General features: G+C 70.7%; 49 protein-coding genes, 3 rRNA genes and 1 pseudogene (1 of these 53 running past the window's edge). 39 read left to right on the top strand and 14 right to left on the bottom strand.

Translation table 11 applies throughout. From position 1 onward, the window contains the following. The 3 genes and pseudogenes from EDD93_RS26340 to EDD93_RS26350 all read right to left on the bottom strand — a co-directional run. Positions 1-205 (bottom strand): annotated as a pseudogene (locus tag EDD93_RS26340) (HNH endonuclease); the annotation flags it as partial. A gap of 154 nt (positions 206-359) precedes the next feature. After that, positions 360-890, bottom strand: a complete 531-nt coding sequence (locus EDD93_RS26345) for a YbhB/YbcL family Raf kinase inhibitor-like protein (protein WP_123526888.1) — start codon at positions 888-890, stop codon at positions 360-362. A 51-nt stretch (positions 891-941) separates the two neighbouring features. Next, complete coding sequence (locus EDD93_RS26350; RefSeq protein WP_123528000.1) at positions 942-1,724, bottom strand: sporulation protein; 783 nt, start codon at positions 1,722-1,724, stop codon at positions 942-944. A gap of 73 nt (positions 1,725-1,797) precedes the next feature. Here EDD93_RS26350 and EDD93_RS26355 point away from each other — a divergent pair, with 73 nt between their 5' ends. The 4 genes from EDD93_RS26355 to rrf all read left to right on the top strand — a co-directional run bounded on the left by EDD93_RS26355 (position 1,798) and on the right by rrf (position 8,218). Continuing rightward, positions 1,798-2,439, top strand: a complete 642-nt coding sequence (locus EDD93_RS26355; protein WP_123528001.1) for a DNA-3-methyladenine glycosylase — start codon at positions 1,798-1,800, stop codon at positions 2,437-2,439. 584 nt (positions 2,440-3,023) lie between these two features. Beyond that, positions 3,024-4,549 (top strand): 16S ribosomal RNA (locus EDD93_RS26365). Positions 4,550-4,864: 315 nt separating this feature from the next. Then, positions 4,865-7,990, top strand: a 23S ribosomal RNA gene (locus EDD93_RS26370). 111 nt (positions 7,991-8,101) lie between these two features. Next, positions 8,102-8,218 (top strand): 5S ribosomal RNA (gene rrf / locus EDD93_RS26375). The 16S, 23S and 5S rRNA genes sit together here, the layout of an rRNA operon. 224 nt (positions 8,219-8,442) lie before the next feature. Here the strand turns inward: rrf and EDD93_RS40715 are convergent. Next, positions 8,443-9,813 carry a hypothetical protein gene (locus EDD93_RS40715; RefSeq protein ID WP_221217359.1) on the bottom strand — a complete coding sequence of 457 codons (1,371 nt, stop codon included), beginning with the start codon at positions 9,811-9,813 and terminating at the stop codon, positions 8,443-8,445. 30 nt (positions 9,814-9,843) lie between these two features. Here EDD93_RS40715 and EDD93_RS39945 point away from each other — a divergent pair, with 30 nt between their 5' ends. Next, on the top strand, positions 9,844-10,590 hold the full coding sequence (locus EDD93_RS39945; protein ID WP_123528003.1) for a tetratricopeptide repeat protein: 747 nt from the start codon (positions 9,844-9,846) through the stop codon (positions 10,588-10,590). A 62-nt stretch (positions 10,591-10,652) separates the two neighbouring features. On the opposite strand, the gene EDD93_RS26390 is transcribed toward EDD93_RS39945, so the two are convergent. Further along, positions 10,653-11,936, bottom strand: coding sequence for a DUF1015 domain-containing protein (locus tag EDD93_RS26390; protein ID WP_123528004.1), 1,284 nt, complete (start codon positions 11,934-11,936; stop codon positions 10,653-10,655). Positions 11,937-12,007: 71 nt separating this feature from the next. Between EDD93_RS26390 and EDD93_RS26395 the strand changes: the two genes are divergently transcribed. Beyond that, positions 12,008-13,036, top strand: coding sequence for an HAD-IIA family hydrolase (locus tag EDD93_RS26395; protein WP_123528005.1), 1,029 nt, complete (start codon positions 12,008-12,010; stop codon positions 13,034-13,036). A gap of 34 nt (positions 13,037-13,070) precedes the next feature. On the opposite strand, the gene EDD93_RS26400 is transcribed toward EDD93_RS26395, so the two are convergent. Next, the gene (locus tag EDD93_RS26400; RefSeq protein WP_123528006.1) at positions 13,071-13,952 is read right to left on the bottom strand and encodes a sigma-70 family RNA polymerase sigma factor; all 882 of its coding nucleotides are present in this window, start codon (positions 13,950-13,952) and stop codon (positions 13,071-13,073) included. 74 nt (positions 13,953-14,026) lie between these two features. On the opposite strand from EDD93_RS26400, the gene EDD93_RS26405 reads away from it, so the two are divergent. The 4 genes from EDD93_RS26405 (at position 14,027) to EDD93_RS26420 (ending at position 17,813) form a co-directional block, all read left to right on the top strand. Then, entirely contained in the window at positions 14,027-14,770 is a 744-nt protein-coding gene (locus EDD93_RS26405) for an FMN-dependent NADH-azoreductase (RefSeq protein ID WP_123528007.1), read from the top strand. Positions 14,771-14,887: 117 nt separating this feature from the next. Further along, a complete protein-coding gene (locus EDD93_RS26410) occupies positions 14,888-15,847 on the top strand; it encodes an iron ABC transporter permease (RefSeq protein WP_123528008.1) in 960 nt (319 codons plus the stop codon). 83 nt (positions 15,848-15,930) lie between these two features. Beyond that, the gene (locus tag EDD93_RS26415) at positions 15,931-16,920 is read left to right on the top strand and encodes an iron chelate uptake ABC transporter family permease subunit (protein WP_260256029.1); all 990 of its coding nucleotides are present in this window, start codon (positions 15,931-15,933) and stop codon (positions 16,918-16,920) included. A gap of 77 nt (positions 16,921-16,997) precedes the next feature. Further along, positions 16,998-17,813: an ABC transporter ATP-binding protein gene (locus EDD93_RS26420; RefSeq protein WP_123528010.1), complete on the top strand. Its 816-nt coding sequence runs from the start codon at positions 16,998-17,000 to the stop codon at positions 17,811-17,813. Between the two features lie 105 nt (positions 17,814-17,918). On the opposite strand, the gene EDD93_RS26425 is transcribed toward EDD93_RS26420, so the two are convergent. Continuing rightward, complete coding sequence (locus tag EDD93_RS26425; RefSeq protein ID WP_024494660.1) at positions 17,919-18,266, bottom strand: SCP2 sterol-binding domain-containing protein; 348 nt, start codon at positions 18,264-18,266, stop codon at positions 17,919-17,921. A gap of 43 nt (positions 18,267-18,309) precedes the next feature. Here EDD93_RS26425 and EDD93_RS26430 point away from each other — a divergent pair, with 43 nt between their 5' ends. From EDD93_RS26430 to EDD93_RS26450, 5 genes are all read left to right on the top strand, one after another. Further along, complete coding sequence (locus tag EDD93_RS26430) at positions 18,310-18,675, top strand: hypothetical protein (RefSeq protein ID WP_260255958.1); 366 nt, start codon at positions 18,310-18,312, stop codon at positions 18,673-18,675. Positions 18,676-18,682: 7 nt separating this feature from the next. Further along, positions 18,683-19,498 carry a TlyA family RNA methyltransferase gene (locus EDD93_RS26435; protein ID WP_123528011.1) on the top strand — a complete coding sequence of 272 codons (816 nt, stop codon included), beginning with the start codon at positions 18,683-18,685 and terminating at the stop codon, positions 19,496-19,498. Then, positions 19,495-20,400, top strand: coding sequence for an NAD kinase (locus EDD93_RS26440; protein ID WP_123528012.1), 906 nt, complete (start codon positions 19,495-19,497; stop codon positions 20,398-20,400). The genes EDD93_RS26435 and EDD93_RS26440 overlap by 4 nt, the downstream gene beginning before the upstream one ends. 96 nt (positions 20,401-20,496) lie before the next feature. Beyond that, on the top strand, positions 20,497-22,242 hold the full coding sequence (recN, locus tag EDD93_RS26445) for a DNA repair protein RecN (protein WP_185092530.1): 1,746 nt from the start codon (positions 20,497-20,499) through the stop codon (positions 22,240-22,242). Positions 22,243-22,470: 228 nt separating this feature from the next. After that, a complete protein-coding gene (locus EDD93_RS26450) occupies positions 22,471-23,568 on the top strand; it encodes a glycosyltransferase family 4 protein (protein ID WP_123528014.1) in 1,098 nt (365 codons plus the stop codon). A 23-nt stretch (positions 23,569-23,591) separates the two neighbouring features. On the opposite strand, the gene EDD93_RS26455 is transcribed toward EDD93_RS26450, so the two are convergent. Further along, positions 23,592-25,217, bottom strand: a complete 1,626-nt coding sequence (locus EDD93_RS26455; protein ID WP_123528015.1) for a PucR family transcriptional regulator — start codon at positions 25,215-25,217, stop codon at positions 23,592-23,594. Positions 25,218-25,456: 239 nt separating this feature from the next. On the opposite strand from EDD93_RS26455, the gene EDD93_RS26460 reads away from it, so the two are divergent. Then, on the top strand, positions 25,457-26,320 hold the full coding sequence (locus EDD93_RS26460; RefSeq protein WP_260255959.1) for a sulfurtransferase: 864 nt from the start codon (positions 25,457-25,459) through the stop codon (positions 26,318-26,320). Positions 26,321-26,366: 46 nt separating this feature from the next. Here the strand turns inward: EDD93_RS26460 and EDD93_RS26465 are convergent, their stop codons facing one another. Continuing rightward, the gene (locus EDD93_RS26465) at positions 26,367-28,169 is read right to left on the bottom strand and encodes a glycoside hydrolase family 15 protein (RefSeq protein WP_185092588.1); all 1,803 of its coding nucleotides are present in this window, start codon (positions 28,167-28,169) and stop codon (positions 26,367-26,369) included. A gap of 408 nt (positions 28,170-28,577) precedes the next feature. Between EDD93_RS26465 and EDD93_RS26470 the strand changes: the two genes are divergently transcribed. The 14 genes from EDD93_RS26470 to EDD93_RS26535 all read left to right on the top strand — a co-directional run bounded on the left by EDD93_RS26470 (position 28,578) and on the right by EDD93_RS26535 (position 43,969). Continuing rightward, positions 28,578-30,251, top strand: a complete 1,674-nt coding sequence (locus EDD93_RS26470) for a CTP synthase (RefSeq protein WP_123528017.1) — start codon at positions 28,578-28,580, stop codon at positions 30,249-30,251. 88 nt (positions 30,252-30,339) lie between these two features. Further along, entirely contained in the window at positions 30,340-30,966 is a 627-nt protein-coding gene (locus EDD93_RS26475) for an NUDIX hydrolase (RefSeq protein ID WP_123528018.1), read from the top strand. Between the two features lie 167 nt (positions 30,967-31,133). After that, on the top strand, positions 31,134-33,197 hold the full coding sequence (locus tag EDD93_RS26480; RefSeq protein ID WP_123528019.1) for a tetratricopeptide repeat protein: 2,064 nt from the start codon (positions 31,134-31,136) through the stop codon (positions 33,195-33,197). A 143-nt stretch (positions 33,198-33,340) separates the two neighbouring features. Continuing rightward, positions 33,341-34,456: an alanine dehydrogenase gene (gene ald / locus EDD93_RS26485; RefSeq protein ID WP_123529344.1), complete on the top strand. Its 1,116-nt coding sequence runs from the start codon at positions 33,341-33,343 to the stop codon at positions 34,454-34,456. Positions 34,457-34,812: 356 nt separating this feature from the next. Beyond that, positions 34,813-35,931: a ParA family protein gene (locus tag EDD93_RS26490; protein ID WP_073739286.1), complete on the top strand. Its 1,119-nt coding sequence runs from the start codon at positions 34,813-34,815 to the stop codon at positions 35,929-35,931. After that, entirely contained in the window at positions 35,928-36,524 is a 597-nt protein-coding gene (locus tag EDD93_RS26495; RefSeq protein WP_123528020.1) for a hypothetical protein, read from the top strand. Before EDD93_RS26490 ends, EDD93_RS26495 begins: the two co-directional genes overlap by 4 nt. Positions 36,525-36,617: 93 nt before the next feature. After that, positions 36,618-37,691 carry a ScpA family protein gene (locus EDD93_RS26500; protein WP_123528021.1) on the top strand — a complete coding sequence of 358 codons (1,074 nt, stop codon included), beginning with the start codon at positions 36,618-36,620 and terminating at the stop codon, positions 37,689-37,691. Then, positions 37,688-38,335 carry an SMC-Scp complex subunit ScpB gene (gene scpB / locus EDD93_RS26505; protein WP_123528022.1) on the top strand — a complete coding sequence of 216 codons (648 nt, stop codon included), beginning with the start codon at positions 37,688-37,690 and terminating at the stop codon, positions 38,333-38,335. The genes EDD93_RS26500 and scpB overlap by 4 nt, the downstream gene beginning before the upstream one ends. Continuing rightward, complete coding sequence (locus EDD93_RS26510) at positions 38,335-39,546, top strand: pseudouridine synthase (protein WP_123528023.1); 1,212 nt, start codon at positions 38,335-38,337, stop codon at positions 39,544-39,546. Before scpB ends, EDD93_RS26510 begins: the two co-directional genes overlap by 1 nt. A gap of 130 nt (positions 39,547-39,676) precedes the next feature. Continuing rightward, positions 39,677-40,330: a nicotinamide riboside transporter PnuC gene (gene pnuC, locus EDD93_RS26515; protein WP_123528024.1), complete on the top strand. Its 654-nt coding sequence runs from the start codon at positions 39,677-39,679 to the stop codon at positions 40,328-40,330. After that, positions 40,327-41,406: an AAA family ATPase gene (locus EDD93_RS26520; RefSeq protein WP_123528025.1), complete on the top strand. Its 1,080-nt coding sequence runs from the start codon at positions 40,327-40,329 to the stop codon at positions 41,404-41,406. The genes pnuC and EDD93_RS26520 overlap by 4 nt, the downstream gene beginning before the upstream one ends. After that, a complete protein-coding gene (locus tag EDD93_RS26525; RefSeq protein WP_123528026.1) occupies positions 41,403-42,137 on the top strand; it encodes an NUDIX domain-containing protein in 735 nt (244 codons plus the stop codon). Before EDD93_RS26520 ends, EDD93_RS26525 begins: the two co-directional genes overlap by 4 nt. Then, the gene (locus EDD93_RS26530; RefSeq protein ID WP_123528027.1) at positions 42,134-43,156 is read left to right on the top strand and encodes an ADP-ribosylglycohydrolase family protein; all 1,023 of its coding nucleotides are present in this window, start codon (positions 42,134-42,136) and stop codon (positions 43,154-43,156) included. The genes EDD93_RS26525 and EDD93_RS26530 overlap by 4 nt, the downstream gene beginning before the upstream one ends. Positions 43,157-43,159: 3 nt before the next feature. Further along, a complete protein-coding gene (locus tag EDD93_RS26535) occupies positions 43,160-43,969 on the top strand; it encodes a DNA polymerase beta superfamily protein (protein ID WP_123528028.1) in 810 nt (269 codons plus the stop codon). Here EDD93_RS26535 and EDD93_RS26540 read toward each other — a convergent pair. Beyond that, positions 43,940-44,662 carry a DNA polymerase beta superfamily protein gene (locus EDD93_RS26540; protein ID WP_123528029.1) on the bottom strand — a complete coding sequence of 241 codons (723 nt, stop codon included), beginning with the start codon at positions 44,660-44,662 and terminating at the stop codon, positions 43,940-43,942. The two genes, EDD93_RS26535 and EDD93_RS26540, sit on opposite strands and share 30 nt — an antisense overlap. A 163-nt stretch (positions 44,663-44,825) precedes the next feature. Here EDD93_RS26540 and aroH point away from each other — a divergent pair, with 163 nt between their 5' ends. The 5 genes from aroH to der all read left to right on the top strand — a co-directional run bounded on the left by aroH (position 44,826) and on the right by der (position 49,304). Continuing rightward, positions 44,826-45,188: a chorismate mutase gene (gene aroH, locus EDD93_RS26545; protein WP_123528030.1), complete on the top strand. Its 363-nt coding sequence runs from the start codon at positions 44,826-44,828 to the stop codon at positions 45,186-45,188. Continuing rightward, a complete protein-coding gene (locus EDD93_RS26550) occupies positions 45,185-46,270 on the top strand; it encodes a prephenate dehydrogenase (protein WP_123528031.1) in 1,086 nt (361 codons plus the stop codon). Before aroH ends, EDD93_RS26550 begins: the two co-directional genes overlap by 4 nt. Positions 46,271-46,394: 124 nt before the next feature. Then, positions 46,395-47,111 (top strand): (d)CMP kinase, encoded by a 717-nt coding sequence (gene cmk, locus EDD93_RS26555; protein ID WP_123528032.1) that lies wholly within the window; start codon positions 46,395-46,397, stop codon positions 47,109-47,111. After that, positions 47,108-47,770 (top strand): 1-acyl-sn-glycerol-3-phosphate acyltransferase, encoded by a 663-nt coding sequence (locus EDD93_RS26560; RefSeq protein ID WP_123528033.1) that lies wholly within the window; start codon positions 47,108-47,110, stop codon positions 47,768-47,770. Before cmk ends, EDD93_RS26560 begins: the two co-directional genes overlap by 4 nt. 64 nt (positions 47,771-47,834) lie before the next feature. Beyond that, the gene (der, locus tag EDD93_RS26565; RefSeq protein ID WP_123528034.1) at positions 47,835-49,304 is read left to right on the top strand and encodes a ribosome biogenesis GTPase Der; all 1,470 of its coding nucleotides are present in this window, start codon (positions 47,835-47,837) and stop codon (positions 49,302-49,304) included. A 118-nt stretch (positions 49,305-49,422) separates the two neighbouring features. Here der and EDD93_RS26570 read toward each other — a convergent pair whose 3' ends face one another. Both EDD93_RS26570 and EDD93_RS26575 read right to left on the bottom strand, forming a co-directional pair. Further along, complete coding sequence (locus EDD93_RS26570; protein ID WP_123528035.1) at positions 49,423-49,767, bottom strand: hypothetical protein; 345 nt, start codon at positions 49,765-49,767, stop codon at positions 49,423-49,425. 137 nt (positions 49,768-49,904) lie between these two features. After that, the gene (locus EDD93_RS26575; protein WP_123529346.1) at positions 49,905-50,687 is read right to left on the bottom strand and encodes a hypothetical protein; all 783 of its coding nucleotides are present in this window, start codon (positions 50,685-50,687) and stop codon (positions 49,905-49,907) included. A gap of 659 nt (positions 50,688-51,346) precedes the next feature. Here EDD93_RS26575 and EDD93_RS26580 point away from each other — a divergent pair. Continuing rightward, positions 51,347-51,562 (top strand): I78 family peptidase inhibitor, encoded by a 216-nt coding sequence (locus tag EDD93_RS26580; protein ID WP_123528036.1) that lies wholly within the window; start codon positions 51,347-51,349, stop codon positions 51,560-51,562. 160 nt (positions 51,563-51,722) lie between these two features. Here EDD93_RS26580 and EDD93_RS26585 read toward each other — a convergent pair whose 3' ends face one another. Next, positions 51,723-52,763 (bottom strand): phosphatase PAP2 family protein, encoded by a 1,041-nt coding sequence (locus EDD93_RS26585; protein ID WP_123528037.1) that lies wholly within the window; start codon positions 52,761-52,763, stop codon positions 51,723-51,725. A 557-nt stretch (positions 52,764-53,320) separates the two neighbouring features. Here EDD93_RS26585 and EDD93_RS26590 point away from each other — a divergent pair. Beyond that, on the top strand, positions 53,321-55,039 hold the full coding sequence (locus EDD93_RS26590; protein WP_123528038.1) for an MFS transporter: 1,719 nt from the start codon (positions 53,321-53,323) through the stop codon (positions 55,037-55,039). 98 nt (positions 55,040-55,137) lie between these two features. Next, positions 55,138-56,349, top strand: coding sequence for an acyl-CoA dehydrogenase family protein (locus tag EDD93_RS26595; RefSeq protein WP_123528039.1), 1,212 nt, complete (start codon positions 55,138-55,140; stop codon positions 56,347-56,349). A gap of 36 nt (positions 56,350-56,385) precedes the next feature. Here the strand turns inward: EDD93_RS26595 and EDD93_RS26600 are convergent, their stop codons facing one another. Then, a complete protein-coding gene (locus EDD93_RS26600; RefSeq protein WP_123528040.1) occupies positions 56,386-56,829 on the bottom strand; it encodes a cell division protein SepF in 444 nt (147 codons plus the stop codon). Between the two features lie 247 nt (positions 56,830-57,076). Between EDD93_RS26600 and EDD93_RS26605 the strand changes: the two genes are divergently transcribed. Then, positions 57,077-57,530 carry the 5' end (the start) of a DUF5685 family protein gene (locus EDD93_RS26605; RefSeq protein WP_260255960.1) on the top strand. The gene runs 869 nt beyond the window's last position, so only the first 454 of its 1,323 coding nucleotides appear in the window; its start codon is at positions 57,077-57,079; its stop codon lies off the right edge, out of view.

Here is a 57,530-nt window from a genome sequence, read left to right on the forward strand (position 1 = left end):
CGTGTCTTCGGAACGGCACCCTCACGTACCGGCAGAGCCTGATCACCCTCGGCACCGGAATGTCCACAGCGGCACCGCGCATACGGAGGCCGGGATGCGACTGCTCGACGACGGCCTTGTCCTGCAGAATCAGCACCACCGCACGGTTCAGCGTCACCGTCGACAGAGGCTCGAAGCTCGCATTCAGTACCAGCGTGTCCCGCATCCCGCCCACCTCCCGTGTGCCGCCCGCCGCCTGGCAGGCCCGGATCAACTCTGGCCGGGCAGGCCGCAATGGACAACGCAATAAAAAGTGCCCTGCCCTGATCTCTCCAGGACCAGGGCAGGGCAAACAGGGGGAACTATCGACTTTGCGGGCTTCAGGCAGGCTCGGCGTACTCACCGATCAGCTGGGCTCGGCCCAGCGTGTGGAAACGCAGATTGAAACCGACCACGGCGGGCGACGCGTCGCTGTCCGGACCGAGCTTCTCGCTGTCCACCGCGTACACGGTGAACACGTACCGGTGATTCTCGCCGGGCGGCGGCGCGGCGCCGCCGAACTCCTTCGACCCGTAGTCGTTGCGGACGTGCACGGCGCCCGGGGGCAGCCCCTCGAACGCGCCGCCGCCCGCACCCGCCGGCAGCTCCGTGACCGACGCCGGGATGTCGAAGAGCACCCAGTGCCAGAACCCGCTGCCGGTAGGAGCGTCCGGGTCGAAGCACGTCACGGCGAAACTCTTCGTACCCGCCGGGAACCCGTCCCACCGCAGCTGCGGCGAGGTGTCCCCGGCCGCCTGCACCTGTGCGTCCGCAAGCACGGCCCCCGGTTCGAGGTCCTCGCTCACCACGGTGAACGAGGGGACCTCGGGATGGAAGTCGTGCGGCAACGGCGCCCTCTTCGGCTCGGTCACGTCAGCACCTCTCCTGTAGTGGTTCCGGTATCGGGGGTCTCCCCACCGACCCTAGAGCCAGTTGCGCTGACCGCCGACCTGGGCGAGCCACTGATTCAGGTAGGCCGCCCAGTCGGTCCCCTGGTAGTCGTTCAGACCCACCTTGAAGGCACGGTAGGAGTCGCTGCCCTCACTGAAGAGGCCCGGCTTCTTGTCCATCTCCAGCACGACGTCCATCTCGCGGTCGTCCGCGACGAACGTCAGCTCGACCTGGTTCAGCCCCCGGTACTGCGACGGCGGGAAGAACTCGATCTCCTGGTAGAAGGGCAGCCGCTGACGCGTCCCGCGAATGTGACCGCGTTCCATGTCGGCGCTGCGGAAGCCGAAGCCCAGCTGCCCGAAGGCGTCCAGGATCGCCTGCTGGGCCGGCAGCGGGTGCACGTTGATCGGGTCCAGGTCCCCGGAGTCCAGCGCCCGTGCGATCTCCAGCTCCGTGGTCACCCCGATGTTCATGCCGTGCAGGTGCTGGCCCGCGAACATCGTGATCGGCGTCTCCCAGGGGATCTCCAGCCCGAACGGCACGACGTGCACCGCGCCCGCCCGCACCTCGAAGGCGCCGCCGAGCCGCAGCCTGGTGAACTCGATGTCCTGCTTGGTCTCCTGCTCCTGGCCCTCGACCTCGACCCGGGCCTGCAGCCCGACGGAGAGTCCCTCGATCTGCTGGTCCACCGATCCGCCCTGGACCCGCACCTCGCCCTGGACGACCCCACCCGGTACGACGTTGAGCTCGGTCAGCTCCGTCTCCACCGAGGCACCGCCGGCACCCATGCTCGCGAGCAGCCGCTTGAAGCCCATGATTTCTCCTCCTAGGTCCTGACCCCTACATACGCGCCATGACCGTAGTCGGTTCCCGGTAGCCTCGGACTCCATGACCAAGGGCCAGGAACGTACGCCGCTGACGCGGGATTTCTTCGACCGCCCCGTACTGGACGTGGCGCCGGACCTGCTGGGACGGACGCTGGTCCGCAGTACGCCGGACGGCCCCATCGAAGTGCGCCTCACCGAGGTGGAGGCCTACGCGGGGGAGATCGACCCCGGTTCGCACGCCTTCCGCGGCCGGACCGCGCGCAACGGTGTGATGTACGGGCCGCCCGGCCACGCGTACGTCTACTTCACCTACGGCATGTGGCACTGCCTCAACCTGGTGTGCGGCCCGGAGGGCATGGCGAGCGGTGTGCTGCTGAGAGCGGGCGACATCATCACCGGTGCCGACCTCACCCGTAAACGTCGACTCTCGGCCCGCAATGACCGAGAACTGGCCAAAGGGCCGGCCCGGCTCGCGACGGCCCTCGACATCGACCGCGCGCTCGACGGCACCGACGCCATCGCCCGCCCCGGTGCGGTCCTCTCCGTACTGCACGGCACCCCGCCACCCCGCGACCAGGTACGCAACGGTCCGCGCACCGGAGTGGGCGGTGACGGGGCCACCCACCCGTGGCGGTTCTGGGTCGACGGCGACCCCACGGTGAGCCCCTACCGGGCACACACACCACGGCGCAGGTCAACTTGACTCGCCCATGCGGGGCACCTAATGTAGTCCGAGCCGCTTGACACGGGTACAGCCAACGGTCTGGTCCTTCGGACCTGATGCCGGGCAACTCGAAGCGGCCAACCACTACCTACGACACACCCCAGCGGGTGCGTATTTCGGCATGCCGAAATACGTTCCACTGACTCGATTATGAGTCACCGGGGGAATCGGCTAAAGTAGTGAACACGCCGAAAGGGAAAGCGCGAAAGCGAATTCCTCGAAAGCAATCCCGCTTCGACCGGGAATCGGACACGAAAGAGTCTGATAGAGTCGGAAACGCAAGACCGAAGGGAAGCGCCCGGAGGAAAGTCGCAGAAAATGTTCTGCGGTGAGTACAAAGGAAGCGTCCGTTCCTTGAGAACTCAACAGCGTGCCAAAAGTCAACGCCAGATACGTTGATACCCCGACCTACTTCGGTAGGTTCGAGGTTCCTTTGAAAGTCCTGGCAGACCACACTAGTGGTTCTACCAGGCAATGCACATAGCGAGGACACAGTGAACAGTCGGTCTTATTCCGACTCGACTGTTCCGCTCTCGTGGTGTGGTCCCGATTACGGGAAAACATTCACGGAGAGTTTGATCCTGGCTCAGGACGAACGCTGGCGGCGTGCTTAACACATGCAAGTCGAACGATGAAGCCCTTCGGGGTGGATTAGTGGCGAACGGGTGAGTAACACGTGGGCAATCTGCCCTTCACTCTGGGACAAGCCCTGGAAACGGGGTCTAATACCGGATAATACTTTCCCTCTCATGGGGGAAGGTTAAAAGCTCCGGCGGTGAAGGATGAGCCCGCGGCCTATCAGCTAGTTGGTGGGGTAATGGCCTACCAAGGCGACGACGGGTAGCCGGCCTGAGAGGGCGACCGGCCACACTGGGACTGAGACACGGCCCAGACTCCTACGGGAGGCAGCAGTGGGGAATATTGCACAATGGGCGAAAGCCTGATGCAGCGACGCCGCGTGAGGGATGACGGCCTTCGGGTTGTAAACCTCTTTCAGCAGGGAAGAAGCGAAAGTGACGGTACCTGCAGAAGAAGCGCCGGCTAACTACGTGCCAGCAGCCGCGGTAATACGTAGGGCGCAAGCGTTGTCCGGAATTATTGGGCGTAAAGAGCTCGTAGGCGGCTTGTTGCGTCGGTTGTGAAAGCCCGGGGCTTAACCCCGGGTCTGCAGTCGATACGGGCAGGCTAGAGTGTGGTAGGGGAGATCGGAATTCCTGGTGTAGCGGTGAAATGCGCAGATATCAGGAGGAACACCGGTGGCGAAGGCGGATCTCTGGGCCATTACTGACGCTGAGGAGCGAAAGCGTGGGGAGCGAACAGGATTAGATACCCTGGTAGTCCACGCCGTAAACGTTGGGAACTAGGTGTTGGCGACATTCCACGTCGTCGGTGCCGCAGCTAACGCATTAAGTTCCCCGCCTGGGGAGTACGGCCGCAAGGCTAAAACTCAAAGGAATTGACGGGGGCCCGCACAAGCAGCGGAGCATGTGGCTTAATTCGACGCAACGCGAAGAACCTTACCAAGGCTTGACATATACCGGAAAGCATCAGAGATGGTGCCCCCCTTGTGGTCGGTATACAGGTGGTGCATGGCTGTCGTCAGCTCGTGTCGTGAGATGTTGGGTTAAGTCCCGCAACGAGCGCAACCCTTGTTCTGTGTTGCCAGCATGCCCTTCGGGGTGATGGGGACTCACAGGAGACTGCCGGGGTCAACTCGGAGGAAGGTGGGGACGACGTCAAGTCATCATGCCCCTTATGTCTTGGGCTGCACACGTGCTACAATGGCCGGTACAATGAGCTGCGATGCCGCGAGGCGGAGCGAATCTCAAAAAGCCGGTCTCAGTTCGGATTGGGGTCTGCAACTCGACCCCATGAAGTCGGAGTTGCTAGTAATCGCAGATCAGCATTGCTGCGGTGAATACGTTCCCGGGCCTTGTACACACCGCCCGTCACGTCACGAAAGTCGGTAACACCCGAAGCCGGTGGCCCAACCCCTTGTGGGAGGGAGCTGTCGAAGGTGGGACTGGCGATTGGGACGAAGTCGTAACAAGGTAGCCGTACCGGAAGGTGCGGCTGGATCACCTCCTTTCTAAGGAGCACTTCTTACCAGGGTCTACGGGCTTTGGTCAGAGGCCAGTACACCGGCGAATGTTCGGTGCTGGTTGCTCATGGGTGGAACGTTGACTATTCAGTACCGGTGGTTCTGCCGGGTCGTAAGTACTGCTCCTCGGAGCGTGGAAAACGAACCGGTTGAATTACGGGTACTGGGCACGCTGTTGGGTGTCTGAAGGTATGGCCGCAAGGTCGCCTTCAAACGCCGGCCCCAGTGAACTCATCCGGTAAGGATGGGGTGATGGGTGGCTGGTCGTTGCTTGAGAACTGCACAGTGGACGCGAGCATCTGTGGCCAAGTTTTTAAGGGCGCACGGTGGATGCCTTGGCACCAGGAACCGATGAAGGACGTGGGAGGCCACGATAGGCCCCGGGGAGCTGTCAACCAAGCTTTGATCCGGGGGTGTCCGAATGGGGAAACCCGGCAGTCGTCATGGGCTGTCACCCGCTGCTGAACACATAGGCAGTGTGGAGGGAACGAGGGGAAGTGAAACATCTCAGTACCCTCAGGAAGAGAAAACAACCGTGATTCCGGGAGTAGTGGCGAGCGAAACTGGATCAGGCCAAACCGTATGCGTGTGATACCCGGCAGGGGTTGCGCATGCGGGGTTGTGGGATCTCTTTTTCACGGTCTGCCGGCTGTGAGACGAGTCAGAAACCGTTGATGTAGGCGAAGGACATGCGAAAGGTCCGGCGTAGAGGGTAAGACCCCCGTAGCTGAAACATTAACGGCTCGTTTAAGAGACACCCAAGTAGCACGGGGCCCGAGAAATCCCGTGTGAATCTGGCGGGACCACCCGTTAAGCCTAAATATTCCCTGGTGACCGATAGCGGATAGTACCGTGAGGGAATGGTGAAAAGTACCGCGGGAGCGGAGTGAAATAGTACCTGAAACCGTGTGCCTACAAGCCGTGGGAGCGTCGCGCGCCGAGTTTACTCGGTGCGTCGTGACTGCGTGCCTTTTGAAGAATGAGCCTGCGAGTTTGCGGTGTGTTGCGAGGTTAACCCGTGTGGGGAAGCCGTAGCGAAAGCGAGTCCGAATAGGGCGATTTAGTAGCGCGCTCAAGACCCGAAGCGGAGTGATCTAGCCATGGGCAGGTTGAAGCGGAGGTAAGACTTCGTGGAGGACCGAACCCACCAGGGTTGAAAACCTGGGGGATGACCTGTGGTTAGGGGTGAAAGGCCAATCAAACTCCGTGATAGCTGGTTCTCCCCGAAATGCATTTAGGTGCAGCGTCGTGTGTTTCTTGCCGGAGGTAGAGCACTGGATAGGCGATGGGCCCTACCGGGTTACTGACCTTAGCCAAACTCCGAATGCCGGTAAGTGAGAGCACGGCAGTGAGACTGTGGGGGATAAGCTCCATGGTCGAGAGGGAAACAGCCCAGAGCATCGACTAAGGCCCCTAAGCGTACGCTAAGTGGGAAAGGATGTGGAGTCGCAGAGACAACCAGGAGGTTGGCTTAGAAGCAGCCACCCTTGAAAGAGTGCGTAATAGCTCACTGGTCAAGTGATTCCGCGCCGACAATGTAGCGGGGCTCAAGCGTACCGCCGAAGTCGTGTCATTCACACATATAGGGCCAACGCCTGTGTGGATGGGTAGGGGAGCGTCGTGTGCCGGGTGAAGCAGCCGCGGAAGCGAGTTGTGGACGGTTCACGAGTGAGAATGCAGGCATGAGTAGCGATACACACGTGAGAAACGTGTGCGCCGATTGACTAAGGGTTCCTGGGTCAAGCTGATCTGCCCAGGGTAAGTCGGGACCTAAGGCGAGGCCGACAGGCGTAGTCGATGGACAACCGGTTGATATTCCGGTACCCGCTTTGAAACGCCCAATACTGAATCAGGCGATGCTAAGTCCGTGAAGCCGGCCCGATCTCTTCGGAGTTGAGGGTAGTGGTGGAGCCGACGAACCAGACTTGTACTAGGTAAGCGATGGGGTGACGCAGGAAGGTAGTCCAACCCGGGCGGTGGTAGTTCCCGGGGTAAGGGTGTAGGCCGTGTGGTAGGTAAATCCGTCACACATTGAGGCTGAGACCTGATGCCGAGCCGATTGTGGTGAAGTGGATGATCCTATGCTGTCGAGAAAAGCCTCTAGCGAGTTTCATGGCGGCCCGTACCCTAAACCGACTCAGGTGGTCAGGTAGAGAATACCGAGGCGTTCGGGTGAACTATGGTTAAGGAACTCGGCAAAATGCCCCCGTAACTTCGGGAGAAGGGGGGCCATCACTGGTGATCGGATTTACTCCGTGAGCTGGGGGTGGCCGCAGAGACCAGCGAGAAGCGACTGTTTACTAAAAACACAGGTCCGTGCGAAGCCGTAAGGCGATGTATACGGACTGACGCCTGCCCGGTGCTGGAACGTTAAGGGGACCGGTTAGCTGACTTTCGGGTCGGCGAAGCTGAGAACTTAAGCGCCAGTAAACGGCGGTGGTAACTATAACCATCCTAAGGTAGCGAAATTCCTTGTCGGGTAAGTTCCGACCTGCACGAATGGCGTAACGACTTCTCGACTGTCTCAACCATAGGCCCGGTGAAATTGCACTACGAGTAAAGATGCTCGTTTCGCGCAGCAGGACGGAAAGACCCCGGGACCTTTACTATAGTTTGATATTGGTGTTCGGTTCGGCTTGTGTAGGATAGGTGGGAGACTTTGAAGCGGCCACGCCAGTGGTTGTGGAGTCGTCGTTGAAATACCACTCTGGTCGTGCTGGATGTCTAACCTGGGTCCGTGATCCGGATCAGGGACAGTGTCTGATGGGTAGTTTAACTGGGGCGGTTGCCTCCTAAAGAGTAACGGAGGCGCCCAAAGGTTCCCTCAGCCTGGTTGGCAATCAGGTGTTGAGTGTAAGTGCACAAGGGAGCTTGACTGTGAGACCGACGGGTCGAGCAGGGACGAAAGTCGGGACTAGTGATCCGGCAGTGGCTTGTGGAAGCGCTGTCGCTCAACGGATAAAAGGTACCCCGGGGATAACAGGCTGATCTTCCCCAAGAGTCCATATCGACGGGATGGTTTGGCACCTCGATGTCGGCTCGTCGCATCCTGGGGCTGGAGTCGGTCCCAAGGGTTGGGCTGTTCGCCCATTAAAGCGGTACGCGAGCTGGGTTTAGAACGTCGTGAGACAGTTCGGTCCCTATCCGCTGTGCGCGTAGGAATATTGAGAAGGGCTGTCCCTAGTACGAGAGGACCGGGACGGACGAACCTCTGGTGTGCCAGTTGTCCTGCCAAGGGCATGGCTGGTTGGCTACGTTCGGAAAGGATAACCGCTGAAAGCATCTAAGCGGGAAGCCTGCTTCGAGATGAGTATTCCCACCCTCTTGAAGGGTTAAGGCTCCCAGTAGACGACTGGGTTGATAGGCCAGATGTGGAAGCCCGGTAACGGGTGGAGCTGACTGGTACTAATAGGCCGAGGGCTTGTCCTCAGTTGCTCGCGTCCACTGTGTTGTTCCCGGGTTGCGAACAGTTATCGCACCGGTTGAACAGCTTCACTACTTAATTGAAAAGTGTGCTTGTTCGCTAGAACCCGATAGGGTTTCGGTGGTCATTGCGTTAGGGAAACGCCCGGTTACATTCCGAACCCGGAAGCTAAGCCTTTCAGCGCCGATGGTACTGCAGGGGGGACCCTGTGGGAGAGTAGGACGCCGCCGAACAATCTTTGAAGGACCCTTGGTCCCAGCGTTCAACGCTGGGACCAAGGGTCCTTTTTGTTTTTCCGAAGCGCGTCGGCAGTCCGGCTGCGCGAGAATGTCTGTAGAACCCGATGACAGGAGCACCACCGATGTCCACCAACTCTCCCGACGATCGTTCGGAGCGCGAGCCGCGTCGCCGGGACGGCGGTGACCGGGGCGGCTTCAGCGGTGGTCGTGACGACCGGTCAGGCGGCCAGCGCCGGGACAACGACCGCGGTGGAAGCCGGCGTGACGACAGCCGGCCCACCAACAGCGGTGGCGGCTTCCGCCGTGACGACAGCCGGCCCAGCAGCGGTGGCGGCAATTTCCGCCGTGACGACAACCGTGGCGACCGGGATCGTGCGCCGCGCCGGGATGACAGCCGTGGTGGTTCCTCCGGCGGTGGCTTCCGTCGCGACGACAACCGTGGCGGCAGCACCGGCGGTGGCTTCCGCCGGGATGACAGCCGGCCCAGCAGTGGTGGCGGCAACTTCCGCCGTGACGACAACCGTGGTGGTTCGTCCGGTGGTGGGTTCCGTCGTGATGACCGGGCTCCGCGTCGGGACGATGACCGTGGTGGGCGTCCGGGTGGCGGGTTCGAGCGGCGCGATGACCGGCCGCGTGGGCCGCGTCGCGACGACAACCGTGGCGGCAGCACCGGCGGTGGTTTCCGCCGGGATGACAGCCGTGGCGGTTCCTCCGGTGGCGGTTTCCGTCGGGATGACAGTCGGCCGAGCAGTGGTGGCGGCAACTTCCGTCGCGACGACAACCGTGGTGGTTCGTCCGGTGGTGGGTTCCGTCGTGATGACCGGGCTCCGCGTCGGGACGATGACCGTGGTGGGCGTTCGGGCGGCGGGTTCGAGCGTCGCGATGAGCGACCGCGTCGCGACGATGACAACCGTGGTGGCAACTTCCGCCGCGACGACAACCGTGGCGGCAGCACCGGTGGCGGTTTCCGTCGCGATGACAGCCGCGGTGGTTCCTCCGGTGGCGGCTTCCGTCGTGACGACAGCCGGCCCAGCAGTGGTGGCGGCAACTTCCGTCGCGACGACAACCGTGGCGGTTCGTCCGGTGGTGGGTTCCGGCGCGACGACCGGGCTCCGCGTCGGGACGATGACCGTGGTGGGCGTCCGGGCGGAGGGTTCGAGCGTCGCGATGAGCGACCGCGTCGCGACGATGACAACCGTGGTGGCAACTTCCGTCGCGACGACAACCGGGGCGGCAGCACCGGCGGTGGCTTCCGTCGCGATGACAGCCGCGGTGGTTCCTCCGGCGGTGGCTTCCGCCGTGACGACAGCCGGCCCAGCAGTGGCGGCAACTTCCGTCGCGACGACAACCGTGGCGGTTCGTCCGGCGGTGGGTTCCGGCGCGACGACAGCCGTGGTGGCGACCGGAGCCGTGCCCCGCGTCGTGACGACAGCCGGGGAGGCGCCTCCGGCGGTTTCCGCGGTCGGCGGGACGACGGCGACCGGGGTGGCTACCGCGGCCGCGACGACCGTGGCGGGTACGAGCGCCGGGACGAGCGTGAGCGCGAGCCGATCAAGCGGCTTCCGATCCCCGACGAGGTCACCGGCCACGAGATCGACAAGGACGTCCGGCAGGAGCTGATGAGCCTGCCCAAGACCCTCGCCGAGGACGTCGCCAGGAACCTGGTCATGGTGGCCCGGCTGCTCGACGAGGACCCCGAGCAGGCGTACGCGTACTCGCGCATCGCCCTGCGCCTGGCCTCCCGCGTCGCCGCCGTCCGCGAGGCGGCGGGCTTCGCCGCCTACGCCACGCAGAAGTACGCGGAGGCACTCGCGGAGTTCCGGGCGTCCCGTCGGATGACCGGCTCCGTCGAGCTGTGGCCGGTCATGGCCGACTGCGAGCGCGGCCTCGGCCGGCCGGAGCGGGCGATGGCCATGGCCGGTGAGCCCGAGGTCCAGAAGCTGGACAAGGCCGGACAGGTCGAGATGCGGCTGGTCGCTGCCGGAGCCCGTCGGGACATGGGGCAGATCGATGCCGCCATCGTGACTCTCCAGAGTTCCGAGCTGGCCTCCAGCGCCGTCCACCCGTGGACGCCGCGACTGCGCTACGCGTACGCGGACGCCCTGCTGGCCGCCGGGCGCGAGGACGAGGCGCGCGAGTGGTTCGGGAAGGCCCTCGAGGCCGACAAGGACGGCTCGACCGACGCGTCGGACCGCATGGCCGAGCTGGACGGTGTCGAGTTCGTCGACGCCCTCGGCGACGACGTCGAGGGCGCCCCCGCCCCCGCGTCCGCCCCCGCCGCCACCGCGGACGACCTCGACGACGAGGACGACCTCGACGACGACGAGGACGAGGTCGACGACCAGGACGGTCCGGTCAAGGCGTAACGCACGGAAGAGGGCGGCACCCCGGCCGGGGTGCCGCCCTCTTCCGCGTTTCCGGGCCGGGGTCAGCCGAGAGGCAGGCTGCGCAGGACCAGGCCCGTGGCCGGCTTGGGGCCGAAGGAAGTCGACTTGCGGGGCATGGTGACGCCCTGACGCGCCAGGTCCCGGACGACCTCCTCGCGTACCGGATGCATCAGCACCGCCGTGGCGTTGTGGCGTTCCGCCTGCTCGACGGCGGCCGAGGTGTCGTGGATGTACGCGATGTGCGCCGGGTCGTCCGGGATCCGCCACACATGGTCGATCAGCGCCGAGTGCAGGACCGTCGCGTCGAGGGTGCGCCAGGCGTCCGGCCGGTCGGCCGGAACGGTGCGGGCCAGCAGGGCGTCGTCGGGGCGGTCGACCAGATGGAACCGGCCGTCGCCCGCGAGCAGGAACGCGTTGCCCTCGGCGGCCGCCCCCGACAGGGCGTCCAGCGCCCGGGGGAGCGGACCCTCGACCTCGCGGATGCGGAAGAGACCGGTGAGCGCGGCGAGTGCGTCGGCGACCGGCAGCCCGTGCAGCAGCCGGTGGATGGACCGCACCCGGAGCGGGTAGCGAGCCGTGTCGACCAGGAGGACCAGACCGAAGTCCCACGGGCCCGGGGCACCGTGCTCCCGCTGAAGCCTGAGATAGGTGGCCCAGCGGTGGTGGCCGTCGGCGATCAGGGCCTGGCGACGGGCCAGGTCCGCCTGCACCACCGACTGCTCCGAGGCGTCGGTGAGCGCCCAGATCCGGTGACTGAAGCCGTCCTCGGTGGTGGTGGCGAGCAGGGGCGGACGGTGGATCGTCCGCTCGATCACCGAGGTCGCCCCCGCCGTGTCGTCGTCGCCGTCGCTGCGGTAGGTCAGCAGCAGCGGTTCTAGGTGGGCCTCGGCGGTCCGCATCAGATCGGCGCGGTCCTCGACGACATCGGCCATCACGTCCTCGTGCGGGAGCACGATGCCGTCGGCGGGGCCGGAGAGTGCCAGCGCGCCGATGACGCCGCGCTGCAGCATGTCGCCGTTGCGCTGCTCGTACACGTAGAGCGCGGGCTCGGGGTCGGGGGCGAGGATTCCCTCGGCCAGCCAGCGGTTCAGGGTCGCGGCGGCCTGCTCGTGACGGGCGGTCGCGGTGTCGGCCTGCGGGAGGATCAGGCGCACGATGTTGTGCGGATCCGCCGATTCCAGGTGGAGCAGTCCGTCGGGCCGCACGACGACGTCGTACGGGGGCGAGGTCACCGCGGAGAGGCTGCCGACCAGCTCGGGGACGTAACGCAGTCCACGGAACGGAATCAGCCGCAGTCCCTGGTCCGCAGGGCCTCGTGAGTTCATTTCAGCATCGTATGTGCGGTCCCGGGATGCGCGATGATCGGGGGAGACACAGGCATTGAGGAGCGCTGGATATGAGTCAGGCGAGCAGGACCAGGCCGAGCGGGATCAGCACCGCGTTGAACGAGGCGTACGACACGGCTCTGCTCGATCTCGACGGGGTGGTGTACGCGGGCGGGCAGGCGATCGACCATGCGGTCGAGGCGCTGGGCACGGCGCGGGAGGGCGGAATGCACCTGGCCTACGTCACCAACAACGCGCTGCGGACGCCGGACGCGGTGGCGGAGCACCTGACCGAGCTCGGGGTGCCGGCCGAGGCCACCGACGTGATCACCTCGGCGCAGGCGGTGGCCCGGCTGATCGCTGATCAGCTGCCGTCCGGGTCCCGGGTGCTGGTGATCGGGGGCGAGGGGCTGCGGGTGGCGCTGCGGGAACGCGGGCTGCTGCCGGTGGAGTCGGCGGACGACGAGCCGGTGGCGGTCGCGCAGGGGTTCGGCGGGCCCGATATGACCTGGAGCAGGTTCGCCGAGGCCGCCCACGCGGTCAACCGGGGGCTGCCGTGGTTCGCGTCCAACACGGACCTGACCATCCCGAGCGCCCGGGGCATCGCGCCCGGCAACGGGGCGGCCGTGGAAGTCGTCCGGATCGCGACGGGTGCCGAGCCGCAGGTCGCCGGGAAGCCGCTGCCGCCGATGCACCGGGAGACGGTGCTGCGGACCGGGGCGAAGCGGCCGCTGGTGGTCGGGGACCGGCTCGACACCGACATCGAGGGGGCGTTCAACGGCGGTGTCGACTCGCTGCTGGTGCTGACCGGGGTGGCTGACGCGTCGCAACTGGTGGCCGCGAAGCCGGAGCACCGGCCGACGTACGTGGACGCCGATCTGCGGGGACTGCTCACCGGGCAGCCCGAGGTGACTCCGGTCGGCGAGGGATTCGGCTGCGGGGGCTGGACGGCGTCCGTCCGGGGCGAGCAGCTCGTGCTGGAGGGCGACGGGGAGCCGCTCGACGGTCTGCGGGCCCTGTGCGGGGCGGCGTGGTCGCACGCCGGAGACGGGTCGTGCGGGCTGGACGCGGGCAAGGCCGTGGCCAGGCTCGGGCTGTAGCGGCACTGATCCGGTCGATGGCGCCGTTCCCGCGTCAGCCGAGGACGGCGAGGTCGAGCCGCCGCAGGCGTGCGGGGTCGGCGACCACGTCGTAGGCGGTGATCCGGTCGTCCTCGATGGTGAAGGTGAGCGCGAACAGCAGGCGGCCGCGCGGGGCCACGACGAGGCCCACCATGCCGTTGACCAGCGCCGGTTCGGCCAGTCGTGACCGGTGGGCGAGGACGGCCGTCCCCTCCGCGACGGCTCGAGCGCCGCGGGCCACGGCCGTGCCGCCCGGCGGCACCGCGACGGGGTCGGCCCGCCGCACCACATCGGGGGCCAGCACCGCGAGGACCGCGGTGAGGTCGCCGGCCCGCGCGGCGGCCAGGAACGCCGAGACGACCTGATGCTGCCGGGCCAGTTCGGCCGCCGGGACCGAGGGAGTGCCCCGCACCTTGTGACGTGCCCTGCTGGCGATCTTCTTCGTGGCGCCCGGCGTGCGGTCCACGACGGGCGCGATCTCGCTGAACGGCACGGCGAACATGTCGTGCAGCACGAACGCGACGCGCTCGACGGGGTCCAGTGTGTCCAGCACCACGAGCAGCGCGCGGCTCACCGAGTCGGCCAGCACCGCCTCGTCCTCCGGCGGACTGTCCAGGCCGGGCCTGGCGGCCTGGTCGAGAACGTCGTGCTCGGCCGGGTCCTCCCTGCGCGACCTGCGGGTACGCAGCATGTCGAGGCAGATGCGGGTCACCACGGTCCGCAGCCAGCCGGTGAGGTTGTCCACCTCTCCGGCGTCGACCCGGCACAGCCGCAGCCAGGCCTCCTGGACCGCGTCCTCGGCCTCGTCCAGCGAGCCGAGCATGCGGTGGGCCACCGCGCGCAGCAGACCGCGCTGTGCCTCGAAGTGTTCCGCCAGTGCCTCGCGCTCGTCCACCGGTCACCTTTCGCCGCGCTGTTCCGTCACCTCCCTGACGAACGCGACGCAACCGAAGTGACAGGAGAGCAGCCTTGACGTCCTTGCTGCATCTGGATTCCAGCGCCCATCGCTCCGAGGAGTCGGTCAGCAGGCAGCTGACCGCACTGTTCGCCCGTACCTGGCGGAGCGCGCACGGACCGGCCGGGTACCGGTACCGGGACCTCGCCGCGGACCCGGTGCCGCCGCTGGGCACCGCCTACTGCTCGCTCGGCCGGAGGGCGGAGCGGACCGGGCTCGTCCCGCCGGACGGAGTGGACGCGCTGATCGGGAGTGAGGCCGAGCGGCGGGAGTGGTCGTCCACCCGCCCGCTGATCGCCGAACTGCTGGAGGCGGACACGCTGCTGGTCGGCGCCCCGATGTACAACTACTCGGTCTCCGCCTCGCTGAAGGCGTGGATCGACCGGGTGGGCTTTCCCGGCGCTCTCACGGACCCGGAGACGGGTGACGGCCTGCTCCGGGGGACGAGAGTCGTGGTGATCAGCGCACGGGGCGGTGCCTACGGTCCGGGGACCCCTCGGGAGGGCTGGGACTTCCAGACGCCCTACCTGCGGGCCTACTTCGGTGAGAAGGGGGTGGCCCCGGAGGACCTCTGTTTCGTCGGTGCGGAGCTGACCATGGCCGGGCTGGTCCCGGGTCTGGCCCCCCTCCGCGCACTGGCGGAGAGCTCGCTGGCCGCGGCGCGGGCGGCCGTGATCGCGGCGGCGGTGTCCGGGGCGGGCCCGAGCAAGGGCCGGAGCACGGGCGTGGGAGGCCGGATCGAGGCCACAGGAGGGTAGGCTAACCTAACCGGCGTGTTCGTTGAGAGTCCCCCGGAACCGAGTGCAGGCCCGATAGCCGCACCGGACAAAGCCTCGCCCCCCAGGCGCCACGCGGTCAGAGCCGCAGGGCTCCTGGTGGCCGTGGCGCTCCTGGTGCTGGTGTGCCTGGCGAGTATCGGGATCGGCGCCAAGGCGCTGCCCCTCGCCGATGTCTGGCACGGCCTGTTCCACTACGCCGGGAGCAGCGACGACGTCCTGGTGCGGAAGGTGCGGATACCCAGGACCGTCCTCGGGCTGATCGTCGGCAGCGCTCTCGGCCTCGCCGGGGCGGTGATGCAGGCGCTGACCCGTAACCCGCTGGCCGAGCCGGGACTGCTGGGCGTCAACGCGGGAGCCTCCGCGGCGGTCGTCTCCGCCATCAGTTTCTTCGGCGTCACCTCGCTGACCGGGTACGTCTGGTTCGCCTTCGCCGGCGCCGCGACCGTGTCGGTGGCCGTGTACCTCCTCGGGGGCAGCCGGTCCGCGACCCCGGTACGGCTCGCGCTCGCCGGGACCGCGGTCACCGCGGCGCTGTACGGGTACGTCAACGCCGTACAGCTGCTGGACTCGGCGGCGCTGGACCGGCTGCGGTTCTGGACCGTCGGGTCGCTGGCCTCCGCGAACACCGAGACGGTCGGCAAGGTGTGGCCGTTCATCGCGGTCGGTGTCGTGCTCACCCTGCTCATCGCCCGCCCGCTCAACGCCCTGGAGATGGGCGACGACACCGCACGCGCCCTCGGCGCCCATCTGACCAGGACCCGGGTCCTGGCCATGCTCGCCGTCACCCTGCTGTGCGGGGCGGCGACCGCCGCCTGCGGCCCGATCGTCTTCATCGGGCTGATGATCCCGCACCTGGTGCGCGCGATCACCGGTCCCGACATGCGGTGGATCCTCCCGTACGCGGCCGTGCTCTCCCCGGTGCTGCTGCTCGGCGCGGACGTGGTGGGCCGGATCGTCGCCCGTCCGTCCGAGCTCCAGGTCGGCATCGTCACCGCGCTGATCGGCGGGCCGGTCTTCATCCACCTCGTACGACGCAAGAGGATGTCCCAGCTGTGAGGGCGACGAAGGAGAAGCCGGGGGCCGCAGGGACGGCCCGGTCGGTGAAGGCCGTGCGTACGGTCGGCGGGTACTCGTTCCGGATGAACGTGCGGGCCTCCGTGGTGATCGTGCTGCTCGCCGCGGTGGTGGTGGCGGCGGGAGTCGTCCTCATCGGCAGCGGCGACTTCTCCATGACCCCGGGCGAGGTCGTCACCACCCTCTTCGGGCACGGCACCTTCCAGCAGGAGTTCATCGTCACGGACCTGCGGCTGCCCCGGGTACTGGTGGGGCTCCTCGTGGGTGCGGCGCTCGGCGCGGGCGGCGCCGTCTTCCAGACCATCTCGCGCAACCCGCTGGGCAGCCCCGATGTGCTGGGCTTCGGCCAGGGCGCGACGGTCGGCGCGCTGACCGTGATCGTGGTGTTCCAGGGCGGGGCGACGGCGGTCGCGGGCGGCGCGGTGGCCGGCGGGCTGCTGACCGGAGCGGCCGTCTACCTGCTGGCGTGGAAGCGCGGGGTGCACGGCTTCCGGCTCGTGCTGGTCGGGATCGGCGCCGCCGCGATGCTGACCGCCGTGACCCAGTACCTGATCACCAAGGCCAACCTCGTCGACGCCACCCGGGCCGTCGTCTGGATGACCGGCTCGCTCGACGGGCGGGACTGGGCGCAGGTCTGGCCGCTGCTCGCGGTCTGCGCCGTGCTCCTTCCGCTGGTCTTCGGGCACGGCCGGGCCCTGCGGGTGATGGAGATGGGCGACGACGCCGCGTACGCGCTCGGGGTACGGGTCGAACGCACCCGGCTCGTCCTGATGGGCTCGGCCGTGCTGCTCGTCGCCGTCGCCACGGCCGCCGCCGGGCCGATCGCGTTCGTCTCGCTCAGCGCCCCGCAACTGGCCCGCCGGCTGACCCGCTCGACCGGACCCAACCTGGTGGCCGCGACCTTCATGGGCGCAGCCCTGCTGCTCGTCGCCGACTGGGTCGCGCTCGACGCCTTCGGCGACCGGCAGCTTCCGGTCGGTGTGGTGACCGGTGTGCTCGGCGGCTGCTACCTGCTGTGGCTCCTGGTGTCCGAGCGCAAGGCGGGCCGCATATGAACTCCTCCGCCGGGCGCCCGAAGCCCTCAACCGCCCCGCATCCCCCCAGCACCCGGACCGACTCACGGAGTACGACCATGCAGCGCCTCACCGCGGACTCGGTGACCCTCGGCTACGACCAGCGGGTCATCGCGGAGAACCTCTCGGTCGAGATACCCGACCACTCGTTCACCGTGATCGTCGGCCCGAACGCCTGCGGCAAGTCGACATTGCTGCGGGCGCTGTCCCGGATGCTCAAGCCGAGCCGGGGCCAGGTGCTGCTCGACGGGCAGGCGATCCACCGGCTGCCCGCGAAGAAGGTCGCCAGGACACTGGGGCTGCTGCCCCAGTCCTCGATCGCGCCCGACGGCATCACCGTGGCGGATCTGGTGGCCAGGGGGCGCTACCCGCACCAGGGGCTGCTGCGGCAGTGGTCGCCCGAGGACGAACGCATTGTCGAGGAATCGATGGCGTCGACCGGCGTCGGTGAACTCGGTGATCGCTATGTCGACGAATTGTCCGGTGGGCAGCGGCAGCGGGTCTGGATCGCGATGGCACTGGCACAGCAGACGCCGCTGCTGCTGCTGGACGAGCCGACGACGTACCTGGACATCCAGCACCAGATCGACGTGCTCGACCTGTGCGCCGAGCTGCACGAGACGCGGGGACGCACCCTGGTGGCCGTCCTGCACGACCTGAACCACGCCGCGCGGTACGCCACGCATCTCATCGCGATGCGCGAGGGCGAGATCGTCGCGGAGGGCGTGCCCGAGGAGATCGTCACCGCGGAGCTGGTGGAGCAGGTGTTCGGGCTGCGGTGCCAGGTGATCTCCGACCCGCAGACGGGGACACCGCTGGTGGTGCCGGCCGCGCGGGTGCGGGGGGCGCGGGTCGCGGTGGGCGGGGGCGCGTGACCTTCGGCCACGCCTTGCCCTCAAGCGCCGGACGGGCTTGAAAGACGTCCTCAAGCGCCGGACGGGCTTGATTTGCCGGGCTCGGTCTGGACGGTTCCGGGTTGGTTACAGCAGGGATCTGAGTTTCAGGAGGTCGCGGAAGCCGGCTTCCAGGCGCACCCGGCCCGAGCCCCACGCCTTGGCGAAGTTCAGCTCGCCGTTCACCAGGGCCACCAGATCGTCCCCGGTCATCGCGAGACGTATCTCGGCCTTCTCCGCGGGTGGGCCCTCGACGGTGTCCAGGACCTGGATCCGGCCGCCGGCCAGCCGGCCGGTGAACGTGACGTCGAGGTCCTTGATGTGACAGCTCAGCGAACGGTCGAGGGACGCCGCGCTGCGCACGTCGCCGTCGGCCCCCGCGAGGTTGTCCGAAAGTCTGTCGAGTGCGCTGCGGCACTCCGCCATGGTCGCCATCGTGATCGACGGTACCGCAGCGCCTCGGGGTAGCGTTTCCCGCATGAGCGACTCGATGCCGGGGCCGGGGACGGCCGCCGGAACCGCGCCCGGGGAGATCCCGCAGGACGCGCAGCAGGAGCCGCCCCCCGCGGTCGCGCACGACCCGGAGGCCCCCGCGCCCCTCGGCGTCGTCCGCACGCCCACCGGCGACGCCGGGGTGGACGCGGAACTGGAGCGTCTGGCCGACGCCGACCACCTCCCGGCGGGCGGCCACATCGAGGTGTACGAGGATGTACACCGCGGACTGCGCGAGGCGCTGACCGCGCTGGACGCCGCGCCGGTCCCCGTCCCGGGGCCGGCGCACATCGAACCGCACAACAACTCGCGCAACGCCCCGCACCACAACTCGTACGACAACAGGAGCTGAACCGAACGTGGCAGGAGTGGCCCGTCGCCGCCTCGACGCCGAGCTGGTACGCCGAAAGCTCGCCCGATCGCGTGAGCATGCCAGCCAGCTGATCGCCGCAGGCCGGGTGACCGTCGGCGGCAACACCGCGGCGAAACCGGCCACCCAGGTCGAGACGAGCGCCGCGGTCGTCGTCACCAAGGACGACAGCGACCCCGAGTACGTGTCGCGGGGCGGCCACAAGCTGGCGGGCGCCCTCGCCGCCTTCACACCCCTGGGGCTGAAGGTGCAGGGGCGGCGGGCGCTGGACGCCGGGGCCTCCACCGGCGGGTTCACCGATGTCCTGCTGCGGGCCGGGGCGGCGCACGTCGTCGCCGTGGACGTCGGCTACGGGCAGCTCGCCTGGTCGCTCCAGTCCGACGAACGCGTCACCGTCAAGGACCGCACCAACGTGCGGGAACTGACGCTGGAGGCGATCGACGGCAGGGCCGTCGACCTGGTGGTGGGCGATCTGTCGTTCATCCCGCTGGGGCTCGTCATGCCCGCCCTGGCGCGCTGCGCCGCCCCCGACGCGGATCTGGTCCTCATGGTCAAACCGCAGTTCGAGGTGGGCAAGGAGCGGCTCGGCAGCGGCGGGGTGGTGCGCAGCCCCGAGCTGCGGGCCGAGGCGGTACGTGAGGTGGCGCGCCGGGCCGGGGCGCTGGGCCTGGGTGTCCGGGGCGTGACGGCGAGCCCGTTGCCCGGACCCTCGGGGAATGTCGAGTACTTTCTGTGGCTGCGGGCCGGAGCACCGGAGCTGGATCCCGCAGATGTCGACCGTGCAGTGGCGGAGGGGCCCCGTTGACGACGAATACGGCACGAACAGTCTTTCTTCTGGCACACACCGGCCGGCCGGCCGCGATCCGCAGCGCCGAGCTGGTCGTCCAGGGCCTGCTGCACAACGGTCTGGGCGTCCGGGTGCTGGCGACCGAGGCGGCCGACCTGCCGCTGCCGCCGTCCGTCGAGACGGTCACCGATGCCACCCCCGAGCCGCTGAACGGCTGCGAGCTGCTCATCGTGCTCGGCGGGGACGGGACGCTGCTGCGCGGCGCGGAGCTCTCGCGCGCCTCCGGGGTGCCCATGCTCGGCGTCAACCTCGGCCGGGTCGGCTTCCTCGCGGAGGCGGAGCGCGACGACCTGGACAAGGTCGTCGACCGGGTCGTCACCCGGGCGTACACCGTCGAGGAGCGCATGACGCTCGACGTCGTCGTGCACAGCAACGGCACCGTCGTCCACACCGACTGGGCGCTCAACGAGGCGGCCGTGCAGAAGGTGTCGCCCGAGCGGATGCTGGAGGTCGTCCTGGAGATCGACGGCCGGCCGGTGACCGGGTTCGGCTGCGACGGCATCGTGTGCGCGACGCCGACCGGCTCGACCGCGTACGCCTTCTCGGCCGGCGGGCCCGTCGTGTGGCCCGAGGTCGAGGCGCTGCTGATGGTCCCGATCAGCGCCCACGCGCTGTTCGCCAAGCCGCTGGTGACCTCGCCCACGTCGGTGCTGGCCGTGGAGGTCCAGCCGCACACCCCGCACGGGGTGCTGTGGTGCGACGGGCGCAGGACCGTCGAGCTGCCCGCCGGCGCCCGTGTCCAGGTGCGGCGCGGCACGGTGCCCGTCCGGCTGGCCCGGCTGCACCAGGCGTCCTTCACGGACCGGCTGGTGGCCAAGTTCGCGCTGCCGGTGTCGGGGTGGCGGGGCGCGCCGCACTGACCCCGGACCGGGCACCCGGGGAACCCGCCCCGTCCACCCGATCCGGTGTCCCGGCCCCAGCCCGTGTGCGCGCGGGCCACGAAACCTCGTATGGTCATGTCCGTGTTGGAGGAGATGCGGATACGGTCGCTCGGAGTCATCGACGACGCGGTGGTGGAGCTGTCACCCGGCTTCACCGCCGTGACGGGTGAGACCGGCGCGGGCAAGACCATGGTCGTCACGAGCCTCGGGCTGCTGCTCGGCGGACGCGCCGACCCCGCCCTCGTACGGATCGGCGCGAAGGCGGCGGTCGTCGAGGGCCGGATCACGGTGTCCGATGGCGACGCGGCGGCGCTGCGGGCCGAGGAGGCCGGGGCGGAGATCGAGGACGGTGCGCTGCTGATCAGCCGTACCGTTTCCGCCGAGGGGCGCTCCCGCGCCCATCTGGGCGGCAGATCCGTGCCGGTGGGCGTGCTGGCCGAACTCGCCGACGAACTCGTCGCCGTGCACGGCCAGACCGACCAGCAGGGGCTGCTCAAGCCGGCCCGGCAGCGGCAGGCCCTGGACCGGTACGCGGGCGACGGAGTCGCCGTACCGCACACCACCTACGCGGCGGCCTACCGGCGGCTGCGGGAGGTCGCCGGCGAACTCGACGAGCTGACCACGCGCGCCCGCGAACGCGCCCAGGAAGCCGACCTGCTGCGCTTTGGGCTGAACGAGATCGCAGCCGTCGAACCGCTGCCCGGTGAGGACACCGAGCTGGCCGCCGAGGCCCAGCGGCTCGGCCACGCGGACGCCCTCGCCTCCGCGGCCGCCCTCGCGCACACCGCGCTGGCCGGCAACCCCGAGGACCAGGAGGCGGTCGACGCGACGACCATCGTGGCGGCGGCCGGGCAGGCGCTGGAAGGGGTGCGGGCACACGACCCGGCACTCGCCGCGCTCGCGGACCGGGTCGGTGAGATCTCCATCCTGCTCTCCGACGTCGCGGGCGAACTCGCGGGCTACGCCGACCAGCTGGACTCCGACCCGCTGCGGCTCGCCGCGGTCGAGGAGCGGCGCGCCGCGCTCACCGCGCTCACCCGCAAGTACGGCGAGGACATCACCGCCGTGCTGGCCTGGGCCGAGGAGGGGGCCGCGCGGCTCATGGAGCTGGAGAGCGACGACGACCGCATCGGTGAGCTGACCGCGGAGCGGGACGCGCTGCGCGGCGAACTCTCCGGACTCGGCCAGGCGCTGACCGACGCCCGCACGGCGGCGGCCGCGCTCTTCGCCGAGGCGGTCACCGCGGAGCTCGCCTCCCTCGCCATGCCGCACGCCCGGGTCTCCTTCGACATCCGGCAGACCGAGGCGGCCGACGAGGCCTCGGGCATCGACATCGGCGGGCGCGGCGTGGTCTACGGGCCGTCCGGCGCCGACGAGGTCGAACTGCTGCTGGCCCCGCACCCCGGCGCCCAGCCCCGCCCGATCGCCAAGGGTGCCTCGGGCGGTGAGCTGTCCCGGGTGATGCTCGCCGTCGAGGTGGTCTTCGCCGGTTCGGACCCCGTACCCACCTACCTCTTCGACGAGGTCGACGCGGGCGTCGGCGGCAAGGCGGCCGTCGAGGTCGGGCGGCGGCTGGCGAAGCTCGCGAAGTCCGCGCAGGTCGTGGTCGTCACCCACCTGCCCCAGGTCGCCGCGTTCGCCGACCGTCAGCTGCTGGTCGAGAAGACCGTGGACGGCTCGGTGACCAGGAGCGGTGTCACCGTCCTGGAGGGCGAGGAGCGGGTACGGGAGCTGTCCCGGATGCTCGCGGGCCAGGAGGACTCCGAGACGGCCCGCGCCCACGCCGAGGAACTGCTCGCCACCGCACGCATGGACGGATAGCGGCCGCCCGGCGGGCCGCAGGGGCCCCCGCCGCCCCTCGGCGGGCCGCCGGGCCGCTCGCTCCGCCGCGCGCGTCCCGTGATCTTCACCCGTGCGGGTGGTGCGCCACGCCCGGTTTGTTGCGGTGCGCACCGGAGTTACGGTCCGGTCGTGCCGGAACGTGCGTGCGGACTGGCATCCTTGGCCGTGTACACACCGCCGACTCGGCAGCCCCGGGAGCCATTCAACGTGTCACAGCTGCGTACGGTCCAAGTGCTGGGCGGAGGCAGTGCGGGAAGCAGCGCCCACGTCGGCTCGCTGGCCGCCGGACTGGTCGCGAGAGGCGTGCAGGTCACGGTCTGCGCGCCCACCGGACTGGACCGCACCTACGATTTCGCGGCGACGGGGGCGCATTTCGCACCCGTCCCCAGACGTGGTGACCCTGCCGCCGTCGCCGCGCTGCGCGGTGCCTGCGCCGGCGCCGACGTGGTCCACGCGCACGGACTCAACGCCGCCGTACGGGCCGCCCTGGCGCTCGGCGGCCGCCGCGTCCCGCTGGTCGTCACCTGGCACACCCGGTCCCACGCCGAGGGCGCCCGCCGCCGGCTGCTGCACCTGCTGGAGCGAAGGGCCTCCCGCGCGGCGGCCGTTGTGCTCGGCGCCTCCTCGGACCTGGTCGACCGGGCCAGGCGGCGCGGCGCGCGTGACGCCCGGCTCGCAGCCGTCGCCACGCCGCCGCCGCGCATCCCCGCCGCCCCGTCCGACGGCAAGATGCGGGCCGAACTCGGCGCGGTGGAGAGGCCGTTGATCGTGGCGGTCGGCAGCCTGGTGCCGCATCACGGATTCGGCACACTGCTCGACGCGGCGCGTGCGTGGCGGCGGCTGGACACCGTGCCCCTGCTGGTCATCGCGGGGGAGGGGCGCGAGCGGGCGGCGTTGCAGCGCCGGATCAAGGCCGAGGACCTGCCCGTCGTGCTGACCGGCAGCCGCCCCGATGTCACCGAGCTGCTGGCCGCCGCCGACCTGGCCGTACTGCCCAGCCGCTGGGAGGCCCGCTCGCTGCTGGCCCAGGACGCGCTGCGGATCGGCGTACCGCTGGTGGCCACCGCGGTCGGCGGGGTGCCCGAACTCGTGGGTGAGGCAGCCGAACTCGTGCCGTACGGGAACGCGGAGGCGCTCGCCCGCGCGGTGGCCCGGCTGCTCGGGGACCCGGCGGAGCGGGACCGGCTGGCCGCCGCAGGGCTTGTGCAGGCGGCGAGTTGGCCGACCGAGGACGACACGATCGCACAAGTGCTCAGCGTGTACGACGAGTTGACGCAGCCGCTGGCGGTGGCCCGCAACCGCTGAGGTGGTGGCGTGCGACCCGGCCGCTACGAGGTGTGGCGGCGGGCGCGCAGGGCCAGGCTCAGGGCCAGCACCGCCTGCGGGTCGTCCAGATCGGTGCCGAGAAGTTCACCGATACGAGCGAGCCGGTTGTAGAGCGTCTGACGGTTCAGATGCAGCTCGCGCGCCGTCTCCGCCTTGCGGCCCGCATGCGCGAGGTAGGTCTCCAGGGTGGGCAGCAGCGGCGGACGCGAGGTGCGGTCGTGATCGCGCAGCGGGCCGATCGCCCGCTCGACGAACGCCGCGAGATCCGGGTGGTCCCGCAGCCGCCAGAGCAGCAGATCGATATCGAGGCGCCTGGCGTCGTACCAGGGTTGGTCGCTGAGCCCCTGTGCCGCCGTGGCCGTCTCCGCCGCGTGCCGGAGCCCCGCGCCGGCCGTCGCCCAGCTGCCCGCCACCCCGACCACCACGACCGGGGGATGGGAACCCGCCCGCTCCAGACCGGCCCGCTCCACCCCGGCCCGCAGCGCCGCGGCGACCCGCTCGGCCACCGCCGTCCGCTCCGACTCGGTCCGCAGCGCCAGCAGCAGTGGCACCCGGCCCTCCACCGGACGCACCCCGAGCAGCACCGGCACCCCCACCGAGGACAGCTCCTCCAAAACCGCGCGGGCGAGCAGCGCCCAGTTGCCGGACGGGGACAGCTCGGGGGCCAGCCGCATCACCACGGGCAGCAGCGGCATCTCGCCCGGCCTGAAGCCCAGCACCCGGGCCTGCGCCGGGGCGTCCTCGGGGGCGATCCGGCCCTCCGCCAGATCCGTCAGGAAGTCACCCCGCCCGCGCGCCGCGAGCTCCTCCTCCTGGCGGGCCTGCATCAGCACCACGGCGAGCAGGCCCGCCGCACGCTCCGCCGCCATCCGGTGCACCGTCACCAGCGGACCGTCCACGGCCAGCAGCACCAGCCTGGCCCGTACCGAATTCGTCCCCGGGCCGCCGCCCGGCACATCCGCCAGCACCGCGCCGACCGGCGGCGACTCACGGGCCGCCCGGCCACCGCGCATCCCGTCCCAGACCTGGAGCGGATCGGCGGAGACCGGCCCCGACTCGGTGCCCGCCGCGTACAGCAGCTGGCCGTCGGCGGTCTCCAGGAACACCGGGTTGGCCGTGAAATCCGCCAGGATGCCCAGCACCTGGGGCACTCCGCCGCCGCCCAGCAGCGCCTGCGTGCACCGCCGGTGGACCTCCTCGGCCTGCTGCAGGAGCGCGTAGTGACCGTTGACGATCTCGGTGTGGATCTCCTCGGTCACCGTCACGAACGGCACCTCGCGGTGCAGCTGGACCAGCGGCAGCCCGGCGGCGCGTGCGGCGTCCACTATCGAGGCGGGCAGTCTGCTGAAACGCGGACCGAGCTCCACCACCAGGGCGGCGATGCCCCGGTCGGCGAGCCTGCGGACGAAGGCGCGCTGCTCGGCGGGACGGGTGCCGAGCCCCAGACCGGTGGTGAGGAGCAGCTCGCCGCCCTTGAGCAGCGAGGCGATGTTGGGGACCTCGCCCGCGTGCACCCAGCGCACCGTACGGCTGAGCCGGTCGGCCCCGGACACCACCTCGGGGAGTCCGCCGCGCAGCCCCGGCAGTTCGAGGGCCCGCTGAACGGTGATGCCGCCTTGGGTCTCCACTGGCTCTGGCCTCGCGCTTCGGTCGGGTCGGGTCGGGCGGACGCCCTGATCAGGAAGGTACCGGCCCGGGGTCCTTCCGGCGGCGCCGGGGCCGGACGGCCGGGGAGGGCCGGGCCGTCCCGCCCCGGCGGCTGTTGACAGCGGCCGGGGCCGCTGCGATCTTGAAAATCCTGCCGGGCGCGGGCCGTCCGGCCCGCGCCCCGGAAGGCAGGGACCGGGAATCGGGGGAGTGGGGAACAGTGGACGAGAACCTGCGACTGCCCGGCCCGCTGGTCGGCACCGACTGGCTGGCCGAGCATCTGGGCGCACCCGGACTGCTGGTGTTCGACGCCTCGGTGGGTGCGCACCGGGACCCCGGACAGCGGATTCCGGGAGCGCGCCCCTTCGACATCGACGGGGCGCTCAGCGATCACTCCGTGCCGCTGCCCCACGCGATGCCGGACGCCGGCCGGTTCACCGACGAGCTGCGCGCCCTGGGCCTGCGCACCGGTGACACCGTCGTCGTCTACGACGCGGCGGGCGTCTACTCCAGCCCCCGTGCCCGGTGGATGCTCCGGGCGATGGGTTTCGACCGGGTGGCGGTGCTCGACGGCGGTCTGCCCGCCTGGGCGGCCGCCGGACTGCCGCTGGAGAGCGGTGCGCCCGGGGCGGCGGCGGAGCGCGGTGACTTCACGGCCGTACCGCGTCCGGGGCTGTTCGCCGGCGCCGAGGAGGTGGCGGCCGCGCTGGCGGACCCGGCGGCCGCCGTGTTCGACGCCAGGGCCAGGGAACGCTTTCTCGGCACGGCCCCCGAACCGCGTGCGGGGCTGCGGGGCGGCCATATGCCGGGGGCGGTCAGCCTGCCGTTCGGCGAGGTCCTGCGCGAGGGGCGGATGCGCCCGGCGGCCGAACTGCGCGCCGCGTTCGGCGCCCTGGCCGGTGACCGCGTACGGCTGTACCTCAGCTGCGGTTCGGGGGTCACCGCCTGCGTCCTGGCGCTGGGGGCGGAGCTGGCCGGATACCCCGGGCCGGCGGTGTACGACGGCTCCTGGAGCGAGTGGGGGCTGCCGTCGCAGGGGCGCCCCGTCGTGACGGGACCCGCGACGGGGCCGGGGAGCGGCTGAGCGCCGGCGCCGCGGGGCGCCCTCCGGCACCCCGCGGGCGTCGCCGTCAGCCCACGTACGCCCCGCTCGCCGTCAGCCGCAGTGCGGTGTCGATCAGCGGCACGTGGCTGAAGGCCTGCGGGAAGTTCCCCACCTGGCGCTGCAGCCGGGAGTCCCACTCCTCGGCCAGCAGTCCCAGGTCGTTGCGCAGGGACAGCAGCCGTTCGAAGAGCTGGCGGGCCTCGTCGACCCGGCCGATCATCGCCAGGTCGTCGGCCAGCCAGAACGAGCACGCCAGGAACGCGCCCTCGTCGCCCTCCAGACCGTCCACACCGGCGTCGCCGCCCGTGGTGGGGTAGCGGAGCACGAAGCCGTCCTCGGTGGACAGCTCCCGCTGGATCGCCTCGATCGTGCCGATGACCCGCTTGTCGTCGGGCGGCAGGAAGCCCATCTGGGGGATCAGCAGCAGGGAGGCGTCCAGCTCCTTCGACCCGTAGGACTGGGTGAAGGTGTTGCGCTCCTTGTCGTAGCCGCGTTCGCAGACGTCGCGGTGGATGTCGTCGCGCAGCTCGCGCCACTTCTCCAGCGGCCCCTCCGCGTCCCCGGCCTCGATCAGCTTGATCGTCCGGTCGACCGCCACCCAGGCCATCACCTTGGAGTGCACGAAGTGGCGGCGCGGCCCCCGCACCTCCCAGATGCCCTCGTCCGGCTCCTCCCAGTGCTTCTCCAGGTACTCGATCAGCTTGAGCTGGAGGCCGGTGGCGTAGTCGTTGCGGGTCAGCCCGGTCATGTGCGCCAGGTGCAGCGCCTCGGTGACCTCGCCGTACACGTCCAGCTGGAGCTGGCCCGCGGCGCCGTTGCCGACCCGGACCGGGCCGGAGTTCTCGTAACCCGGCAGCCACTCCAGCTCGGCCTCGCCCAGCTCCCGCTCGCCCGCGATCCCGTACATGATCTGCAGGTTCTCCGGGTCGCCCGCGACCGCCCGCAGCAGCCACTCGCGCCAGGCACGGGCCTCCTCGCGGTAGCCCGTGCGCAGCAGCGAGGACAGCGTGATCGCGGCGTCGCGCAGCCAGGTGTAGCGGTAGTCCCAGTTGCGGGAGCCGCCGATGTCCTCGGGCAGCGAGGTGGTGGGCGCGGCGACGATGCCCCCGGTCGGGGCGTACGTCAGCGCCTTCAGCGTGATCAGCGAGCGGACCACCGCCTCGCGGTAGGGCCCGTGGTACGTGCACTGCTCGACCCACTCGCGCCAGAAGTCCGCGGTCGCCTCCAGCGAACCCTCCGGGTCCGGGAGCGCGGGCGGCTCGCGGTGCGAGGGCTGCCAGCTGATGGTGAACGCGATCCGGTCGCCGGGGGCGACGGTGAAGTCGGAGTACGTCGTCAGGTTCTCGCCGAACGTGTCGGCGGAGGTGTCCAGCCAGACCGAATCCGGTCCGGCGACGGCGACCGTGCGCCCGTCCACCTTGTGCACCCACGGGGTGACCCGCCCGTAGCTGAACCGCATGCGCAGCTCGGAGCGCATCGGCACCCGGCCGCTGACTCCCTCCACGATCCGGATCAGCTGCGGTGCGCCGTCACGCGGCGGCATGAAATCGGTCACCCGGACCGTGCCGCGCGGCGTGTCCCACTCCGATTCCAAAATGAGTGAGTCCCCGCGGTAGCGGCGGCGGTCGGCCGAGGGCGGTTCCGCGCCCTCGGCTCGGGCCGGCCCGAGGCGCCAGAAGCCATGCTCCTCGGTGCCCAGAAGTCCCGCGAAGACGGCGTGTGAATCGAAGCGGGGGAGGCACAGCCAGTCGGCTGTTCCGTCCCGGCAGACCAGGGCTGCGGTCTGCATGTCTCCGATGAGTGCGTAATCCTCGATGCGCCCGGCCACGTGCGTCTCCAGTCGAACGGCCATGTCGCCCCGTAGGGCGCTTACTGCGGGTCAAGAGGTCGTTGCTAGGTGTTGAGGTGGGGGAACCTACGAGCTCAATACCTCGCCCGGAGCGAGTGTCCGAGCAGGATACGACGCACCTGGGTGATCCGCGCGACGGTCCCGGCAAGAGAGATGAGCCGAACGGGTGGGGCGTGAGGGAGCTGAGGGGATCGTGTGTGACGACTGTGCCGGGAGTGGCCGGAAGCAGGCTCCCCTCGTCGCTGTTACCCTGGTAGCCCGTGGACCGGTGGTCGTCTGGCGACAGCAGACGAGGCCCCCGAACCGCAGCGACGGCGCCTCCGGAATCTCCGGACGGCACAGCCGGTACGCACCTCACGATCGCGACCACGGGAGCCCCCTTTGGCTATGCAGCCCACATCCACGACGACCAAGCACATCTTCGTCACCGGGGGTGTCGCCTCTTCCCTCGGCAAGGGTCTGACTGCCTCCAGCCTCGGTGCCCTGCTCAAGGCGCGCGGCCTTCGGGTCACCATGCAGAAGCTCGACCCGTACCTGAACGTCGACCCGGGCACGATGAACCCCTTCCAGCACGGTGAGGTGTTCGTCACCAACGACGGCGCCGAGACCGACCTGGACATCGGACACTACGAGCGCTTCCTCGACGTCGACCTCGACGGCTCCGCCAACGTCACCACCGGCCAGGTGTACTCGCAGGTCATCGCCAAGGAGCGGCGCGGCGAGTACCTCGGCGACACGGTCCAGGTGATCCCGCACATCACCAACGAGATCAAGCACCGCATCCGCCGCATGGCCACCGACGACGTGGACGTCGTCATCACGGAGGTCGGCGGCACGGTCGGCGACATCGAGTCGCTGCCGTTCCTGGAGACCGTCCGCCAGGTCCGCCACGAGGTCGGCCGGGACAACGTCTTCGTCGTGCACATCTCGCTGCTGCCCTACATCGGCCCGTCCGGCGAGCTCAAGACCAAGCCGACCCAGCACTCCGTGGCGGCGCTGCGCAACATCGGTATCCAGCCGGACGCGATCGTGCTGCGTGCCGACCGCGAGGTGCCGACCGCGATCAAGCGCAAGATCTCGCTGATGTGCGACGTCGACGAGGCCGCTGTGGTGGCCTGTCCGGACGCCAAGTCGATCTACGACATCCCCAAGGTGCTGCACTCCGAGGGCCTGGACGCCTACGTCGTGCGCAAGCTCGACCTGCCGTTCCGGGACGTCGACTGGACCACCTGGGGGGATCTGCTGGACCGCGTCCACAACCCCGACCACGAGGTCACCGTCGCCCTGGTCGGCAAGTACATCGACCTGCCCGACGCCTACCTCTCGGTCACCGAGGCCATCCGGGCCGGCGGCTTCGCCAACAAGGCCCGCGTCAAGGTCAAGTGGGTCGCGTCCGACGACTGCAAGACCCCGGCCGGTGCCAGGAAGCAGCTCGGTGACGTCGACGCCATCTGCATCCCCGGCGGCTTCGGCGAGCGCGGCGTCATCGGCAAGGTCGGCGCCATCCAGTACGCCCGTGAGAACAAGGTCCCGCTGCTCGGCCTCTGCCTGGGCCTCCAGTGCATCGTGATCGAGGCCGCGCGCAACCTCGCGGAGATCCCCGACGCCAACTCCACCGAGTTCGACGCCGCCACCTCCCACCCCGTCATCTCGACGATGGAGGAGCAGCTGGCGTACGTCGAGGGCGCGGGCGACCTGGGCGGCACCATGCGCCTCGGCCTCTACCCGGCGAAGCTCGCCGAGGGCTCGCTCGTCCGTGAGGCGTACGACGACCTGCCGTACGTGGAGGAGCGCCACCGCCACCGCTACGAGGTCAACAACACCTACCGCGCCGAGCTGGAGAAGAAGGCCGGCCTGGTCTTCTCCGGCACCTCCCCGGACAACAAGCTCGTCGAGTACGTCGAGTACCCGCGCGAGGTCCACCCCTACCTGGTCGCCACCCAGGCGCACCCGGAGCTCCGCTCCCGCCCGACCCGCCCGCACCCGCTGTTCGCGGGCCTGGTGAAGGCGGCCGTGGCACGCCGGGCGGGCGCGGCGGCCGAGGGCACGCCGGGCAAGTAACGGCACCCCCGCAGGCGTTACGGTTGACCGGGGTACGCGTCCTTCGAGGACGGGTACCCCGGTCACTGCTTTTTGTGGGAGGACGTAGATGGGTTTCCAGGACACGCCCGAGGAATGGCCGGTCACCGCGACCGAGACCCCGTTCCGGGGAAAGAAGACCAGCGTCCGCACCGATGACGTCGCGATGCCGGACGGCACCGTCGTGCGCCGCGACTACCAGGTCCACCCGGGCTCGGTCGCCGTGCTCGCACTCGACGACGCGGACCGCGTCCTGGTGCTGCGCCAGTACCGCCACCCGGTCCGCCAGAAGCTGTGGGAGATCCCGGCCGGACTGCTCGACATCCCCGGTGAGAACCCGCTGCACGCCGCGCAGCGCGAGCTCTACGAGGAGGCGTACGTCAAGGCCGAGGACTGGCGGGTGCTGACCGACGTCTACACCACGCCGGGCGGCTGCGACGAAGCCGTACGGATCTTCCTCGCCCGGAACATCTCCGAGGCGGACGGCGAGCGCTTCGAGGTCTCCGAGGAGGAGGCCGACATGGAGCAGGCCCGGGTGCCGCTCCAGGAGCTCGTCCGGGGCGTGCTCGCCGGCGACCTGCACAACAGCTGCCTGGTGATGGGAGTGATGTCGCTGGCCGCGGTGCTCGCGGGCGACGGGGTCGACTCGCTGCGGCCCGCCGAGGCGCCCTGGCCCGCCCGGCCGTTCGAGGCCTGACGGACCGTCGCGGACCCGGCACGTCACCCGGTCGGAAAAAACGCTGATCCGATCGGGGGACGTGCCCGCCGCGCTCCACCGGATTCGCCCACCCGCCTGAACTACGCTCGGAATGCCCTGACCGGAGTTCCGGCGGGCGACGCGTGCAGCGAAGTGGAGCGTGGCCCGTGACGGATCAGGCGGTGGACACCAGCGACCCGGCCGAGGCTGCGGGGACCGAGGAGCCGGCCACCGTCGAGCCATCCCAGTTCTTCGGCCGCGAGCGCGAGTTGAAGGAACTCCGGGCCGACATCGAACGGGCCGGACTGGACACCATGGCCGGCCGCAGGAGCGGCCGGGCCCGGGTCCTGCTGATCGCCGGACGCCCCGGTTCCGGCCGCACCGCACTGGCCGGCGAACTCACCCGGCGACTGCTCGCCACCGGCGACTACCCCGACGGCCTGTTCCGCGTCCGGCTCACCGAACCGGGCGGCGCCCCGGTCCCCGCCGAACGTGCCGCCAGGGACCTCCTCGGCCGGCTCGGCGTGGCCGGACCGCCCGGCGCGGACGAGGACGAGCTCACCGAGATGGTGCGCGAGGCCCTCGCCGTGCGCCGGGCCCTCCTCCTGATCGACGACGCACCCGACGCCGGACAGGTCGACCCGCTGCTCCCGGACAACCCGGACTGCCTGGTCGTCGCCACCGCGCAGGGCCCGCTGACCGGTATCCCCGGCGTCCGGCCCTGCACCATCGGCGGGCTGGAGGCCGGGCCGGCTGTCCAGCTGCTCGCCCGCACCATCGGACAGGTCCGCATCACCGTCGATCCCCGGACCGCCGAGACGCTGGCCGAGGAGTGCGGCGGCCAGCCCGCCGCACTGATGATGATCGGCGGCTGGCTGGCCGCGCACCCCACTGCCTCGGTGGCCGACGTCACCAAGCAGCTGCGGGAACTGCCGGACGAGGCCGAGCAGTCCGCCGGCGCCCGGCCGCTGGCCCGCGCCTTCCGGCTGGTCCATGACTCGCTCGCGCCGACCGCGGCCCGGATACTGCGACTGCTCATCCTCGCCCCCGCCGGACTGGCCGACGCCCACACCGCCTCCGCCCTGGCCGGCTGCTCCGTCTCGGCCGCCCAGACCACGCTCGACGACTTCGTCCGCCTCGGCGTGCTGCGGAGGGACGAGGCGGACGGGCCGCAGTACGAGGTGCCCGGCTGCCTGGCCCCGCTGCTGCGGGCACTGCTGGAGGACCGGGACCGCCCGGCCGAGATCCAGCTCGCGCGGGCCAGGATGCTGGAGCGGACCGTGCGCCTGCTCCAGTCCTGCCGGGCGGTCACCGAACCCGAGGGCTCCCCGGCCCGGCGCAGGCTCGCCGGGCTGCCGCGCTCGCTGCGCTTCCCCGGCCCCGAGGCCGCCGCCGAATGGCTGCGGATCCGCCGCCCGGCCCTGCTCGCCGCCGCCCGGATCGCCGTGCAGGACGGCGAACTCGACACCCTGGCCAGGCGGTTGGTGGCAGCGCTGGTGCGGGCGCTGGCGGTGCACGAGGGCACCGAGGCGGCCGCACCCGAGCTGTACGGGCTGCACGGTCTGGTGCTGTCCGTCGCGGAGCGCCGCAACCTGCCCCGCGAGCGGGCGGCCGCCCTGCTCAACCTCGCCGACCTGGACGCCGGGACCGGCCGGACCCGGGAGGCGCTGGCCCGCTACCGGGCCGCGCTGGACGCCGGACGGGCCGCGAAGGACCCGTACGCCACCGGCCGCGCGATGGAATCCGTCGGCGGCGCCTACGCCGAGCTGGGCGACTTCCACCGGGCCTCGGACTGGTACGGCCGGGCGCTCGCCCAGCGGCTCACCCAGGGCGAGAAGGCCGACGAGGCACGGCTGTACGGGCGCCTGGGCACCGTCCACACCTACGCGGGCCGGTACGGCGAGGCGCTGCGGAACTGGCGCGCGGCCGCGGCCGGCTACCGCAGGCTCGGCGACCTGCCCGCCCAGGCGAGGGCGCTCAGTGAGGTCGCCCGGGTCCAGGAGTACGCGGGCCGTCCGCAGGAGTCCCTGCAGACCTGCCGGGAGGCCGTGCAGTGGGCGCGGCAGGCCAAGGACGTAAGGCTGCAGGCCGCCCTTGAGCTGCGGCTGGCCGACACGCTGGACCGGCTCGGTGACCCCGCAGCAGCGGGTCTGCACCGGGGTACAGCCGACAGATTGCTGGGTGAGGAGAGCGCAGCCTACGAAATCCGTAGTGCGACGACGGAAAATTAATGCTTTGTAAGGCTAGACAGCGGGAAGCCCTTCATTAGACTGGCTCTGCCGCGGGTGTTCGCGGTGTCTCCATTTACGCTGCGTCTATCCGGGTATGTATGGCTATGCCCGGGTAACCCTCTGAGCCAAGGACCGTGATCGACGTGAAGGTCGGCATCCCCCGCGAAGTCAAGAACAACGAGTTCCGCGTGGCGATCACGCCTGCCGGTGTGCACGAGCTCGTCCGTCACGGCCATCAGGTCGTCGTCGAGGAGAACGCCGGGGCCGGCTCCTCCATCACGGACGAGGAGTACGTCGCCGCCGGGGCGCGGATCCTGCCCACCGCCGACGAGGTCTGGGCCACCGCCGACCTGCTGCTGAAGGTCAAGGAGCCGGTCGCCGAGGAGTACCACCGCCTCCGCAAGGGGCAGACCCTCTTCACGTACCTGCACCTCGCGGCCTCCCGCGCGTGCACGGACGCGCTGCTGGAGTCCGGCACCACCGCCATCGCCTACGAGACCGTCGAGACCGCGAACCGCGCGCTGCCGCTGCTCGCCCCGATGTCCGAGGTCGCGGGCCGGCTGGCCCCGCAGGTCGGCGCGTACCACCTGATGCGTTCGGTCGGCGGCCGCGGTGTGCTGCCCGGCGGCGTCCCGGGCACGGCGGCCGGGCGGGCCGTCATCATCGGCGGCGGTGTCTCCGGCTGGAACGCCACGCAGATCGCCGTCGGTCTCGGCTTCCACGTCACGCTGCTCGACAAGGACATCAACAAGCTCCGCGAGGCGGACAGGATCTTCGGCACCAAGGTGCAGACGGTCGTCTCCAACGCCTTCGAACTGGAGAAGGCCGTCGTCGAGGCGGACCTGGTCGTGGGCGCCGTACTCATCCCCGGAGCGAAGGCCCCGAAGCTGGTCACCAACGAGCTCGTCGCCAAGATGAAGCCCGGAAGTGTACTTGTCGACATTGCAATTGATCAGGGTGGTTGCTTCGAGGACTCTCACCCGACGACGCACGCCGAGCCGATCTTCATGGTTCACGACTCGGTCTTCTACTGCGTCGCCAACATGCCCGGCGCGGTGCCGAACACCTCGACGTACGCCCTCACCAACGCGACGCTTCCCTACATCGTGGAGCTCGCCAACCGGGGCTGGGCCGAGGCGCTGCGCCGTGACGCCGCACTCGCCAAGGGGCTCAACACCCATGACGGGCAGGTCGTTTACCGTGAGGTGGCCGAGGCGCACGGCCTCGACCACGTCGAACTGAGCGCGCTTCTGGGCTGAGGGTCAACCCCCTCCGTCAACCTCGCGCACCCGGCCGGACCTTGCCGAGCAAGGTCCGGCCGGACGCATGCCGGGCCCCGCGCAACTCGCCTCGAACGTAACCCTTTAACCGATTCGTGCACCCGTGAAAAGTGTGCCCGGAGGGCTGCGTGCCCTTGACAGCGGGGTGTTCGATTGCCGACACATCGGGCCGGGTCCGGCGGATTGTGTTGCTGCGGACCGGTGACACGCCATAGAGTCGCCAATCGTCGGCATGGTGCCACGCTGACCTATCGATAAGTTTCCTGGTCACGTCCAAGGAGGTAAGACGACTTGTGAATGAGTCGACATTTACTCCCGGGGGTGTTCAACCAGGGATGCCTGCACGGGGCCAGGGCCCGAACGGGCTGGAGGCTGTCGGCTCCGTCGCTGTCCGCACCTTCGCCACCCACCAGCACATGACGACAGCCCCCCAGATGATGGACGGCCTACACGTGAACGCCATGGCCGGCAACGAGAGTGGCCGGGACACCGCCCACTTCGCCGACTTCGACGAGGCGCCCCAGGGGCGCTTCTACGACCCCGACGCCGAGTACGAGCCCGATCCGGAGTACGCGGCCACGCTCGCGCCCGACGCAGCCCGCCAGCGCCGTGAGCGAGTCGGCCCGACCGGCCGGCCCCTGCCCTACTTCCCGATCCCGGGCCCGCTGACCGATCACGGCCCCGCGAAGATCATCGCGATGTGCAACCAGAAGGGCGGCGTCGGCAAGACCACGTCGACCATCAACCTGGGTGCCGCGCTCGCGGAGTACGGCCGGCGCGTCCTGCTCGTCGACTTCGACCCGCAGGGAGCCCTGTCCGTCGGCCTCGGCGTGAACCCGATGGAGCTCGACCTCACCGTCTACAACCTGCTCATGGAGCGGGGCATGGCGGCCGACGAGGTCCTCCTGAAGACCGCCGTGCCCAACATGGACCTGCTGCCGAGCAACATCGACCTGTCGGCCGCCGAGGTCCAGCTGGTCAGCGAGGTCGCCCGGGAGTCCACCCTGCAGCGCGCCCTGAAGCCGCTGATGGCCGACTACGACTACATCGTGATCGACTGCCAGCCCTCGCTCGGCCTGCTCACCGTGAACGCCCTGACCGCCGCGCACAAGGTGATAGTGCCGCTCGAGTGCGAGTTCTTCGCGCTTCGAGGTGTGGCGCTGCTCACCGAGACCATCGAGAAGGTCCAGGAGCGGCTCAACCCGGAGCTGGAGCTCGACGGCATCCTCGCCACCATGTACGACTCCCGTACGGTGCACAGCCGCGAGGTCCTCGCGCGCGTCGTCGAGGCCTTCGACGACCACGTCTACCACACGGTCATCGGGCGCACGGTCCGCTTCCCGGAGACCACGGTCGCCGGTGAGCCCATCACCACGTACGCCTCCAACTCGGTCGGTGCCGCCGCCTATCGCCAGCTCGCCAGGGAGGTGCTCGCCCGGTGTCACGCCGAGTGAGTCTGCCGGGGGCCGACGAACTGTTCCGTACCACCGGGGGGATGGGGCTGCAGTCCTCGTCCCCCGCGGAACGGCGGCGCAAGGCGAACGGCGAGGCCGCCCGCGTGCCCGCACCGGCCGGCGAGAGCGACGCCGGGACCGACGCCGGGGCGACCGGCCGGGAGGAACCGGCGGCCGCCCCCTCCGCCCAGGAGGAGCACTCCGCGGCCAGGGCCGACGCGGGCGACTCGCGCAGCCGCGCCGCCGAGAGCGACCGGGTCGCGGTGGCCGCACAGGCCGGGCGCCGCCCGCAGCAGCCGTCCTCGCAGGAACCGGTTCCTGCGCCGGTCGTCCAGCAGCAGCGCAGACGCGGTGGCGGGCGCGGCGCGAACCGCCGGCCCAGCGGCCGGGAGCGCCACGACGAGAAGATCACGGTCTACGTCTCCGCCGAGGAGCTGATGGACCTCGAACACGCGCGGCTGGTGCTGCGCGGCGAGCACGGGCTGGCCATCGACAGGGGCCGGATCGTCCGTGAGGCGGTCGCTGTCGTCCTGGCCGACCTGGAGTCCCGGGGCGACGCGAGCATCCTCGTACGGCGGCTGCGCGGCCGCTGACGGGCCCGGCGCGGGTAGCCTGCCGCCAGGGCCTTGCCGGCCCGACGGCGGGCCGCCGTCCGCCCTCCGTGTCCCGCCGCACTCTGGATCTTCATGCCCTCACCCGACGAGCCCGCCCGCACCTCCCGCCGCCCACTGGGCCGCGGGCCGGGCGCCGGGCCCCCGGAGGCGGCCGAAGCCCCGGAGCCTCCGCAGACCCGGGAGGCGGCCGAAGCCCCGGAGCCTCCGCAGACCCGGGAGGCGGCCGAAGCCCCGCAGACCCCGGAGAGCGCCGAAGCCGCGCAGGTCCGGGACGAGGCTCCCGCGGCCGTCCGGGCGCCCGCGCCCCCTGCCGTCGCCCCTGAGGCCGATGACGGTCGCTTCACCGTTCGGCTGGCGAACTTCGAGGGGCCCTTCGATCTGCTGCTCCAGCTCATCTCCAAGCACAAGCTGGATGTGACCGAAGTCGCACTGTCCAAGGTCACCGACGAGTTCATGATCTACATCCGCGCCATGGGGCCGGACTGGGACCTGGACCAGACCACCGAGTTCCTCGTCGTCGCGGCGACCCTCCTGGACCTCAAGGCCGCCCGCCTGCTGCCCACCGCCGAGGTGGAGGACGAGGGGGACCTGGCGCTGCTCGAAGCCAGGGACCTGCTCTTCGCGAGGCTGCTGCAGTACCGCGCGTACAAGCGCATCGCGGAGATCTTCAGCGACCGCCTCGAGGCGGAGGGCCGCCGCTTCCCCCGTACCGTCGGACTGGAACCGCACCACGCGGCGCTGCTGCCCGACGTCGTGATCAGCATCGGCGCCGAGGGCTTCGCCAGGCTGGCCGTGAAGGCGATGCAGCCCAGGCCCCGGCCGCAGGTCTACATCGACCACATCCACGCCCCGCTGGTCAGCGTGCGCGAGCAGGCCGGGATCGTGATGGCCCGGCTGCGGGAGGCGGGGGAGATGAGCTTTTGGGAGCTGGCCCGGGACGCCCCGGACACCCTCACCGTCGTCGCCCGGTTCCTCGCGCTGCTGGAGCTCTACCGGGAGAAGGCCGTCGCCCTGGACCAGGACGAGGCGCTGGGGGAGCTCATGGTGCGCTGGGCCGGGGAGCAGGGGGCCGAGCCCGTGGTCACGAACGAGTTCGACCGGGAGGCGGCGGACATGCGGGACGAGCGGCAGGACGTGAAGGCATGAGTGAGCAGGACGTCACCGGATCCGCCGTCGCCGGCCTCGATCTGAAACCGGCCCTGGAGGCCGTGCTCATGGTCGTCGACGAGCCGGCCACCGAGGAACACCTGGCCAAGGTGCTGGAGCGGCCCCGGCGGGCCGTCGCGGACGCGCTGCGGGAGCTGGCCGACGAGTACACCGTGCAGCGCCGCGGTTTCGACCTGCGGCTGGTCGCCGGCGGCTGGCGCTTCTACACCCGGCCGCAGTACGCGGCGGCCGTCGAGGGCTTCGTCCTGGACGGCCAGCACGCCCGTCTCACCCAGGCGGCGCTGGAGACCCTCGCGGTGGTCGCGTACCGCCAGCCGGTGAGCCGTTCCAGGGTTTCCGCGGTGCGCGGCGTGAACTGTGACGGGGTCATGCGGACCCTGCTCCAGAGGGGCCTGGTCGAGGAAGCGGGCGCGGAACCCGAAACAGGTGCGATCCTGTACAGGACGACGAACTACTTTCTGGAGCGAATGGGCCTGCGTGGCCTGGACGAGCTCCCGGAGCTCGCGCCCTTCCTCCCGGAGGCGGACGCGATCGAGGCTGAGACGCTAGAGGGTGTGCCGTCGTTCGATCCGGACGCACCGGACACCCCGGATACTCACGCACACGACAAGACGGAATTTTGATGCGAAGCAGTGGCAGGAACAGCGGAAGCGGCAGCGGCGGCGGCAGGAGCGGTGGCGCCGGCGGAGGCGCGGGCCGGAGCGGCGGCGGCTCCCGGAGCGGCGGCGGCGCGGGCCGGAGCGGGGCCAGGAACAACATGGGCACCGGCCGGAACAGCAACCCCAGCCCCCGGGTCTCCGGCTCCGAGCGCGAGGACAAGCAGGACCAGCGCCCCCGCCGGCCGCGCCCCGAGGAGCGCCGCTACGACGTGGGCAACGACAAGCCGGGCGGCGACGGCGGCACCCGCAAGGGCCGCGGCGCCTCGGCCCGCGGCGGCGCCAAGGGCGGCCCGAAGGCGGCGTCCAGCGGCTCGAAGAGCAGCGGCCGGCGTGCCCCGTACGGCGCCCCGGCCCGTCCGCGCGAGCTCGACGCCAAGATCGAGCAGCGCAACCGCGACAGGTACGCGAACAAGCCCGAGATCAGCACGCCCAAGACGCACCCCGGCGCCGAGCAGGAGGGCGAGCGGCTGCAGAAGGTCCTCGCCAGGGCCGGCATGGGTTCGCGCCGCGCGTGCGAGGAGCTGATCGAGCAGTCCCGCGTCGAGGTGAACGGCGAGATCGTCGTCGAGCAGGGCATGCGCGTCGACGTCCACCACGACGAGATCAAGGTCGACGGCCTGACCGTCGCCACCCAGTCGTACCTCTTCTTCGCGCTGAACAAGCCGGCCGGTGTCGTCTCCTCCATGGAGGACCCGGACGGACGCCAGTGCCTCGGCGACTACGTCACCAACCGTGAGACGCGGCTCTTCCACGTCGGCCGGCTGGACACCGAGACCGAGGGCATCATCATGCTCACCAACCACGGCGAGCTGGCCCACCGTCTCACCCACCCCAAGTACGGCGTGAAGAAGACCTACCTGGCCGCCATCCAGGGCCCGCTCCCGCGTGACCTGGGCAAGCGGCTCAAGGACGGCATCCAGCTGGAGGACGGGTACGCCCGCGCCGACCACTTCCGCGTCGTCGAGAACACCGGCAAGAACTACCTGGTCGAGGTGACCCTCCACGAGGGCCGCAAGCACATCGTCCGCAGGATGCTGGCCGAGGCCGGCTTCCCGGTCGAGCGGCTCGTGCGGACGTCGTTCGGTCCGATCCCGCTGGGCGACCAGAAGTCGGGCTGGCTGCGCCGGCTCACCAACACCGAAGTGGGCATGCTGATGCGCGAGGTCGGTCTGTAGACCGCCCGCACCCACCGCTCACGGCCCGCGGCCGGTTCCTGGATTTCGATTTTCGGACAGGAACCGGCCGCGGGCCTTTTGCTACCTGCGTTCGACCTTTATAGTCAGAATGACTATTAAGGAGGCGGGTGTGAGTCTCGCGGACGTCCTCGATCCCCTGCGGCAGCCCCTGTTGACGGTCCTGGACACCCCGGTCAGCTGGACCGAGGTGCTGGGTTTCGGCAGTGGCGCGCTGTGTGTCTGGCTCGTGGCCCGCCAGCACCTCGCCAACTGGCCGGTCGGCATCGCCAACAACCTCTTCTTCGTCCTGCTGTTCGCCCAGTCCGGCCTGTACGCCGACGCCGGGCTCCAGATCGTCTTCATCGCCCTTGCCGCGTACGGCTGGTGGACCTGGACCCACGGGGGTGGACCAGGGACGGACAGCCTGCCGGTGCGGAGCACCACCCGCACCGAGTGGGCCCTGCTGCTCGCGGCGGGGGTGGTGGGGGCCCTCGCGCTGACCGTCCTGCTGGACCGGGCCACCGACTCCACGGTGCCCTTCTGGGACGCGCTGACGACCGCGCTGTCGCTCGCCGCGACGTACGGTCAGTGCCGCAAGCTCGTCGAGTCGTGGTGGCTGTGGATCGCCGCCGACGTGGTCTACATCCCGCTCTACGCGTACAAGGAGCTCTACCTCACCTCGCTGCTGTACGTCGGCTTCCTGACGCTGTGCCTGATCGGTCTGCGCAACTGGCGGCGCGATCTCGCCGTCCGGCAGCGGGAGTTCGTGGAGGCCGCGGCATGAAACGCTTCGCGCACGGCCTGGTCCTCGGCAAGTTCTACCCGCCGCACGCCGGCCACCACCATCTCGTCCGCACCGCGCAGGACCGCTGCGAGCGGCTGACCGTGCTGGTCTGCGCCGCCTCGGTGGAATCCGTCCCGCTCGCCGACCGGGTCGCCTGGATGCGCGAGGTGCACCCGGACGTGACGGTGGTGGGCGCCGTCGACGACACCCGGATGGATCTCCACGACCCGGCGATCTGGGACGCCCACATGGCGGTCTTCACCTCGGCCGTGCCCGAGCCGGTGGACGCCGTCTTCACCTCGGAGTCGTACGGGGACGAGCTCGCCCGCCGCTTCGGCGCCGAGCCCGTCAGCGTCGACCCCGGCCGCACGGTCTTCCCGGTCTCCGGTACTGCGGTGCGCGAGGACCCGGCGGGCTGCTGGGACTTCCTCGAACCCCCGGTGCGGGCCGCGCTGACCCGCCGGATCGTCGTCCTGGGCGCCGAGTCCACCGGCACCACCACCCTGGCCCGCGCCCTCGCCGCCCACTACCGGCGGCGCGGCGGCGTCTGGGCGCTCACCGGGTACGTCGCCGAGTACGGGCGCGAGTTCAGCGAACAGAAGCTGGCCGCGCTGCGCGCCCGCAGGCCCGGCGCCCAGTGGGAGGACGTGGCCTTCACCACTGATGACTTCCCGCTGATAGCCGAAGCCCAGAACGCCCGGGAGGAGGCGGCCGCCCGCACCGGGTCCCCGGTGCTCATCTGCGACACCGACTCCTTCGCCACCACCGTCTGGCACGAGCGCTACGTCGGCGGCCGCAACCCGCTCGTCGAGCGCACCGCCGACCGGGCAGCCCATCACCTGTGGCTGCTGACCGATCACGAGGGCGTCGCCTTCGAGGACGACGGGCTGCGCGACGGCGAGGAGCTGCGGCCCTGGATGACCGACCGTTTCCGGGCCGAACTCACCCGTACGGGAAGGAATTTCATCGAGGTCACCGGAAGCCGGCAGGAGCGCCTGGCCGCGGCTGTCGAGGCGGTCGACGCCCTGCTGGCCAGGGGCTGGCACTTCGCCGCCCCGCTCCCGGAGCGGCGATGACCGCCGCCGCGCCCGAGGGCTACGATCCGCACGCCTTCGAACCGTTCGCCGTCACCGTCGACCTGGCGGTCTTCACGGTCCGCGAGGCCCGGCTGCACGTCCTGCTCGTCGAGCGGGGCGAGGCCCCGTACAAGGGCCGGTGGGCGCTGCCCGGCGGCTTCGTCCTGCCCCGCGAGTCCGCCGGGGACGCGGCCCGCCGGGAGCTGGCCGAGGAGACGGGGCTGAGTGAGGACACCGTCTCGGCCCTCCACCTGGAACAGCTGGCGACGTACAGCGACCCGGACCGCGACCCGAGGATGCGGGTCGTCTCCGTCGCCTACGCCGCGCTCGTACCCGACCTGCCCGAACCGCGCGGCGGCGGCGACGCGGCCAGTGCCGGGTGGTGGGACACCGCAGAGCCCGGCGCGCTCGCCTTCGACCACGACCGCATCCTCGCCGACGCCCGGATCAGGATCGGCGCCAAACTCGAATACACCTGCCTGGCCACCGCGTTCTGCCCGCCCGAATTCACCCTGGGAGAGCTCCAGCAGGTGTACGAGACGGTCTGGGGCGTCGAGCTGGACCGGCCCAACTTCCGGCGCAAGGTCCTCACCACGCCCGGCTTCGTCCAGGCAGCCGAGGGATCACCGCGCCGTACCGGCGGACGGGGAAAGCCGGCCGCCCTCTACCGGGCGGGCGCCGCGACCGCCCTGCACCCTCCACTGCTGCGACCGGAAGGAAGAAGCACGTGATCGTGACCAGGACCATCACCAAACAGGCCGCCACCGGCGCGCTGACCGGGCTCGCGCTCGGCGACGCGCTGGGCTTCCCGACCGAGTTCAACAACGTCCCCTCGATCCTCGCCAAGTGCGGGCCGTGGCGCCAGATGCGGCTGCCGAGGCCCGCGATCGTCAGCGACGACACCCAGCTGACCCTGGCCCTGGGGCGCGGCCTCCGCGCCGCCACGGACCGAGGGCTGCTCACCCCGCTGCGCCTGGTGCGCACGGTGCGCGAGGAGTTCGTCGACTGGTACCACTCGCCCGACAACAACCGCGCCCCCGGCCGCACCTGCATGACCGCCTGCCGGATGCTCGACAGCGACCGCGTCTGGCAGGAGGCCAGCCAGACCGGCTCCAAGGGCTGCGGCGCCAACATGCGCGTCGCACCCGTGGGACTCGTACCCGGACTCAGCGACGAACAGCGCGCCGGAGCCGCCCAGCTGCAGGCGGCCCTCACCCACGGACACCCCACCGCGCTCGCCGCCTCCGACCTGATGGCCCGCGCGGTCCACCTGCTGGCCCAGGGCGCCGAACCGGTCGGGCTGATCGGACAGCTGCGCAGCTACGCCTACGAGAACAGCGGCAACTACCACACCCGCTGGCTCGGCGACCTCTGGCGCTACGCGGGCGACTCCTCGCCCGAGCTCTACATCCAGCGCGGCTGGGACGAGTGCCTCGCCGTCCTGGCCCGCGTCCAGGACGCCCTGCGCGACCCGTCCCCGGAGACCGACCCCTGCGAGAGGACCGGCGACGGCTGGATCGCCGAGGAGGCCCTGGCGACGGCCCTGCACTGCTTCCTGCTCTTCCCCGGCGAACCGGTCACCGCCCTGCGCCGAGCCGCCTGCACCCGGGGCGACTCCGACTCGCTCGGCTGCCTGACCGGCGCACTCGCGGGGGCCCACCTGGGCTCGGGGGCCTGGCCCAAGGAGTGGTCGGAACGCATCGAGTACCGGAGCGACCTGCTGTCCCTGGCGGCCCTCTGGGACTCTTGAGCGATGAACACGGACCTGACGCGCCTCAGCGAAGCCGGACTGCCGGTCACCGACCTCGGCCCGGTCGTCTCCGGGGAACTCCACCCGCTGCTGTTCGCCACGGTCTCCGGAGCGCATCTGTACGGGTTCCCCTCCAAGGACTCGGATGTGGACCTGCGGGGGGTCCACCTCCTGCCCGCGGCGGACCTCCTCGGCCTGCGCGAGCCCGAGGAGACCCGCTCCCGGATGTGGGACCAAGGGGGCGTGGAGATGGACCTGGTCACTCACGACCTGCGCAAGTTCGTCCGGCTGATGCTGAAGCCGAACGGCTACGTACTGGAGCAGCTCCTCTCCCCGCTTGTCGTGCACACGAGCGCACCGCACGCGGAGCTGGTGGCCCTCGCCCCGGCCGTCCTCACCAGCAACCACGCCCACCACTACCGCGGATTCGCCAACACCCAGTGGCGGCTCTTCGAGAGGACCGGCGAGCTCAAGCCGCTGCTCTACACGTTCCGGGCGCTGCTCACCGGGATCCACCTGATGCGCAGCGGCGAAGTGCTGGCTCATCTGCCGTCGCTGCTCGACCGGGTGGCCGCGCCTGCCTCGCTCCCCGGCCTGATCGCGGCCAAGGCCGAGGCCGAGCACGGGGCGGCGGAAGGAGTGGACCGGGCGGAGGCGGCCGCGGACGTCGAGTCGCTGCACCGGGTGCTGGACGCGGCGCAGGCGGACACGGCCCTTCCGGACGCGCCGGAGGGGACCGACGCGCTGCACGAACTGGTGGTGCGGGCGCGGCTCGGCGCGGTCTCAGCCGGCCGAACCGCCGGCGGGCGGTGACGCGGCCAGCGCCGAGGCCCGCCGGGTGCGGATCAGGAAGTCCTCGATCCGCGCCCGGTCCGGCTCGGCCGGCAGCGGGGACGCGGCGGCCGCCGCGTCGTTCTCCTCGGCCAGCCGCGCCATGCGCCGCTCCACCTCCGGCCAGGGCACCTCGCCCCGCTTGACGGCCAGCAGTTCCTCGCGGGCCGCGCCCACCTCGACCGTGAGCCCGCCCGTACGCAGCAGGTCCCGGCAGCCGGCCAGCAGCCGCAGCAGGTGCATGGCGTGCTTCCAGCGCGGCGCCCCGTGCTGCCGTACGTCCGCGTCCAGCTTCCTGCGCTGGCCCAGCGCGTAGCGCACGAAGGTGCCGTGGGCCTGCCGGGACAGGAACGCGCCGCGCAGCGAGAGGAGCTCGCGGCCGGTCGCGTCGGCCCGCTCCACCAGTGGCGAGTGCAGGCACTCCAGCACATTGGGATTGGCCCGCAGCGCCAGTTCGCAGAAGCGTTCCAGCTCCCAGGAGAACTGTTCGTCGGCCGGTCCCTCGACATGGGCCGGCGGCTTGTCGAACCGCCAGAACAACGGGGTCGGCGCCAGGAACACACCGCGCCTGTCGGTGTCGCTGCCGTCCGTGGCGAGCCCGAAGGCGCGCGAGCCCATCACACAGGAGTAGACGGTGTGGTCGCGCACCAGCGCCTCACCGGACGGAGTGATCATGCGGGGGAGGGTACGCGAGAGCCGGAGCGGGCCGCCCCGGGACCCGGCCCCGCCCGCGCGTCTCACGGACAGGGCGGTCCGGCACGGGACCCCGCCACCCCTCTACGCTTGAACAGCCGGAACACAGGCGCACGGAGCGGTACGGACAAGCAAGGAGCACGACGTGGCGGTACGAGCGGTCCGCGGAGCCGTCCAGCTGGAGCGGGACGAGGCCGGGCACATGGGCGAGCAGGTCGGTGCGCTCCTCAACGCCGTCCTGGAGCGCAACAGCCTCGTCCCGGACGACCTGATCAGCATCTGGTTCACGGCCACCACGGACCTGCACAGCGACTTCCCGGCCGCCGCCGCGCGCGGGATCGGTATCGTCGACGTACCGCTGATCTGCGCCCAGGAGCTGGACATCGAGGGATCGATGCCCCGGGTGGTCCGGATCCTCGTCCACATCGAGACCTATCTTCCCAAGTCGGAGATCGCCCACGTATACCTCGGCGCCACCGCCGCCCTGCGCAAGGACATCGCCCAGTGAGAAGCGCCGCTGTCATCGGAACAGGCCTCGTCGGCACTTCTGCCGCCCTCGCCCTCGCCGGGCGCGGCATCAAGGTGTACCTCGTCGACCACGACCCGGAGTCGGCCCGGACGGCGGCCGCGCTCGGCGCGGGCACCGACGAGGCGCCGGAGGGGCCGGTCGACCTGGCGATCGTGGCCGTACCGCCGGCGCACACCGCGTCGGTGCTCGCCACCGCCATGCGCCGCGGGGTCGCCCGCGGCTACCTCGACGTGGCCAGCGTCAAGGGCGGCCCGCGCCGCGAGCTGGAGGCGCTGGGCGTCGACCTCGCCCCGTACATCGGCACGCACCCCATGGCGGGCAAGGAGCGCTCCGGTCCGCTCGCCGCCACCGCGGACCTCTTCGAGGGCCGCCCCTGGGTCCTCACCCCGACCCGCGACACCGACACCGAGGTCCTCAACCTCGCCCTGGAACTGGTCGCGCTCTGCCGGGCCGTGCCGGTCGTCATGGACGCCGACGCCCACGACCGGGCCGTCGCGCTCGTCTCCCACACCCCGCAGCTGATCTCGTCGATGGTCGCCGCCCGGCTGGAGGACGCCGACGAGACCGCGGTACGCCTCTGCGGGCAGGGCATCAGGGACGTCACCCGGATCGCCGCGTCCGATCCCCGGATGTGGGTGGACATCCTCTCCGCCAACCCCGGACCGGTCGCCGACGTCCTCGCCGGGGTCGCCGCCGACCTGGCGGAGACCGTCACCGCGCTGCGCGGGCTCCAGTCCGGTGACGAGGACGAGCGCCGCGCCGGCACCGAGGGCATCCAGGACGTCCTGCGCCGCGGCAACGCCGGCCGGGTCAGGGTCCCCGGCAAGCACGGCGCGGCCCCCGCCTCCTACGAGGTCGTGGCCGTCCTGATCAGCGACCGGCCGGGCGAGCTGGCCGGGATCTTCGCGGACGCGGGGCGGGCCGGGGTCAACGTCGAGGACGTACGCATCGAGCACGCCACCGGCCAGCAGGCGGGTCTGGTGCAGCTCATGGTCGAGCCGAGCGCCGCCCCGGGCCTCAGCGCCGCCCTGCGCGAGCGCGGCTGGTCGCTCCGGCAGTAGCCCTTGGGAGACGGGCCCCGCGGGCACTTGTCCACAGGGGTGGTCGGACCCGCGCCCGCACTCGGTAACCTTGTGCGGGGCGGGTTCGCGCGTCCCGTCCCGCCCACCCCCGTGTACCAGGAAGGTGTCCACCACCGTGGAAACCGTAAGCGCCGCCGCCCGGACCGCCCCGGCCGCAGTGATCGTCGCCATCGACGGGCCCTCCGGCACCGGCAAGTCCAGCACGTCCAGGGCCGTCGCCACCCAGCTCGGCCTGAGCTATCTGGACACCGGTGCCCAGTACCGGGCGATCACCTGGTGGATGCTCACCAACGGCATCGACGTGCACGACGCGCTGGAGGTGGCCACCGCGGCCGCCAAGCCCGTCATCGTCTCCGGCACCGACCCCACCGGCCCGACGATCACCGTCGACGGCGAGGACGCCTCCGGCCCGATCCGTACCCAGGAGGTCACCTCCAAGGTCAGCGCCGTCAGCGCCGTCCCCGAGGTGCGCACCCGGATCACCGAGCTCCAGCGCACGATCGCCGAGGGCGCGGAGAAGGGCATCGTGGTCGAGGGCCGCGACATCGGCACGACCGTGCTGCCCGACGCCGACATCAAGATCTTCCTGACCGCCTCGCCGGAGGCGCGCGCCGCCCGCCGCAGCGGAGAGGTGCAGGGCTCCGATCTCGCCGCCACCAAGGAAGCGCTGATCAAGCGGGACGCCGCGGACTCCGGCCGCAAGACCTCTCCGCTCGCCAAGGCGGCCGACGCCGTGGAGGTGGACACCACCGAGCTGACCCTCAAGCAGGTCATCGAGTGCGTCGTCACCCTCGTCGGGGAGAAGCAGGCGGCGAAGTGAGCCCAGCCACGGGCGCACCCACGCTGCGCGGAGCGGCGGTCGGGCGTTCCATCGGGATCGGGCTGATGTACGGGCTGTTCAGGCCCCGTGTGCTCGGTGCGTGGCGGGTCCCCGCCTCGGGACCCGTCATACTCGCGGTGAACCACTCGCACAACGTCGACGGTCCGATGCTGATGGGCACCGCGCCCCGGCCCGTCCACTTCCTGATCAAGAAAGAGGCGTTCGTCGGCCCCCTGGACCCGTTCCTGCGCGGAATCGGTCAGCTGAAGGTGGACCGTACGACCGCCGACCGCACCGCCATCACCCACGCCCTCGGCGTGCTGGGGGACGGCGGAGTGCTCGGGATCTTCCCCGAGGGCACCAGGGGCGAAGGAGACTTCGCCTCGTTGCGCGCCGGGCTCGCGTACTTCGCGGTACGCAGCGGGGCGCCGATCGTGCCCGTGGCCGTCCTGGGAAGCACCGAGCGCCGCGGACGGCTGATATCGGCGCTGCCGCCGCTGCGCAGCCGCGTGGACGTCGTCTTCGGTGACGCGTTCGACGCGGGTGACGGCAGCGGCAGGCGGACGCGCAAGGCGCTCGACGAGGCGACGGTGCGGATCCAGGGACGGCTGACCGGCCACCTGGAGCAGGCCAGGCGCCTCACCGGGCGCACCGAGTAAGACTTGAGTAGTGGACCGCGTGCTGCGTGGTCCATCGATGATGATGCAAAGAGGAACGGACTTCATGAACGACCAGATTCACTCCGGCGGCTCGGACCACGAGCACGGAGCGCTTGGCGATGCCGAGTACGCGGAGTTCATGGAGCTCGCCGCGCAGGAGGGGTTCGACCCCGAGGAGGTCGAGGGCGCCCTCGGTGAGGCCGGTCACGGACCGCTTCCCGTGCTCGCCGTCGTCGGCCGGCCCAACGTCGGCAAGTCGACGCTGGTGAACCGGATCATCGGCCGCCGTGAGGCCGTCGTCCAGGACAAGCCCGGCGTCACCCGTGACCGCGTCAGCTACGAGGCCGAATGGGCGGGCCGCCGCTTCAAGGTCGTCGACACGGGCGGCTGGGAGCAGGACGTGCTGGGGCTGGACGCCTCCGTCGCCGCCCAGGCCGAGTACGCCATCGAGACGGCCGACGCGGTCGTCTTCGTGGTCGACTCGACCGTCGGCGCCACCGACACCGACGAGGCCGTCGTCAAGCTGCTGCGCCGGGCCAAGAAGCCCGTCGTGCTCTGCGCCAACAAGGTCGACGGACAGAGCGGCGAGGCGGACGCCACCGCCCTGTGGTCGCTCGGCCTCGGCCAGCCGCACCCGGTCTCCTCGCTGCACGGCCGAGGCACCGGCGACATGCTGGACGCCGTCCTGGACGCGCTTCCGGAGGCGCCCGCGCAGTCGTTCGGCACCGCGGTCGGCGGACCGCGCCGCATCGCCCTGATCGGCCGCCCGAACGTCGGCAAGTCCTCGCTGCTGAACAAGGTGGCCAACGAGGACCGCGTCGTCGTCAACGAACTGGCGGGCACCACACGTGACCCGGTCGACGAGCTGATCACGCTCGGCGGCATCACCTGGAAGTTCATCGACACGGCCGGTATCCGGCGCCGCGTCCACCTCCAGGAGGGTGCGGACTACTACGCCTCGCTGCGTACCGCGGCCGCCGTGGAGAAGGCCGAAGTCGCCGTGATCCTGATCGACTCCAGCGAGTCGATCAGCGTCCAGGACCAGCGCATCGTGACCATGGCCGTCGAGGCCGGCCGCGCGATCGTCGTCGCCTTCAACAAGTGGGACACCCTCGACGAGGAGCGCCGCTACTACCTGGAGCGCGAGATCGAGACGGAGCTCGCGCAGGTCGCGTGGGCCCCGCGGGTCAACGTCTCGGCCCTCACCGGCCGCCACATGGAGAAGCTGGTCCCGGCGATCGAGACCGCGCTGGACGGCTGGGAGACCCGGGTTCCGACGGGCCGGCTGAACGCGTTCCTCGGCGAGATCGTCGCCTCCCACCCGCACCCGATCCGTGGTGGCAAGCAGCCCCGTATCCTCTTCGGCACCCAGGCGGGCACCAAGCCGCCGCGCTTCGTGCTCTTCGCCTCGGGCTTCCTGGAGCACGGCTACCGGCGCTTCGTCGAGCGCCGGCTGCGCGAGGAGTTCGGCTTCGAGGGCACCCCGATCCACATCTCGGTGCGCGTCCGCGAGAAGCGCGGCCGCAACAAGTAGCCGGCCGGGCGGCACGGCCCCGGCGCGTGAGCGCCCCGGCCGTGCGCCGCCGGGCCCACCGGACACGACTGAGCCCCGGACCACTCGCTCTCCGAGTGGTCCGGGGCTCAGTCGTACGTCAGGCTCCCCGGGAGCCCGGCGGAAGCGCGGCCTGGACCCGCCCCGCGTGCCGCCCCACGCGCTGCCAGGTGCCCAGGCTCCCGGTGTGCGTGGAGGGGCTGCCGCTGCCGTGCCCGGCGGCTGTGCCCGTCGCACCGGACGTGCCCGCTCCGCCGTGACCCGAGTGGCCGCTCAGCGGGGCGCGGGAGCCGAAGAACCCGCTGCCGAAACTCGGGAGCCCCAGGCTCTCCTCCCCGCTCCGGTCACCCGGCAACGCCCGGAACGAACGGCGGTACTCGGAGTACAGCGCGTCGTAGATCGGGGTGCGGGACGGGCCACCCGATGGGTCCTGCGCGGGGCGCATGGCAGGGATCGGGCTCGGACGCTGGTGGGAGGGGTCGTATGAGTGCACGTATGTGCCAACGACCCCACCGCCCGTCGGATGCGGGCGCGCCGGAGAAATAGCTGTTCGTCCGGGGCTCCCGGCGTGCCCGGACATGATCAGGTACCGGCCAGCGGCATCGCCGCGGCGACCAGGATCCCGCCGGCCGCGGCCTTCTCCAGGGCGTCGCGCAGCAGGTCCTCGCGGGGCTGCTGGCCGATCGAACCGGCCGGGGCCGCGTAGACGAGCACGGTCTGCGACTTGTTGGCCGCGGTCCGCCAGCCCTCGGTCACCTGCAGCGGCGCGTGCGCCTGCCACCAGGCCACCGGGGCACCACCGCCGGTGCCCGGCTGGAGCACCGCGTGCAGCTGCCCCATGGCGAGCAGGATCGACCAGCCGTGCAGCACCTCGGGGACCTGGTCCATCCGCTGCACCGGGTGGAAGCCCTGCTCCAGCAGCAGCTGCAGGAACTCGTCGCCGCCACTGCCGTCCGTGCCGGGCCGGGCGATGGCGCCGGTCGGTTCGACGACCAGGGCCGGGTGCAGTTCGTCGTCGATCAGGACGAGCCCGCTGGTGATGCCCAGCACGGCCTGCTCGGGGTTGAGCCCGCCCGGGGCCTCCTGCTCGCTCCCGGTGATGCTGCGCACGGCGCCCTGCAGCTGCTCCTCGGCCACCTGGACGACCTGGGAGGGGATGCAGGTGGCGTGGGCGAAGGCGAGGACCGCCGTCTCGTCACCGACGAACAGCACCGTGCTGGTGCGTTCCTGCTCGGAGTCGCCGGGGGTGCGGCAGGAGGTGCAGTCGTAACTGCCGGGGGCGTTGTCGCCGACGAGCAGCCGGTCGGCTTCGGCGTCGCCGATCTCGGCGCGTACGTCCTCGCTGACGTCGAGCATGCGCGGCACGGGTGGCTCCTCGAACTCGGTACGTGCGCCGGGCGGTTCCCGGCTCATGAAGAAGACAACGGGTGAGCCGCTGCCGGGGTCACGCGAGAAGGCGAACGGAATCGGACCGGGGCGCAGGGCGGACAATGATACGCCGACAAGTCAGGAAATCGTGAAGCGCGGCGCACGGCCGCGCCCCGCGCGCGGGGCGGTGCCCGGTCCCGGCGGGAGCCACGCTCGTGCCACCCCGCGACGCAGGCGCGGGGGCGGCCGTGCCGGGGCCGGAAAGCGGGTGATTCGGGCCGTCGGCTATACGGGCGGAACCGCCGGGGCGGGCCGGTCCGATGGTGTGGATATTGTGAGCATGAGATAAGGGTGCGATAAGGAAGGATGAATTCCTGACGGTCCTTCCGATTGCCGGAGGTTATTCCGGAGGGAAATCGAAGCGCCCCGGCAGTGGATATCCGGCCCGTTTCTGCGTCCTCTTCGCAGATCGTTTTCCGGCCTGTGCGATTACTGTGCGTCCGGTTGTGAATCGCACGTTCGGGTGGGGGAGTCCGGCGCGGACGTGTGTGGTGATCCTGTGACACAAGCGTGACCGGTGAGGGACGTGAGGATGCGGTGGGACCGGCCGGCGCCCCGGCTTCCACCGCTGTCCGGGGCCGCCTACGGTGAGGGGTATGGCACCTATACCGACTCCTTCCGCCCAGCCCGACGACACACCCGGCGCCTATGTCGGCCTCGGCTCCGAGGCCGCCGAGCGCAGGGCCCGGGAGCGGGGCTGGGCCACGGTCAGAGCCCTGCCGCCGGGCACCGTCATCACCATGGAGTTCCAGAGCGGCCGCATCAACTTCGAGGTCGACGGCGGCACGGTGAAGCGCTGCTGGGTCGGCTGAGCCCCCGTACGGGCCGTGCACCGGCCCCGCAGTGCCCCGGGCGGCCCTGTGCGGGTGTGCACGCATGAGTGAAGGCCCCGACCGGAGTCGGGGCCTTCACTCATGCGGGGGAGCGGCTGTGCGTACCTTCGGCCGCCCGCCTTCCTGCGGCTCGGCCGGGTCAGCCGCCCGCCACCGGCCGGGCCGGCGCCGAGCCGCCGCGCGGGGTGCGGTCCGCGTGCGGGGGCCGGCGGCTGCCCGCCGGGGTGACCGGGGTGCGCTCCGAGCGCGCCGGGTGGCCCTGGTGCGCGGGGGGTGCGGTGTGGGCGCGGGTGCGGCCGCCCGTGGCCGTGACCACCGTCGCCGGGCGGCTGCCCGTGGCGGCCGGCGGGCGGACCTGGGCCTGCGCCGCGGTCTCGGCGGCGGCCGGCTGTCCGGCCGGGACCGGCCGGGGGGCGCCGGCTGCGACGGGCGGGGCCGGCACGAGCCTGCTGCGTGCGCTGAGCCGCTCGCGGGCGGCGAAGATCCAGTTCTCCGCCCGGGTGATCAGCGGCTCGCACCACGGCAGGCCGAGCAGGATCAGCAGGCCCGCCGCCCACCCGAGCACCACATCGCTGAGCCAGTGCGTACCGAGGTAGACGGTCGTCAGGCCGACCCCGAGCGACACGACAGCGGACATCGCCGAGAGGTAGCGCCTGGCCCGCGGGGTGGCGGCCAGGTAAGCGAGGATTCCCCAGGTCACGACCGCGTTGGCGGTGTGCCCGGACGGAAATATATCGCCGCCGGCGAAGAGTTCGGCCGATCCGATCTGGGTCGCGTAGTGCGGGCCGAGCCGGCCGAGGCCGTACTTGACCGCCCCCACCGTCGCGTTGAGCAGCAGCAGTGACGCGCCCAGCGTCAGCAGGGGGCGCAGGGTGTGCTGCCGCCAGGAGCGCCAGCCGAGCCAGCACGCCACCATGACGGCCGTGGGTCCGCGCTGACCGAGTACGACGTAGTAGTCGAGGAAGGCATGGATCTGGGGCCACTGCTGGTACGGCCGGAAGAGCATGACCTTCCAGTCCAGGGTCACCAGCCAGGACGACATGAGCACGGCAATGACGATGGCGAGATAGAACGCCAACGTCCCGCCGAAGAGAGCGATGCGGTGACGGCTCATCCGCGGTGTCTCTATCTTCGGCGGTTCCGGCTCCCGGTCCAGGCGGGCAAAGATGTCGGTACGCACCCAATCGACGTTACAGCGAGTGAGTGGGTGACCTGGTCGATCCGGCCGCTTTGTGATGACGATGTGATGTGGACTATGTCTCAGTGCGGCCGGTTTTCCCGCACCTCCGGAGAATCCTGGATTCTTTCCGTTCCATTACTCCGGCTCTCGTGTCGCAGAGGTTTTTGGATATTGAAGTAAAAGCGCACGGGATATCGAAGTGCATTTACCGGGACCTCTCGGGAAACGGAACGGACGGTATCGGTCCGGTTACTCGATGCCTTCGACCGCCACTCGGCGAGCGCTCCGCCGCGCCCCCCGCAGTCCCTCGCGCGCCCCGCCGAACGGCCGGTCCGCGCAGGTCGGGACGGGTCCCCTGGCGGGTCGGCCCGGCACCGCGCAGTGGCGTACAGCACACTCGGAGGCCGTCGGCGGTATGAGATGGGCCACGTGTACCCCTGCCGAACTCGCGTACGCTGACGGCTCACTCGCCCGTCGATGCCGGGCCCGGAGGGACAGCGGACGCTGAATCCCCAGGGGGCCTGCCGAGCGCGAGGGACCTTCTGGGAGGTAGATGCATGTCCGGGACGACCACAGCCCGAACCCGCCTGCGCGCAGCCGCCGACGGTGCCAATCGATGGGTCGTCCTGGTCGTCCTCTGCCTCAGCCTGCTGCTCGTGGCACTCGACGCGACGGTGCTGCATGTCGCCGTCCCCGCCGTCACCGAGGACCTGCGGCCCAGCGCCACCGGCCTGCTGTGGATCGTGGACGCCTATCCACTGGTCTGCGCCTCGCTGCTGATCCTCTTCGGCACCCTCGGTGACCGGGTCGGGCGGCGGCGTGTCCTGCTGATCGGCTACGCCCTCTTCGGGGTCGCCTCCGCCGTCGCCGCCATGGCCGACAGCGCGGGCGTGCTCATCGCGGCGCGGGCGCTGCTCGGCGTCGGCGGCGCGATGATCATGCCGGCCACCCTGTCCATCCTCCGCCAGGTCTTCCCGGACCGGCGCGAACGGGCGGTGGCGATCGGCGTGTGGTCGGCGGTCGCCGCGGTCGGCGCCGCCACCGGACCGGTCATCGGCGGCTTCCTCGTCGAGCACTTCTGGTGGGGCTCGGTCTTTCTGATCAACATCCCGCTGATGGCCCTGATCCTCCCGGTCGGCCGGCTGCTGCTCCCGGAGTCCAGGGGCAGCGACGACGGCCCTTGGGACGTGCTCGGCGCCCTGATGGCCGCGGCCGGTGTGCTCGGAGTCGTCCTGGGTGTGAAGCGGGCGGGAACAGGCGAGGGCCTCCTGGGACCGGCCACGCTCGTGCCGCTGCTGGCCGGGGCCGCGCTGCTCGTCGTCTTCGTCCGCCGTCAGAAGCGGCGGACGCACCCGCTGATCGACATCGGGATGTTCGCCAGGCCGGCCTTCTCCACCGCGGTGGGCTGCATCGTCCTGGCCATGCTGGCCCTGGTCGGCCTGGAGCTGATCGCCGTCCAGTACCTCCAGCTCGTCCTGGGCCTCAGCCCGCTGGAGACCGGCCTGCGGCTGCTGCCGCTCACTTTCGCCGCGATGGCCGCGGGCGCCACCGGCTCGTACACCCTGCGCCGGGTCGGGCCGCGCCGGATGGTCGGCTGGGGCTTCGTCCTGACGGCCGTCGCGGTACTGATGCTGACCGCGATGGGCCAGCACGACCGGCCCGCCCTGCTGGCGGTCTCCTGCGTCGTCCTCGGCTTCGGCCTCCAGTCCGCCCTCTTCGGCGCCTACGAGTCGATGCTCAGCGAGGTCCCCGCGGACCGGGCCGGCGGGGCGGCCGCGATCGGTGAGACCTCGTACCAGCTGGGCGCCGGCATGGGCATCGCGCTGCTCGGCAGTGTCATGAACGCCGCGTACACCCCGGGCCTGGCACGGCTCCCCGAAGCGGGCGTCCCCGCCTCGGCGGGCGCCGCCGCCTCCCGCTCGCTCGGTGAGGCCTATCAGGTGGCCGCGCAGCTGGGGGGCCCGCTCGGCCGGGTGCTGCGCTCCACGGCCCGGCACGCCTTCGTCCACGGGCTGCACGTCGCGCTGCTGGTCAGCGCCGCGCTGCTGCTGCTCGGAGCGCTCGCCGCGCTGCGGCTGCCCCGGGTGATGGAGTGCCCGCCGCCGCTCTGCGAACCCGGCGAGTCCCAGGACGAAAGCCACGCCGGCGACTCCGGGGACCCCCGCAGCAGGCGGGGCCACGAAGCGCCGGCGGCGGACCGGCCCAAGGCCCTGGTCCCGCTGCCCGCCGCGCGGCGTCCCGTGGAGGCGACCGGCTCTGGACGCGCGGCACACTGAGCCGTAACGTCGGCACGACGCCGTAACTAACACTGCTAGTTTTCGGCGTTCCGTACCGACCTCTCAGTACCGTTGCGAGCCGCCGGAGGCACATCCTCATGTCCACCGCTCCGTCCTCGAAGCTCCCGCCCTTCGACCCCAGCGACCCCATCGGCATCGACGACCTCCTGGGCGCCGAGGACCTCGCGATCCGCGACACGGTCCGGGCCTGGGCCGCCGACCGCGTCCTGCCGCACATCGCGCAGTGGTACGAGGACGGCGAACTGCCCGGCATCCGCGAGCTGGCCCGCGAACTCGGCTCGCTCGGCGCGCTGGGCATGTCCCTGAAGGGCTACGGCTGCGCGGGCGCCACCGCCGTGCAGTACGGGCTGGCCTGCCTGGAGCTGGAAGCGGCCGACTCCGGCATCCGCTCCCTCGTCTCCGTACAGGGCTCCCTCGCCATGTACGCCATCCACCGCTTCGGCTCCGAGGAGCAGAAGCTGCGGTGGCTGCCCGGCATGGCGGCCGGCGAGATCATCGGCTGCTTCGGCCTCACGGAGCCCGACCACGGCTCCGACCCGGCAGGCATGCGCACCCACGCCAGGCGCGACGGCGGGGACTGGGTCCTCAGCGGCCGCAAGATGTGGATCACCAACGGCTCGGTCGCCGGGGTCGCCGTCGTCTGGGCGCAGACCGACGAGGGCACCGCCGGCACCGGCATCCGCGGATTCGTCGTGCCCACCGACGCGCCCGGCTTCTCCGCACCCGAGATCAAGCACAAGTGGTCCCTGCGCGCCTCGGTCACCAGCGAGCTGGTCCTGGACGACGTGAGGCTGCCGGCCGACGCCGTACTGCCCGGCGCCACCGGCCTGCGCGGCCCGCTCAGCTGCCTCAGCCATGCCCGCTACGGCATCGTCTGGGGATCCATGGGTGCGGCACGGGCCAGCTTCGAGGCAGCCGTCGACTACGCGCGGACCCGGGAGCAGTTCGGAAAGCCGATCGGCGGCTTCCAGCTCACCCAGGCCAAGCTCGCGGACATGGCCGTCGAACTGCACAAGGGCATCCTGCTCGCCCACCACCTGGGCCGCCGGATGGACGCGGGCAGGCTCCGCCCGGAACAGGTCAGCTTCGGGAAACTGAACAACGTGCGGGAGGCCATCGAGATCTGCCGCACCTCGCGCACGATTCTCGGCGCCAACGGGATCTCGCTGGAGTACCCGGTGATGCGGCATGCGACGAATCTGGAGTCGGTGCTCACCTACGAAGGAACCGTGGAGATGCACCAGCTGGTGCTGGGCAAGGCGCTCACCGGTCTGGACGCGTTCCGGTGAAGGTCGGCCTCCGGACCGATCCGGTGAGCGCCCCGCTCAGCTCTGGTTGAAGAAGCCGTCGGCCGGCCGGCCGGCGGCTTCGCCGTTGACCACCTGGGTGTCGGCGGGGGTCAGCAGGAAGACCCGGGTGGCCACGCGGTCGATCGACCCGCGCAGTCCGAAGATCAGCCCTGCGGCGAAATCCACCACGCGCTTGGCGTCGGCGGAGTCCATGGAAGTGAGGTTCATGATCACCGGGACGCCGTCCCGGAAGAGCTCACCGATGCTCCGGGCGTCCCGGAAGCTGTCCGGGGTCACGGTGGCGATCCGGCGGCCCGTCTCCTCGGCCGCCTCGGAGGCCACCCGCACCCGCGGATCGGTCACCCAGGCCTGTCCGGTCCCGGTCCGTGCACCTTCGGAGTACTCGTCGTCGTCGTAGTACCGCTCGTCGTTGTCCTCTACGAGGCCCAGCCAGGCACTCGCCTTGCGCACCGATCCCATGGACGCCTCCTCTCACCGCGGTTCCTTGGCGTTCCGCATCTCTTTCGTATCCCTATGGTCGTCCATGATGCGGATCGCGCGCCAAGGGGATAGGCGGCGCGCAGGGCATTCGTGACGGTACTGGTGCAGAGGATGTGGCGATTCGTCAAGGTTCCTCCTGCTAAAGGGCCCTGAAGAAAGAAAATATGATGCTCCGGGCCGTACGGGTGACATGGGGGACGTACGGGTGAACGGGACGCTCGGTACGATGCACGGCGCGCCCTCGCCCGAGCGCGGCGCACAGCTGAACGAGACCCGGGGGATCGTCGTGTTCGGAATAGTCAGGCCCTGTGTCCACCGACTTCCGGACGGGCTCAGGACCGAGTGGATGGCCCATCTCTGCGGGCTCTGTCTGGCACTTCGATCCCACCACGGGCAGTTCGCCCGGATCGTCACGAACTATGACGGCCTGATCGTCTCGGTCCTGACGGAGGCTCAGGCCGAACGCACCCCCGCACAGCGCCGCACGGCGGGCCCCTGCCCGCTGCGAGCCATGCGGACCGCCCCGGTCGCGAAGGGCGAGGGCGCCAGGCTGGCGGCCGCCGTCTCGCTGGTGCTGGCGTCGGCCAAGGTGCGGGACCACGTCGCCGACCGCGACGGGCTGTTGAAGCGGCGCCCGGTGGCGGCCGCGGCCCGCAGGGTGGCGGCGGGGTGGGACCGCG

Source organism: Streptomyces sp. 840.1 (genome assembly GCF_003751445.1).
Lineage (GTDB): Bacteria > Actinomycetota > Actinomycetes > Streptomycetales > Streptomycetaceae > Streptomyces.

Excerpts from the sequence above, each read along its gene's own strand:
- EDD93_RS26350 (WP_123528000.1), bottom strand. The coding sequence starts at position 1,724 with ATGGGCTTCAAGCGGCTGCTCGCGAGCATGGGTGCCGGCGGTGCCTCG.
- EDD93_RS26355 (WP_123528001.1), top strand. The coding sequence starts at position 1,798 with ATGACCAAGGGCCAGGAACGTACGCCGCTGACGCGGGATTTCTTCGAC.
- EDD93_RS39945 (WP_123528003.1), top strand. The coding sequence starts at position 9,844 with ATGAGCCTGCCCAAGACCCTCGCCGAGGACGTCGCCAGGAACCTGGTC.
- EDD93_RS26390 (WP_123528004.1), bottom strand. The coding sequence starts at position 11,936 with ATGAACTCACGAGGCCCTGCGGACCAGGGACTGCGGCTGATTCCGTTC.
- EDD93_RS26395 (WP_123528005.1), top strand. The coding sequence starts at position 12,008 with ATGAGTCAGGCGAGCAGGACCAGGCCGAGCGGGATCAGCACCGCGTTG.
- EDD93_RS26415 (WP_260256029.1), top strand. The coding sequence starts at position 15,931 with ATGAACGTGCGGGCCTCCGTGGTGATCGTGCTGCTCGCCGCGGTGGTG.
- EDD93_RS26420 (WP_123528010.1), top strand. The coding sequence starts at position 16,998 with ATGCAGCGCCTCACCGCGGACTCGGTGACCCTCGGCTACGACCAGCGG.
- EDD93_RS26425 (WP_024494660.1), bottom strand. The coding sequence starts at position 18,266 with ATGGCGACCATGGCGGAGTGCCGCAGCGCACTCGACAGACTTTCGGAC.
- EDD93_RS26430 (WP_260255958.1), top strand. The coding sequence starts at position 18,310 with ATGAGCGACTCGATGCCGGGGCCGGGGACGGCCGCCGGAACCGCGCCC.
- recN (WP_185092530.1), top strand. The coding sequence starts at position 20,497 with ATGTCCGTGTTGGAGGAGATGCGGATACGGTCGCTCGGAGTCATCGAC.
- EDD93_RS26470 (WP_123528017.1), top strand. The coding sequence starts at position 28,578 with ATGCAGCCCACATCCACGACGACCAAGCACATCTTCGTCACCGGGGGT.
- EDD93_RS26475 (WP_123528018.1), top strand. The coding sequence starts at position 30,340 with ATGGGTTTCCAGGACACGCCCGAGGAATGGCCGGTCACCGCGACCGAG.
- EDD93_RS26490 (WP_073739286.1), top strand. The coding sequence starts at position 34,813 with ATGCCTGCACGGGGCCAGGGCCCGAACGGGCTGGAGGCTGTCGGCTCC.
- EDD93_RS26500 (WP_123528021.1), top strand. The coding sequence starts at position 36,618 with ATGCCCTCACCCGACGAGCCCGCCCGCACCTCCCGCCGCCCACTGGGC.
- scpB (WP_123528022.1), top strand. The coding sequence starts at position 37,688 with ATGAGTGAGCAGGACGTCACCGGATCCGCCGTCGCCGGCCTCGATCTG.
- EDD93_RS26510 (WP_123528023.1), top strand. The coding sequence starts at position 38,335 with ATGCGAAGCAGTGGCAGGAACAGCGGAAGCGGCAGCGGCGGCGGCAGG.
- EDD93_RS26520 (WP_123528025.1), top strand. The coding sequence starts at position 40,327 with ATGAAACGCTTCGCGCACGGCCTGGTCCTCGGCAAGTTCTACCCGCCG.
- EDD93_RS26525 (WP_123528026.1), top strand. The coding sequence starts at position 41,403 with ATGACCGCCGCCGCGCCCGAGGGCTACGATCCGCACGCCTTCGAACCG.
- EDD93_RS26535 (WP_123528028.1), top strand. The coding sequence starts at position 43,160 with ATGAACACGGACCTGACGCGCCTCAGCGAAGCCGGACTGCCGGTCACC.
- EDD93_RS26540 (WP_123528029.1), bottom strand. The coding sequence starts at position 44,662 with ATGATCACTCCGTCCGGTGAGGCGCTGGTGCGCGACCACACCGTCTAC.
- der (WP_123528034.1), top strand. The coding sequence starts at position 47,835 with ATGAACGACCAGATTCACTCCGGCGGCTCGGACCACGAGCACGGAGCG.
- EDD93_RS26570 (WP_123528035.1), bottom strand. The coding sequence starts at position 49,767 with ATGCGCCCCGCGCAGGACCCATCGGGTGGCCCGTCCCGCACCCCGATC.
- EDD93_RS26580 (WP_123528036.1), top strand. The coding sequence starts at position 51,347 with ATGGCACCTATACCGACTCCTTCCGCCCAGCCCGACGACACACCCGGC.
- EDD93_RS26590 (WP_123528038.1), top strand. The coding sequence starts at position 53,321 with ATGTCCGGGACGACCACAGCCCGAACCCGCCTGCGCGCAGCCGCCGAC.
- EDD93_RS26595 (WP_123528039.1), top strand. The coding sequence starts at position 55,138 with ATGTCCACCGCTCCGTCCTCGAAGCTCCCGCCCTTCGACCCCAGCGAC.
- EDD93_RS26600 (WP_123528040.1), bottom strand. The coding sequence starts at position 56,829 with ATGGGATCGGTGCGCAAGGCGAGTGCCTGGCTGGGCCTCGTAGAGGAC.